Here is a 55,516-nt window from a genome sequence, read left to right as displayed (position 1 = left end):
CGGAGATCTTGGTGGTGTAACCGGTCAGGACCCAAGCCCAGAACCAGTTTTCCTGCACCTGGGTGTTGATCATGGCGTCGCCGCCCTTGGCTTTGATCGCCTCGTCCTGAGCACGAACAAAACGGCTGTTCTGCCGGATCGGAATGACGCCAAACAGCAGGAGGCCAGTGGCGCTCGCTTCACTGTGGCCGAGAACGGTGTATTGACTGCTGTCATACTGCTGGGTCTTCATCGAAGTGCCGGTGCAACCCGCCAAAACCAGGCCAAACAGAGCAACGGCAACAACTTTCCTGAGGTATTTCACTGTGTAACTCCATGAGAAAAGCCCGGGATCCATCTCTCGAGCGGCGCACAGTCTAGCGGATAAGATGGCCAGTTAGCATCATCACGTGCAGTCAGGTGAATCTCTCACCACCTGTGATAAAAATACCGTCCGTGGTTTTCACGGCAGAAAGGTACGTGTCTGAGATTGAAATCCTTACCTTCGGCAGAGGCTGCCGGGCTCAGACTTCACGTAGCAGCGAGCGGAAAAGTGGGTCTAGAAAGCGCTCTTTATCACGCCCCCATCGGCTCGCAACGCAGCTCCCGTCGTTGCCGACGACAGCGGACTGGCAATATAAGCCACGAGGGACGCAATTTCCTGCGGTGAGCCAAATCGCTTGATGAGCGATGTGGGGCGAACCTTCTCGAAGAATTCCTTTTCGAACGCTTCGAACGATTGGCCTTCGGCTTTGGCAAGGGTCTCAGTGCCCATTCGGCGTTTTTCAAGGTAATTGTCGCGTCAACTGTCTAACTATCGGGCTGTCATTGAACTCGAACACCATCAACCCAGCCTCACAACGTTCTTTGGCTATTACCGATACCTTTCGCGATATCGATGCCCCAATCCAGCGCGGCTTCCATGTCCAGCAGGTGCGGCCTTGGATCGTGCCCCTCGAAAATAACCGTGCCGTCCGGCCGGTAAACACCGATCAACAACTCCAGCGAGCCGTCCCTCAGTATCTCGGCCTTGACCTGGATCTTGCATCCGTTCGACAGCGTCTCCTTGTGGACCTCATGGCGCTCAGTCATTGCTGCACTCCTCCCGTCGTTGATACCCGAGTAACGTAAACCCCTATAGGCTTCATGCTCGAAGGACCGGACATCGACTCCCCTGAGGCGAACGGACAGTGTCCTGTCTTTCAGGAAGCTCGTTCACTGCTCCATCACATCATCCGCCCAACTGATCGCCGCAACCACTGTCGGGAAACCGATCGTGCTGGTCAGAGAGATCAGTGTGTGATGGATCTGCTCTCTCGTAGCGCCCGCTTCCAGTGCCCGCCTTGTATGACTGTGCACCGCGCCCTCGGAGCGGATGGCGGCCGCGGCACCGAGCTGAATCAGTTGGACCACTTTCTCGTCCAGTGGGCCGGCATGACGCACAGCCGTCCCCAAGGTCTCCACTGCCGCCAAGTACTCCGGGTACTGCTGTTTGAGATTTCGATAGGTCTTGTGCTCTTTCTTCTTTGCCATCTTTGTCTCCTCGCGAAACTGTGCCGACCTGCACCGACAGGCACACCTGCGGCAATGTTCCAGCCCGACTCATAAGGCGTCGATTACCTGAACGTGCGTAAAGCAACAGTAGGCTAATCTTAGTGCAGCTTATTGCTCACGATGCTCGCGTCTGCAGGTTTTGGTGTTTTCTGGAGAGCGTCTGCAACAGCTATTTCAGAAAGGCCCAAACCCTTCACGCAGGACTATGTGATGACCGAGCCCCTCCTCAGCCTTGACCAGCTCAAGCGTGCCGCCGCCTCCGGCGAGATTGATACCGTTCTTGTCTGCATGGTCGACATGCAGGGACGACTGGTCGGCAAGCGATTTCAGGTCGAGTTTTTCATCGACAGCGGCCATGAAGAAACCCATTGCTGCAATTACCTGCTGGCCGACGACATCGACATGGAACCGGTGCCGGGTTACGCCGCGGCCAGTTGGAGCAAAGGCTATGGCGACTTTGTGCTCAAACCCGACATGGCCACGTTGCGACGGGTACCTTGGCTTGAGTGCACGGCGCTGGTGCTCTGCGATGTGCTCGATCATCACCATCGACGGGAGCTGCCGCACAGCCCCCGGGCCATCCTGAAAAAGCAGGTCGAGCGACTGCGCGAGCGTGGCTATACCGGCATGTTCGCCTCGGAACTCGAGTTCTATCTGTTCGACGAGAGCTACGAGGCCATCCACCAGCGCAACTACCACAAGCCGAAAACGGCCGGCCACTACATCGAGGATTACAACATCCTGCAGACCACCCGTGAGGAACCTGTGCTGCGGATGATTCGCAAGCATCTGCAGTCCTGCGGCATTCCCGTGGAAAACTCCAAGGGTGAATGGGGGCCGGGCCAGGAAGAGATCAACATTCGCTACGCCGATGCCCTGACCATGGCCGACCACCACGTCATCATCAAGCACGCCTGCAAGGAGATCGCGCAACAGCAAGGCAAGGCGATTACCTTCATGGCCAAGTGGCGCTATGACGCCGCCGGTTCCAGCAGCCATATCCATAATTCGCTCTGGGATAAAAACGCTAAAAAGCCGCTGTTCTTCGACGCCAAGGCTGAGTTCTGCATGTCGAAACTGATGCGCGCCTGGGTGGCCGGGCAGCTCAAATACGCCAACGACATCACCTGTTTTCTCGCGCCCTACATCAATTCGTACAAGCGCTTTCAGGCCGGCACTTTTGCCCCGACGCGAGCGGTATGGAGCCGGGACAATCGCACCGCAGGCTTTCGGTTGTGTGCCGAAGGCAGCCCATCGATCCGTATCGAATGTCGCATCGGCGGTGCCGACCTCAACCCTTATCTGGCCTTCGCTGCCTTGATCGCCGCGGGCCTGGCCGGTATCGACGAGAAGCTCAAGCTCACGCCGCCCTTCGAGGGCGATGCCTACCTCGACGAGCACTTGCCGCAAGTGTCGAAGACACTGCGCGATGCCTGCACCGCACTCAAGGCCTCGACCATGTTGCGCGAGGCGTTCGGCGATGAAGTGATCGACCACTACGTGCACACCGCCGAATGGGAGCAGAAAGAGTACGACCGGCGGATCACCGACTGGGAACTGCAGCGCGGCTTCGAGCGCTATTGAGACCACCATGACTTCGACGATTGAACTCATCTCACCGGTCGATGGCCGGGTCTATGCAGAACGCCGCTACTGCGATGCGACACAGATCGAGCAGGCGCTGGCGACGGCCGCAGCCGCCCAGGCGCAATGGAAACGCCGGCCACTGAACGAACGCGCCGCTTTGTGCAGTGCCGCGGTGGACGCGATGCTGGCGATGAAGGCTGAAATCGTCCCGGAACTGGCCTGGCAGATGGGCCGCCCGGTGCGCTTTGGCGCGGGCGAACTGCGCGGGTTCGAAGAACGTGCCCGCCATATGATCGCCATTGCGCCTGAAGCCCTGGCAGCGCTCGAACCCACGCCCGTCGCCGGTTTTCGACGTCATATCAAACGTGAACCGCTGGGAACGGTGCTGGTTGTCGCCCCCTGGAATTACCCCTACCTGACAGCGGTCAACACGATTATCCCGGCGCTGATGGCCGGCAACAGCGTCATCCTCAAACACGCGTCGCAAACACTGCTGGTCGGTGAACGGTTCACCGAGGCCATGCGCCGCGCCCATCTGCCCGAAGGGGTGTTCCAGAACCTGCTGCTCGATCATGGCCAGACTGCGGCGATCATTGCCTCTGGACGGGTGCAGCAGGTGAACTTCACCGGCTCGGTCGACGCCGGCAAGGCCATGGAAAGCGCCGCCGCGGGGGGCTTCCTTGGCATGGGGCTGGAGCTCGGCGGCAAAGACCCGGCCTACGTCCGGGCGGACGCCCACCTCGAACACGCGGTGGAGAACCTGGTGGATGGCAGCTTCTTCAACTCCGGGCAGAGCTGCTGCGCGGTCGAGCGTATTTATGTCGATGAAAAGATTTACCCAGCCTTTGTCGAGCGCTTCGTCGCATTGACCGGCCAATACGTGCTGGGTAATCCACTGGACGAAGCCACCACGCTCGGTCCGTTGGTGACGCCGAACGCCGCTGAATTCGTTCGTGGTCAGATCGCCGATGCGCTGTCCAAGGGCGCCAGGGCACTGATCGATCCGCAGGCCTTTCCCGCTGACGCGCCGGGCAGCGCCTACCTCGCGCCGCAGGTGTTGGTCGACGTCACCCATCAGATGTCGGTGATGCGCGAAGAAAGCTTTGGTCCGGTGGTCGGCATCCTGCCGGTGACCAGCGACGACGAAGCCATCGCCCTGATGAACGACAGTGAGTTCGGGCTCAGCGCGTCCATCTGGACGCAAGATCTCGCCGCCGCCGAACACCTGGGCAACGAGATCGACACCGGCACCGTATTCATGAACCGCTGCGATTACCTGGACCCGGCCCTGGCCTGGACCGGGGTGAAGCACAGCGGGCGCGGGGTGACGCTGTCGCGCCTGGGTTACGAGCACCTGACCCGAGCCAAATCCTTCCATTTGCGCCACGAGATCTGAGCCATGAGCCTGACTGGAAACTGGAACTACCCCACGAGCATTCGCTTCGGTGTCGGTCGCATCACCGAGTTGGCCGACGTCTGTCGCAGCCAGGGTATCCAGCGACCGTTGCTGGTCACCGACAGTGGCCTGGCGCGCGCCCCGATCACCACGGCAGCGCTGGACGCCTTGCGTGCCGCCGGCCTCGGCGTTGCGCTGTTTTGCGACCTCAAGCCCAATCCGGTCTCCGCCAACCTGGCGGGCGGACTCGACACCTGGCGCGCCGGCCAACACGATGGTGTGGTCGCCTTCGGCGGTGGCAGCGGGCTGGATATGGGCAAGCTCATCGCGTTCATGAGTGGCCAGAGCCGACCGGTCTGGGATTTCGAGGACATCGGCGACTACTGGACACGCGCCGACGAAAGCCGCATCGCCCCGGTCATCGCCGTGCCGACTACCGCGGGTACGGGCTCGGAAGTCGGCCGTGCGGCGGTGATCATCGACGAGCGGACCCACACCAAACGCATCATCTTCCACCCGAAAATGATGCCGCGCGTAGTCATCAGCGACCCGGCCCTCACCGTCGGCATGCCGGCCAAGGTCACCGCCGGTACGGGCATGGACGCTTTGGCGCACTGTCTGGAGGCGTACTGCGCCCCCGGTTTCCACCCCCTGGCCGATGGCATCGCGGTAGAAGGTATGCGCCTGGTGGCGAATGCCTTGGTACGTGCCGTCCACACACCCTACGACCTCGAGGCACGAGCGCACATGCTCGCGGCGGCGGCGATGGGCGCCACCGCCTTCCAGAAAGGCCTGGGCGGGATGCACGCCCTCTCGCATCCGGTGGGCGCGCTGTATGACACCCATCACGGCATGACCAATGCCACCTTCATGCCTTATGTGCTGACATTCAATCGCCCGGCCATCGATGAACGCATCACGCGCCTGGCGGCCTATTTGCGTCTGCCCTCGCCGGGCTTCGACAGTTTTCTGGCCTTCGTCCTCAAGCTGCGCAAGGACATCGGCGTACCGCACACGCTGGTTGAACTGGGTGTGGATGATCGGCGGGCCAACCTGATCGCCGACATGGCGATTGTCGACCCTTCTGCTAGCGGCAATCCGCTGCCACTCACCCGGGCCGGCGCGGCAGAAATTTTCGAAGCGGCTTATCACGGGCGTATTTAGAGCTGTTGACGGGTCAGGGTCGAGTCTTGAACACGCAACATGGACAGGTTGTAGTTGATGAAAGCCGAATTCAAGTCCTGAAACAGGTGCAAACCCATTTCAGGACGGGACACTGGTGAGATATCCACCTGACACAAACACAACTGTAAGGCAGTGCACACCTTGTTCGGCAAAGACCGACCAGATGATCAGGAAGGCTCCCACGTTGGCCGTGGAACCAGATTTGTAGTCCTCTTCCCCGCTCTATAGCTACGCCAACGATCTGAAAAAGCTTGTAGCAGTTAGGGTTTTGACAGCTCCCGGCGGCGTTATTCATTGTATTGGGGCGTACCGCTGACGTTGTCAGCTCCATGCCCGTGTAGTTTGGATCCGGGAAGCTGCGATGCGCCATTGCGCCTTAGATCCTCTCCCCCAGGTCGCAACGTTTCTCCGCGCTCCGTCGGCGCAGAAGCTGACAAGCAAGCCCTGGGCGTATCCACCGACAGGAGTGGCCTTTGAGGTCCACTCCGAAGCATTCACTTCCCCGTCCTCCGTCCGTGATCAGGCAGGGCCATTTTCCGTTTTCCATCCATCAACCCTGACAAATCTTGCAAGAGGCCTTCCAGCATGAATCCCAGACTCAAACTAGGCATGAGCCAACGCAATGGCATAATATGCCAATATCCGCAGCAACGTTATTGGTTCCTGGAGCACAACATGGCGACGCGAAATGTCGTTCTCACTGATCACATGGACCAGGTCATCAATGACCTGGTTGTCTCCGGCCGGTACCAGAACGCCAGCGAAGTCATGCGCGAAGGGCTTCGTCTGCTGGAGCAGCGTGAAGCTGAAGAACTGGCCAAGCTCGATGCTTTGCGTCATGCCACTTCAGCAGGACTGATGGACCTGGAGCGAGGTCGTTTCATCGAGATTGGCGGTGACCAGCTGGGAGAGCTTCTGGCTGACATCGGCGAACGAGCAGCCCTTTCCCCCACCAAGAACCGTTGAGCATGGGGAAGTACCGTCTCTCTCATACGGCCCTCAGTGATATCGAGGATGTTCTAAGGTACTCCCACGTACAGTTTGGTTCACATGCCAGGGTCAGGTACCAAGAGCTTATACGCACAGCAATCGCAGACCTTGCCGAAACACCAAACAGGGTGGGTAGCAGCCCTCGAGATGAACTCTCAAAGGGACTGAGAAGTTTTCATCTGACCTATGTACGCAGCCAAGCTGCAACGGCTACTGGCACCGTACAGAGGCCGCGGCATGTCGTTTTCTACCGATTGGCAGATGACCAGGTCATTGAGATCGTTCGGATACTGCATGACGCAATGGAAGTCAGGCAGCACCTTACGCAGGAATTGAGGGGGTAGTTAGCGGCGTATAGCCATGAAGTACCTGCTCAAATCCCCCTATTCGCTCTGGCACGCAGGGATTCGAAGTAATCGCCATCCACAGGAGCGGTGGGAACCGATTCAGCCCCAGCCAGCAGCAGGCCGCGTAGGTGCTGCCGATCCTGATCCTTGCGAATCAGCTCCCGCACACATTCGCTACAGGTGCTGTAGCCTCGCGGGCTCACTTGATCATCGACAAAGGACTTGAGGGCATCTGGCAGGGAGATGTTCATGGTGCTCATGGCGCTTTGTCCGTCCCGAAAAAGAGATCAAGCCGCCAAGTGCTTGATCTCTTTCAACGCAACGACCTCAATCAATCGGATGACTGTCCAACGCGGACGATAGCTGACGGGATGGGGACGCCCCCTCAAGCAGCGCATCCACCACCGCCCGCGCCACTTCCACCGAATGCAGCATGTCCCAGAACAATGCCCGCTCCACGGGATTGGTATGCAGGCTGATTTCGTCGCCATTGAACTCTGCTGTCTCAAGCAGGTTCGAAACGTAGGTAATAAGGCGTCTCACAAATTTTCTCAAAAGTCAGTCCTGACTTCTGAGCTGGCGCACCGATCTCCGCAGGCAACAATGGGCCAGAACCGGACGCATTACTTGATGCTTATTGACCTGCAGGAAATTTTTTAGGACGAACGGTCGATATTGCAGGGCCGAAATACTGGCTGATTGCCACGATCAAGACACACTGGTAATTGCGCGTGACCCGTGCTCAACCGTCTTCAAGGAGGATGTATGCGTGCGATTATCGGAGCTCTAGTGATGGCCTGGGCAACAACCAGCTTGGCCGACATTAAGTGGGAGGTGGCCAACGGTTTTCCCCAGTTCAGAAATGAAACAGACTTTCAGCGACTGAAAGCCGCCTGGCCGGCAGGGGCCACGGCTGAGCAGTTTATGGCCGGACAGGATGCACAGAGGCTACGTGACCTGCTGCCGGTCAACTCCACCCTTTGGAACAACCTCACCGGCCAGTATGACAAAGCCCGGCTGTTCAATGACCAGCATGAAATCCTCTTGTGGTTGACGACTGACAGTGCCAGTCATTGCACGTGGTACGTCAACGAGGTACCTGTTGCACGAGATGTGCCCTGCAAACGCACGGTGCGCTCCCGCCCATTACCGGAAAACGTCGAATTTAGCATCCGCGTCGAACACGACGGCCCGGCGGAGAAGCCCCTCAAGTCCGAGCGCATCAACGGCCACACTATCCTGGCCCTGGGCGACTCCTTTGCCGCTGGAGAGGGCAATCCGGATCATGCGGCCAAACTGGGAAATCAAGCGGGTTACACATCGGTGGTCTCCCGCGACTGGTTTCTCAAGGATAACTATGGCAACTACCGCTACAGCGCTTCTGCCCAATGGTGGGATGAGACCTGCCACCGCTCGTTCCTGTCCTGGCAATCACTTTACGCGTTGGAAATGGCCATGAGTGATCCCCATCGGGTAGTGCGCTTCGCCTCATTTGCCTGCTCCGGAGCAGAATTGTACGACGGCTTCTTCCGCGCCCAACTCAACCCGCCCGGCTTCGGCAACGTCATACGAGTGCGCAACACCCCGGCGCGTGACGGCGGCAACACTCTCTCGCCTTTCCCTGCGCCGCGCCTCAACCGCTCACAATTGAATGCTGCACTCGACCTGCTGTGCCCCAGTGCGCCGGAAGGTGAGGGGCGCAAACAGATGCGGCCAGAAGAGACTGGACTGCGCAAGAGTCCCTACTACGGCGAATTCACCTACCAGCGTTGCACCGACAACCTTCAGCCGGTTGACGAAGTGCTGCTGGCCTTTGGTGGCAACGACTTTGGCTTCTCCTCCGTGGTCAAGTGGGCCCTGGTGCCTTCCACAGCCACGCGCGGAGTATTCAACAGTGTGCGCGAGTTCGCCTTGGAGATGCTCCGGGAATCCAGCCGAATTGAGGTGGTTGATCCCGCCGTCGCCGGTCGCATGGCTACCAAGCAAGCATTGCCAATGTACCAGGATCTCGACTGGTCGTTGCAGAACGTCCTTCATGTTCCACCCACCAGGGTCACTATGCTGGTCTACCCGGATCCTCTACCTGACACGATTACGGAAAACTGCACCAACCGACTCTCGGTCGGCAATGTGGCGCTGACTCAGATGTTTATGGTCGAGACGGAGCAGATCCCCTTCCTCCGCCATCACGCAAAGAACTTCATCTTCCAGATTGATGAAAAGGATGCCCTGCTAGTCAAAGAACAGTTCATCGGACCATTGCAGAAAGCCCAGCGCGAAGCCATCACCAAGATGGGCTGGTTGACTCTAGAGAGTCAGGCGGGCTTTGCCTCCAAAGACGGGCTACGTTCTATGTGCTCGGTGGCTCCAGCCTGCGGCCAGCAGGGGGGATGCCCTATTCCGGATCGATTTGCATGGACATACGACGATTTTTTCCTCAACGCCAAGGGTTTGCAGCAGGTTAAAGAGGCAATAGGCGCCGGCCGCCTCTTTGCTCTAGACCCGACCATAGTCGGCTGGAAAGATACCTCCGGCATGCCACTGGCGCGCGTGCAAGAATGGGAGCCCTATACTGACAGCCGACTGCGCGGCTTGCGCACCAGCAACGATGCGGTCATGACCCAGGCGGTGTTCAACTCCAGGGGCCTGATCACGCCCGATTGGATGTCTGGAGCCGTGCACCCGGTTGCCCAAGTTCACGCAGGTATCGCCGACCATCTGCGCCAGATTAAGCTGGAACAGGTGAGCGACCGCTAGCCTACCAGAGCCCGCTGCCTGCCCTGCGGCGGGCAGCTCAAAGCCCCTCAGCTGGTTGGCGGAATGTCGACTGAAGTCCAAGGGGCTGCTGGGCCCTATCGGTTTCGCTCATTGAGCGGGATGTGGGCGATTGGACCTACGTTGCGAAGACCTCCTCGACCAACCGCGGTAAAACCTCTGCCGCTCTGCCCGCCAGGCTGAATTCGCGATCCCCTTCTACAGGCTCAGGCTGCACATTGATATGCAGCACCTGCGCGCCATGTCATAAGGTTTACATCAACATCTTCGACGGAGGTCCGGTCATCGAAGCCCAGATCTCGAGAATCCGTGCCGTGCGCGACAGCCAGTCGCTGGGCCTGATGGTCGGCACACCTGACGACCATGCGCCGCTCTGGCTGATCCTTAACCAGCGCCTGGAAAACTGCCGCATCACCGCCGCCCCCAGCGTGGAATCAGAACGAGATGTCGGCTGAATAGTTAGGCCAATGCGTCACCAGTTCACAATCATCGGCAGCCCAGGACGAAAATCGTGTGTCTGGCCGCTTGCGCCATGATCGATTTCCAATACGACCAGATGCTCATCACCATGAACAATTTCAAATCCTTTCAGCTGGTTCGCGCAGTTGGCAGGGGTAGAAAAAGCTTGGCTGCTGGGAGTGGTAACTCGCACAAATGTAATGTCGCGAAAGCCGTTGGGATGTTCTAACGGCTGCGCTCGCTCAATCGGAGCCTCATCGGGTCTCTTGGCAAACGAAAGAAAAAACCACATCGGTTCGGATATAGGCGCATGCCCCACGTCGACTTTCAGGGCAATGGGTAAGTAAACAGGTCGATACTCCCAGACCGGAAACGTTGGCTTCTCGCCTACGGTGGATGGTCTGAAGCAAATGCCAAAGGGCGCGGCGACTCCATCTGCGCACTTGAGGCGGTCAAAGAGCCGGGTTGGCGCTGTTAACTGACTTTGAGCTTCTGACTCATCGGTGAGATGTAAAAGCTCAATGAAAGAATTTCTAAAGAAGAACCTTCTATTGGCAGTGCCTTGGCCTGGGTGTACGTTTGGCGTCCCTTCAGCGAGCCCGAGGGCTTTCAGAGCGTCAGCGCCTCGACCGTCATCATTCACACAAATAAAAATGTGATCTATTTCCATCGTTAATTCCATTTAACCATTTGATTTTATTTCAAAATTATTCGGCAGCAGGCCAGCAATTTCACTCGCCCGACGCGTCGGCAGCCGCGTGAGGACGTCTTTAAATAAGCATATGGATCGTGCCCATTCAGCCGCGCAGACTGGATCAAGCTCATGATCGTCGCAGCCCGCTTGCCTCTGCGTAGCGAACTTGCAAAGAGCCAGTTCTTGCGACCAAGAGCCCACGGCCGAATCTGGTTCCCCGCCCGGTTGTTGTCAATGGGGGCGGCCCCGTCCTCAAGGTAGCGCGACAGCACTGCCCAGCGCTTCAGGCTGTAATCCAACGCTCTGCTGATAGCCGAACCTTCGGGCACGAGATCGCGCTAGGCGACACTTCAGTTGGTTAAAGCCTGCTTCTTTGCATGCTCCTGATGAGGCTCGGGTCGCTGTGACTGAACTCACGAGACGACAGATATAGCAGTCAAGCAGTGAGCCGCCCTTGGCGGCACAGACACATCGAACGTCTGCTCCCAATAGCAGCCCGTCGAGGTGCCTACACAAGTGGGGATGATTCATCTATCCACACAAGGCAGAGTTCGAAAGAGTTCTAGCTCATCGCGACTTTTAATCGGCGGCACCTCCCCTACAGGCCACGCAACCCCAGTATCTAATCCATAAGGAGATGCAAGCACGCTCTGCAAGTCGACTAGAGCCGCGATGTCTTCCATTTCATAGATACCTAAACATGACATATCCGTTCGGTCCCCAGGGCCGTCATGGTTAGCATCGCCAAGACCATCGACCATACCTAGTGCCTTTGCATAGGCCAAGTCTCTATCTGATGCAACGAACAGCGATGCATTCAGAAAATATCTGATTGCAGTCCGCTGGGTTTCGAACGGAGGATGCTTCGCAAACCAGCGGTCTTCTAACCTAATGACGAAGTGAACACAGTAGACACGCATCATTATCACTCAAAAAGATGATTTTAAGGTATTTCACCTTCGACCACTAGCGGACACTAACGCTGTAGCTAACGGACGGAGGAAATTCTGGCGTTACGCAGGCCCGGTTAGTTGAATTGGCGCTCGTGTGCAGCGACGAGTTCAGGAAACAACTCACCATACACAGCATGCGGAACACCAAGAATATTGACCTCAATGTAAGGAGACATGAGTTCCTCGGTGTAATCCAGAATGCCCACGCCAACGCACGGAATGGCCCTGCCCGTTTGGGTCTGGACAGAGAGCTTTAAAGCGGATTGATCGCTATGATTGGTTCGGCATTCGCTCTGTATCTCCACGTATCCATCAGTAGGTTCGAATACGCCGAAAGCAACGCCCATGGAAAAGTCCCCAGACTCCAGAGCCGAGTAGCCCACCAAAACCGTGCCGCTGTAGATACTGAATCGCCTCATGAAATCGCCTTTTTTTGCGTGATGTCGTCCGTCTGTAACGCTTCCATTTTTTTGCCGATTACTACAGGCAGCACCGGCAGCAATCGGCCACGACTAGACACTCGAGGGCGAGTCTGTTAGCGGCCATCCGTTGATCGATAAGTTGACGCTACGGTTGCCAACATTATTGAGTTCATTTTTCCGATACCGTCACAATCCATGGCTCAAGTCGTTTACCGAAAGCAATCGCTGCCTCAAATGAAGGCGACCCGTCATTTGAGGCGGAATAACCGTTTTCCTGAATGGTTCGCTGCATCGGCTCAAATACAGATCTGAACGCAAAAGGCACATTGATGTTTTCAACACCCATCTTATTGACATAACCCGTAAGCATTGCCTGCTTATCATGAGTGTAAACCATCAGTCGAACCTGGCCACGGACAATACTGTATTGAGTGGTATCCGGGTACTTCGCACGTAGAGTTTCGCGATTCACGCCAGCATCAACAATGAATAATCGGCTGCTCGTATTCTGCTCTCTTGCCAGCGTTGTTGGCTGTTTTTTATTTAATTCAGCCGCTTCCATTTTCCTGGCAAGCTCAATCGCCTGTTGGTACGCTCGACCGTTAAACTCCAAGACCAGAAATGCCTGTCTGGAACGTTGTTTTCGATAGTAAGAGCGACCTTGTTCTGTATCGATCGGAGCTGAGACATCAAATCCCAATTCGGCAAGCTTCGCCTTGTCAAACCATACAGCACCACCCTCTTCGCCGGAAAACCCCATATTAAACGGACCGGTAGACCTCACCAGCAGTCTTAACGACATTCCGCTATTGTCAGTCCCCTCCCGTCCACCGTAGGGAACTAGCAACTCGCGCTGCGACAATTTAAGCACACTGTCGGGCGTTCCACTTTTATTGTATACGACGCCCAGCAGCACGATCACATTCGTGATCAAAATCAACCCTACTCCGGCAATCAACGAGTGTCGACGCGTCCAGTTCATCATTTCGCCTCCTCGGATTGCATTGTCCTCAACCGCTTGAGAACAACGAGCACCAGCACAGCAGTCAGAGCAAGCACGAAGAAGAATAAATATTTCGGCATAGACGCCCACCACCAATCGTAAAATTTGGTGTAGAGGAAAATCACGAAAAACGTTATGCCGGTGTTCACCACCTCCGACCAATAATTGCGTACACCAAGCCAAATTGCGCCAATACTAAAAAGGAAGCCTGCGACCTGGTAGCAATGCTTGATGAATACTGGATCGGTTTCAAAATAACTGCCATCGCCCCAATTGGCCAACACCAGCACAGGCAGGAACAATGTCAAAGAAGAAAAGACTCGATATATCACAGCAAACCCGGAAAAGTTCCGGTGCGGCACAAAAACTGCCGCAAGAAAGAGAAGAATCGCAGCAGGAAAAAAATTCTCTGGCCGCTCACCAAAGTCGAGCCAATACATGCCACCCCACGTCCCGGTGCGCGCAGCGATGAAACCAACAAGACAAAGGATACCGGCTGCAAGCAGCAAACGTAACTTACAGGTATACGCCAGAAGTAGTGCAAATGCAGCCCAGACAAGCAATGCGTTGTCAGATGAAGTGATATTGAAGATTTGCCCAAGCATCGTAATGTCGAGAACGAAACAGGCAAATGCCACCAGGGCCGCCAGTTTAGTAAAATAACCGGTAGAGTCGTTACTTTGTATCCACATCGTGCCAAGAAAAGTCCCCAGCGGTGCCAATACCAGAGTCGTGATCTGCACCGGGGTAGAGAGCATCCCCCAGAACTTATAGAAGAGGAAGAAAATGCTTGCAGCCAAGGCCAGCGCCCCCAGAAACGAGGCCGCGCGCATGCCGATCGAGAGTTGCCGAGATGCAGTAGTTCGATCGATGTCGAACGAGCGAGCATAGTTGTCCAACAAGTCGCGATGATGGTATGCCACCGCGTCCCGCTGCTCTTCTGAAAGCGTAAGTACACCACTCTGCTCAAGCCGTTCCAGCTCTTGCTTGAATACCCTGATATCGTCTGCGCGCTGCTGTGCATCTGTTTGCGTGAGTGCGGTCATAGAGACATCCATTTCTGAGGCGAAAGCTTGATCGGTAGCTCGAAAACTCGATGCCATCATCGCAACCTAGTCAATCGTATGTCGAATGTCCACATTGCGCGATCCAGACTGTCTCCGATATAGGGTTGATCCCGGTCAGTCGTGACAGGCAATAATCGGCCAGGAGCTTTCATTCAGCTGTGTCTACGAATTTGAGGGCTATTCAAATTGGCCCTCGCTTCGTCTTAGGCCGTTAAGCCGCCAGCCCGAGCGCGTGCTCGACCGGGACTGTGGCGCGGTTCAGTGCCTGGCCTAAGAATCGAAGGTCAGCCGCAGGGATTCACCGCTCTTTGGAGTCCATCAACCTCAAATACGGATTGTCATACGGTCTCTCGGTGAAAATCAGGTTGGGGTCCTTGAGCAGATACCCCTTGATGCCTCGGGTTTTGCGTGGGCCTTTGACCTCACAGCCCCAGATATTCAGGCCTTCTTCACTCTTGTGGTGCAGGCCCAGCTTCTCAAAGCAGCGTTGAACCCAACGCCAATCGCTGGTCCCCTGCTCCTTGGCCATCCGCGCGGTTTCGGGGTGTTCCTGGGCATAACGCTGAAAGATCTTAGGAGTAACCAGAAAGGCCGTCTCGGCGACGCTATGGACCGGTGCGTGGGCGTCGTTGATGGTGATCGTGTGCTTCAGAATGCCTTGGCGTAGCCAGGTCATGAAAGCTTCTCCCAGGTCCTTCCCCTTCACGTCCAGGACTGGCAAATGGATAGGCGGACAGGACTCGCGCGGAGCAGGGCGCGGGCTAACAGGTGACGGATAGGCCTCAACCGTGGAGGGCTCGTCGGACTCATGAGGATGCGTGCCCATTAAGCTGTCCTCATCCAACAATCGAAACCATTCAGGGGGGGCTTCACATGCTTGCTCCTGGGTCTGCATACCCATGCCGTGGAGTTCCTCCTCGTCAAAGGTAAAGCGGGCCTGAGCAGAGCCGTGCATCCAGTCCGGCTCAGTGTCCCAGGGTGAAGCCTGTTCGGGCGATGAGTGGTCTACGGCTGGTGTATCACTGGTTTGTCCGGTTGTTGCGGTCGTCGTTTCAACAGTGATCGTGCCGCTGAACACAGGAGGACGCTTGCCCTCCTCCCAGAGCAACGCCGGGGAAACTTTGAGGAACGTGAGGGTCTTTTTCCATTTACCACTCTGCACGGTGGCGGTCCAGATCGCTTTGCCTTCCACGTTGATCTGGATGATCGCGTTATCCTGGAGCACGTTGAACAACGTGGCATTCGAGGACGGAATCCCCTCAGCACCTTGGGACAGCAAGTGAGCGCGCAGCTTGTCCGCCACCGTTTTGCTGACCAGCCAGACGCTGTCGTCGGTGAGCCAGCCGTCCGACGCACGCGGCTGGTTTAGCTTGAGCTGCTCGTTGACGAGGTAGCGCAGCCCCTCAATCAATTGACGCTGTAAGGAGCTCTTCGGCGCGGCCAGTGCCCGAACGGGGTTGCCTCCCAACTCCTGCGCCACCGAGGCCTGGTCCGCCTGACTGACCAACTCGCCCAAGGTGCCGGCATGTTCGTATTGCCCAGCCAGCATGTAGATCAGTGCACTCCAGGGTTCAGGATAGGTGCAGAGCCAATCGAGGATCGACGGTGGTAGCACTTGCAGGGAGAGCAAGCCCGTAGCGGCGCTGTGGAGCTTGTAGTGGCGCCCCTTCAGGTACTTGAAGCGATACGCTCGGTTCACCGGGCCCCACCACGGATGCCACACCGATCCATCCTCCAGGTGTACTTCCACGTCGACAGCGACTTTCCCAAGGTCGTGTAAAAGAGCCGCATACGCGATGGTGGCGGTCCAGGCCTCGGTTTGTGTCGCTTGAGTTTCAGGGGTGGCTCCCATGGGCAGCAGGTGGGACTGCCGAATTTTCAGGGCGTAAGCCACGATCTCCAGACCGTGATCGAGCATACCGCCGGGGTAAGCATGGTGGTGGTTTTCGGAGGCCGGCAGTTGTTGAACCAGTTCGGCGTAGCGTTCGATGGGGCCTAAATAGAGGTCAGCAAACTGTTTGCGTGACAGCGAGGTGCGCTGCCAGATGTGCTCCAGAAGCTTGCGCCGGCGCGGGGTCGACAGCAGCTCTGTAGCGGTCTGAGGCGTGAGGTAGTCGGACGCGCCGGTCTTGCGGGTTGGCTCGTGATCAGCCGCCTTTTTCAGTTTGAATCGCCAGAACATTCAGCCTGCCATCCGTGTGGTGTGAGGGAGCCTTTTGGCCGTTCAGTGCACGGATGACCTTTTGTGGGTAAGCCCTTTGCCCTTCGTTTTGCTTCCCTTAGCCCCTTCCGTTTCGCCGTTCCTTTTATGACCTTTTGGGCGCGGGGTTCCAGAGGAAAACAGGATTACGTCCCTCTGTATTTTTCTGTCACAGATGGGACCAAGCTGCGTCATTCGGAGGAAGCACGGGAAGTGACACGACACGGGATGCTTCGCCAAGCCCAGGGCGCTCAAGCTGAAATATCCGACACCCTCCGTCTGAAAGAGAGGACTAGACCGCCAGGGGCTCTTTTTTCATGCTGAAGGGGTGTCCTGCTGACGTTGTCGGCAACAGGCCCAGGTAGCCCGGATCTAAAAGGCTACGACGCGATGATCGCGTTGATCACCACCCGACCGCTCTCGCATTCATCACCGCGGTCAGTCGTCAGAACCGTTGACGACCGAATGCCTACTGCACCACCACCCAATGGGGAATCACTTTCCCCTTGGGGATGAGTGCTTCCCCATTTTCTTAACGAAACTGGAGACACTCATGACTACTCAGAATCAGTCCGCTACTGAAGAAAAAAAGTACTTCAACCTGTACCTGCAAGGTATTGGCTACCTCAACAGTGTCAGAACGATCACTCGTCATAGGCAGTCGTACCTGAAGGTTTCGGTTGCCGTGCTCCAGGGCCCGGCTGACAGCGCCGATTACACCTACATCGATTGCACAGTGGTCGGTATCGAAGCGAAACAGCTCATCAGCCATTGCGCTCAAGAGATCAACAGCTCACGCGAAGCCGTCCTGGCGTGCTTCACGCTCAGCGACCTTTGGGTCAGCCCCTACATCCACCAGAAAGGTGATCGCCGAGGTCAGCCGGGGGCTGGACTGACCAGCAACTTGCTCTCCCTGTCGATGATCAAAATAAACGGTGAAACGGTGTATATCGCGCCGCCCAAGGAGAACACCTCAGACGAGAGTCCAGCGAACGCAACGCAGACACCCGATGCGTTGGATACAACGGACAGGCCAGAAACAATCGATGATTTGGAGGCTATCGATAGCGGTGATTTAACCGATGGCACAGAAGACACCATGGCCGCGCACGACGCGGCCTGATCCATCAGCCAACCAGGCGCCCTGACCGGCGCCTTCTTTCACCTTCGGGGGCATTCACGTCCCTCGGGGATGGCGTGCCTCCATGACTGTATACAGAGGTTGACGTCATGAGTTCGAACCGAGCCTTGAGCGACACGCAGGCAACAGAAATACAAAGCCCTGCCCAGGAAGATCTGTTGATCAAAAGGGCCATGCAAATTCTGGATCGAAGGCTATTCACTCGGGGTCCTAAACTCGAGAGTCCTTCAGAGGTTAGGGACTTCTTAAAGCTGAAACTCGCGGGGATGGACCACGAGGTCTTTTGCGTCATTTTCCTAGACATCAAACACCAAGCCCTTGCCTTTGAAATGATGTTTCATGGAGACATTGGCCACACCAGTGTTCACCCCCGGCAAGTGCTCAAGCGTGCGATCGCCCATAACGCCTCGGCGGTCATCCTGGCTCACAATCATCCTTCAGGATGTACCACACCCAGCGAGGCTGATTGCGTGCTGACCCAACGATTACGAAAGGCTCTGGCACTTATAGATGTGACGTTGTTAGACCACATCATTGTCGGTGCCGGTGATCCACTGTCTATGAACCAACATAGGTTGACGTAACCCTCATCAAGGTGCCCTCCCCGGGGCACCCACTTTTCTGGTTTCACCTTTGCCTATGCCGTGGCTGATCCAAGCTCCTGGCTGGAGACCGCCTGCGACCGGACGGTCCCTGGCCCACGTCTTCGCCTGAAGAGCAGTGCTCAGTCGAAGAGGCACCTGATGCAATTCACCTATCGGGGAATCACTTCCCTTACAGGGACAGTGCTTTCTCCGCGTCCTATTCAGCAGGAGGAACACCATGTCCAAACTCTGCTACAACATCGGCTTCGCACTTGGCACTGTCACCCGAGAGTTCCTACGATCGGTGAAAACAACGAGTACAACGCCTGTCACTCAACCCGAGGTTAGCCCTCAGGTTCAGCTACCACCTCCCTGCATCCCAGATAGCCTGGTTCGTGAAATGGATCGCCTGCCAGCAATGGTTCGCACCAAAGGTATCGATCTGAATCATTGGTATGCGGCAAACACTCGAGTGTTCCAAAAGGCGCCTCGTAAGCGCCGTACCAGGGCGAAGGGGGTTGAACCTGCAAAGCCAGCCCTCGTCGATTCGCTGACTACTGCTTCTTGCTAAGTGGGTCCCACTTACCCTTTGCAGGGAATCCTCCCACAGGGGAGGCTTCCCTGCGTTTCGGCCGCTTAGGTCACGGCAATGTCGTCCACTGAATCAGGAAAACGAATCAAGCATCTCGCTGTTCAGTCGTCGAGGTTTTCAGCCAGAAAAGCAATCAGCTCCATCGGGCTGCGGCTGTTGATCACGTTGTAGATCAGGTCGCGCTTGGAGCGTGGCAACTTCTTCACGCAGCTCTTGGCCGATGCCCTCACCGCTTCATCCGTAGGCCAGGAGCAGTACTAGGTGTTCCGGAGTCATCTGGTCAAGATTGGTCGGGGAAGTCATGCCGGTGATTGTGCCAGACCGGGGGTCAGCGATTGGGCAAATGGTTGGCGTAAGAGCACTGTGATTAGACCGCCCGCTCCGACCAAGGCAACCTTCTCTACAGAATCTAATCCATGGCAGATACTCGAGTTTTTAGCCGCATCTAGGTGAGTATCCGTTAGTTATGCTGGCATACCTGCACAATCTGTCAGCCGAAGAAGGATTCGACGTTTCGGGAGGGACGCTAACTACTTCTAGCCTGGGCTGGAGTGATTTACTTGGTGGCTGAGATCGAAGGATTGCAGGCCGGAAGTCGGCTGTTGGCGGACTTCGTACTGTCGAGCAGTTCGGCGTCGCGGGTGAAGCTGTTCAGGTCGGCTACCAGGACAAAAGCCTGCATGGCATCGAGGTCAGGGGGCATCAGAGGAGGCCCAGGGAGCATGGCAGTACGCCCATGATTCCGCCTGCCAACGCAGTGCAACTCTATGAATATCGATACCTTCTGCTGCATAGCCGTCACCGAGTGGGCATAATGATGGCCAACCGCCTTTGTCGCTCTACTGCACTGCGCCGTGCCGCCCCGAAAGGATTCGCATGAACCATTCCGATTTATGCCTCAAATCGATACATGAGCTGCTCACCGATGAGCATGGCAACCCGACACAATTCTGGATTCCCGCCTACCAGCGCGGCTACCGCTGGAAGCCCCTGCAGGTTACCCAGTTACTGGAAGACATCCGCGAATTCAGTCAGCGCCGAAACCCTCAGCCGGAAGAGTTCTACTGTCTGCAACCACTGGTGATCAAGGCCACCGAGCAAGGCCCATTCGAAGTGGTCGATGGCCAGCAGCGGCTAACAACGCTGCTGTTGATTCTTCGGCACTTCAATGAGCGGCTGGCGGAAAAGTACCGGCAGAAGTTGTTCACCCTCGACTACGAAACCCGCCCGCAGCTGTTGGCGTTTCTTGATGAGCCCAGTGAGGTCGGTGCCGACAGCAATGTCGATTACTTCTACCTGTTCAATGCCATCAACACCATTGAGAGCTGGTTCAGCAACCGTGCCCACGAAGTGGATGAGATCAAGTCAGCACTGCTGAACAAGACCCGGGTCATCTGGTTCGAACTGGCGGCTCAGGACAATGCCGTAGACGCTTTCACCCGCCTGAACGTGGGCAAGATTGCCCTGACTGATGACGAACTGATCCGTGCCCTGTTCCTCAAGCGAGGTGATGCCAGCGAATCAGAAACCGCCGCCCGGCAATTGAAGATCGCCCACGAATGGGACCAGCTTGAGAAGGCCCTACAGGCGGACGAGTTCTGGTACTTCCTCAGCAACCAGCAGAGCCGACCTCAGAACCGCATTGGCCTGCTGTTTGAACTGGTGGCCAAGGCCGACGGCCTGGGCAATGGGGCGGACCAAGACGAGCACGGCATCTTCCATGCCTACAGTAGGAAACTCAAGGTTTCCGGCGCTACCTCGAAGGAATGGCTGCGCATCAAGCAGACCTTCATGATGCTGGAGGAGTGGTTTGAAGACCGCACGCTTTTCCACATCGTTGGGTTCTTGATTCATCAGGGCATGGATGTCGCGCACATCTGCGAGCTGTCGCTGCAGACCACCAAGAGTGCATTCGAGCGCAAGCTGCGCAAAGCGGTGTTTGCCCGTACCATCGGCAACGAAGAGCTCGACTCCCTGAAACCCGAAGCGCTGCACCTGTGCATCAGCGAGCGTCTTGAAGAGTTGGAATACGGCCGCCATTCGCCGAGTATTCGCTCACTGCTGTTGCTGTTCAACCTGGCCACACTGCTGGACAGCCCGCGCTCCAACCTGCGCTTCCAGTTCGACAGTTTCAAGAACGGTGAGTGGGACATCGAACATGTACGCTCGATTGCCTCCAGTCGCCCCATGCGCCTGCATGACCAGGTGAGCTGGCTGAACCTGTGTGCGGGCTACCTGGAAGCCCAGAAGCTCAATGACCAGGTGGTGCAGATCGGGCAGCTGTTGAACAGCATTCACGCTTTTATCGAGCAATCAAAGAAAGCTCATTCGGACGAAGCCTTCGAAGCGCTGTACAAAAAACTGCTGGCCTTCTTCCAGGAAAACGATGAAGCGCCGACCGACCATGGCATCTGCAACCTGACCCTGCTGGATAAAGGTACCAACCGCAGCTACAAGAACGCCGTGTTCGCGGTCAAGCGCAAGGCACTGCTGGCTCTCGACCAGTCGGGGATCTTCGTGCCGCTGTGCACCCGCAATGTGTTCCTCAAATGCTACAGCCCGCAGGCCGACAACGTGATGTTCTGGAGCAAGGACGACCGCGACGCCTACCAGGTCGAAATCACCCGAGCCCTGGTGGGCTTCTTCAGTGCAACCAAGGAGATTACCCCATGAGCGACTCTGGCAGTCAGATCACCCTGAAACAGCTGCTGAGCCGCCATCAGCGAATTCAGATCCCGATGATCCAGCGCGACTACGCCCAGGGCCGCCCAGGCGCAGAGGACGTACGCGAGGAGTTCCTAGGTAGCCTGCAGCAGGCATTTGCATTGGCAGCGAATGACGACGCCATGCCCCTGAACCTGGACTTCATCTACGGTAGCGTCGACATCGATGGCCCGGCCCGCTTTCTGCCACTCGACGGCCAACAGCGACTGACCACCCTGTTCCTGCTGCACTGGTACCTGGCCTGGCGCGACGGCTGCCAGGCCGAGTTCCGCCAGGTATTTTGCGAAGGCGCAGGCTCACGGTTTTCCTACAGCGTACGTCCGAGCAGCGCCGAGTTCTTCGATGAGCTGGTGAACTTCTGGCCGGCGCGCGAGGCCGCCGACGAGTCTTCATTGACTGGGCTGATCACCAACCAGGCCTGGTATTTCCGTTACTGGCGCCTGGACCCGACCATTCAGTCCTGCCTGACCATGCTGGAAGCCATTCACCAGCGCTTCGCCGACGTCACGGGTGCCTATGCACGGTTGATGGACGAACAGCAACCGGTGATCACCTTCCAATTGCTTGACCTCGACCATTTCGGGCTGTCTGACGATCTGTACATCAAGATGAACGCCCGGGGCAAACCGCTGACGGCCTTCGAGACATTCAAGGCCCGCTACGAGCACGAGCTTAAGGGCCAGTTTGGCGACGAGACGCGGGACATCAGCGGCCAGGCCTTCACCGTCGCCGATTTCTTCGCCCGCAGCATGGACACCCGCTGGGCCGATTTCTTCTGGGCGTATCGCGACAAGGAAACCCACCTTTACGACGATGCGATCATGAACTTCTTCCATGCCGTGGCGTTCGTTTGCCGCGACCCGGAATCGTCCGGCTACCTGGAGGAAATCAGCACCTTCAGAGGCAAGCCGTTGAAGTCAGCCTATGTCCTGTACCACAAGGGTGGATGGCTGGAGCGCGACTTCTCCGTCACCCTTATGTTGCTGCTGGAAACCTGGAGCGCTCAGGACAACCGGTTCACGCCGCTGCTGCCAGACAACCCGTACTTCAACGAAGCTGCCATGTTCCAACGCTTGGTCAGTGACCCTGCGGCCCTGGCCTATACCGACCTGGTGCAGCTGTTCGCCTACGTCGCCTTCCTGCGTACGACGGGCGAGCAGTCCGAGCCACAAGCGCTGCTGGAATGGATGCGGGTGATCTACAACCTGTCGATCAATTCCAGCTACGAGCGCCCCTCCGATATGCAGCGCAGTCTGCTGGCGGTCCAGAGCCTGTTGCCCCATGCCGGCGATGTCCTCGGCTACTTCGCCAGCACCGAAAAACCGACAACCGGTTTCTTCCTGCAGCAGGTCAGCGAAGAGCAGCTCAAAGCCGAGTTGTTGCTGGCCCACAGTGGCTGGCGCGAGCTAATCGAACGGGCGGAAAAACATGGCTACTTCAAGGGCCAGATCGAGTTCCTACTGGAGTTCAGTGGTGCCGTGGCCAAGCGACGCAAGGCGGGGCTGGCACAGTGGGTGCCCGGCGAACATCTTGCGCTGCAACAGCGCTTTTCTGGATACCTGGACAAGGCGGAAAAAATGTTCAGTGCGCGTGGCCTGAACAGCCTGGCGGACTTCCGATGGGAGCGTGCCTTGCTGTCATTCGGCGACTACCTGTTGCCCAGCGGCTCCAACTACTCGTTCCTGGTCAACTCGGCGTCGGAGCAAGCCAGTTGGAAGCGGCTGTTACGCGGCGGTGCTGGGGAAAATGTGCAGGAAGCACGTGCGCTTTTGCAAAAGCTGTTGGAGCAGATCGATCTTGACGCTCCGCTTGAAGACCAACTGGATGAGCTGATTGCCAATGCCGAGGGCCTGGAGCCCTGGCGCCAGATCATGGTGGATACACCGGCGGTGTTCGGCTATTGCGGTGAGCATGCGCTGCGTTGGGAGGGCGACCACATTTACCTGCTCAAAAAAAGCCGCATGAGCGGGATGCATGCCGAGTTGTTCAGCTATCACCTGTTCTCCCAGCTTGAAGCGGAGCAACTGCAGAAAAAGCTCTTGCCGCTGCGGCAAGTTGAATACCAACCAGTCAGCGGCTCGGAGTTCGAGCCGAGCCTGTATCTGGCTCTCACATTTCGGGGCAGCAGCCTGTACTTCTTGATCTATTCATTCTTAGGGAATTTCAGGATTTACGTATCTCGAAAAGCGTTGAAATCCGTACCTGATCTGGAAAAACTGTTAGTTGCGACCTTCAAGTTTGACGTTCAGAAGGAAGCCATCTATCTAGAAGTCACACGAGAAGGCATTCACACCACGCTGCTTTCCATGGCCCGAGCAATCAAAGTCCTGGAGGTGCAAGGCGGCTGATACGTTGTGGGGTTCTGTCGGTGACTTGGTGGAGCGGATTCATCCGCGATGGCCAGATGTCCATTCACCCCGAGAGGCGGGACATCGGTTGAGGGCGGCAGGCTTGTTCATTGACAGCTCATCCTGAGCAATCGGGTACTGACCGAAGTCACACTAACCCCAATGATAAGGAGTTGGCAGTGGAACGAATCTCTCTTATCCCTCAGGTGCTGCGCCGGTCAGCGGCCATGGGTAACGCCTGCCTGCCAGCCAACTACGTCTGTTACACCTACGGCTCCAGCAAAGGGCTTGGTTTTGACCGCGTCTTGCTAATCGCACCGGAAAAACACGTGCAATTCCTGAGTGGCAATCGGCAAACGTTTGACAACGATAAGACCGACGAATCGCGTAACAAGCTGTATGTGGCCATTACCCGTGCCCGATACAGCCTGGCCATCGTGATTGACGACAAGGCCGCGCCGGCATGCCCTACCCGATATGGGAACAGTCCGCTCCCCACCTTCTCCAACGGCAGGCCTGACAGGCCGCCCTTCCTTAATACCGGGCAAGACAGCTATGCCGACGACCCACGCAGCTCGGGCGGGGTCTGACCCCGGTCAACACTCTCTAAGGAGCCAACGTGAAGCTCGCCACTTTGCTGAAAGCGCTAACGGCGCATGTGCCGGTTCCCGGTGCGAAAAAAACCTCGGCCGATCCGTTCAAGCAGTACTTCGACAAACAAGCAGAGATCTTTTGCATCGGGAATATCCCGTTAAGAATCAAACAAGAAGCCCGCGCTATTATCGAAGGCAGGATCGGCAGCACCCCCCGTTTTGACCGCAGTTACATCGACTCACTGCAGTTGACGCCCGAAGCTCGGGCCATTTTTGATGTCGCGCTGCAACGGTTGTGTCGCTACACCGCTAAGCTGATCGGCGACGAGCCCAGAAAGAAAAAGCAACCGCTGTATCCCTGGCAATGCGCGGTGGTTTTCGTGCCTGATACGAACTTCAACGCCTGGGTGCGCCTGGCTCACGATGAACGGGACAACACCGCGTTGATTTTCATCAACATCGGTGTACTCGTGGAAAATCTCCACAGGCTACATATCGCCTATGCAACACCCGGCTTCATGGATATGGTCATGCGTGATCGGTTGGCACCTCACGTTCCACCCCAGGCCGACACTGGCTACCTCTGTACCCTGTCTCGCAATGGCAGATTTGTCGCGATTGCCACAGAAATCGCGGTTAAGGCTGCGATGCTAGTGATTTTTCACGAGTATGCTCATTTTCTTCGCGGCCACTTGACGTACTTACGCGGCGAGTTGGCTCATTCCGGTGAGATTTTCGAGGCGCCTGATCCGGCGCTGCCCGCCACCGAGGTATTGGACGACGACTTACGACGGGTAATCGAGATGGACGCAGATCAGAAGGCTGGCAGTTTCGCATCTACTTTCTGGCGCATGCTCGATCATCCTGCGGTTTCGCCTAAGGACTGTCAGAACGAAGCCTTTTCGATGGAGATCATCTCCGCCGTACTGTCGAACAACCTGATCCTCGGGCAGTACGAGTTCACCGACCGCTACTACAGCCCGTTGTGGAGAACGCAACACATCTTGGAATACTTCTGGGCAGACTTCTTCTCCGTCGACAAGACCTTGCCTGAGGCAGAGCGCCAATGCCAGCGCACCGCTATCAGCAATGAGATGTATCAGCTCCAATTCAAGCTGACCTCGGAGCATGAGCGGGTCTACGCGATCATGGGGTGGGGTGAGGGGCTGTCCTTCGAACGGGTGGAGAGAGAGATCGAAATTTTGCTGGGTGAGGATAAGCACCGGCTTGAGAACTTGCAACTCCGGCTTATCCCGTACATGCCATTCAATTTCTTTTATCAGCGGCACGCCGCTCAAACTCAGTACTGAGCAGCACGGTTGTCCCGCGGCAAATCAACGGTGAGGCCTGCGCGGCGGGGTGAGGAACTGCAGCCTCGTCATGTGCGCTTGGCAGTTGTCTCCGCCGTCGCTTTCGTCGACTTTGTTTCGGAGACTTACCATTACAGAGAAGTCTGGGCAGATCCGACTAACGCACCTGTCTGCGTGCGTGCACTGTAACCGCATACTTGGCATACGCTGTTGAGTGCCCAGAGAGTTTGCATCACTGTGCCGAGCAAAAACGCAACATGGGCGCCCGTTCATTAATTCCAAGCGCCAATGTCCCAAAGCCTATCGAAGCCCTGAAGCGGCCGCCCTCCCCCAAGGTCCAAAGCATCACTGGACGCTAGCGTGCCACCGACCGCAGCGACTTCGTTGCAATAAATATAGGAAGCTCCCAAGTAGGCTCCCTGGAGACAAGCCCGGCAATTGCCACCGGCTCATGTATTGAAAGCATTCACCAAGCACTCATGCCCGTGCACAGTGGAAAGACTCAAACGGCTACCGCTTAGCCGGTGAAACCTGGTCTTTCTGTCCTGCCTGGGTGATATCGAAAATTTTCTGGTCGCATGACAAGAAATTCTGCAGATCAAACTCAACCAAATAGGTCTTACTGGACTGAGGGAGGAAGGCTCGAGACACCGGGCCACATTCTCCTAGCCGATAAGTCGTACCGAAGTCGTCACGCCAATTGGCGACACCTTCAACCTCAGTCCGTTGACCCGCTGGCACTAACATTTCGCGGCTCGGCCTTGCAAGATAGGGCCCTCGCATGAGCCCTTTAACCACCCCCCTGGCAAAGGCGGGCAACTGCTGCTCTTGAGCATCGTTATACACAGCACCGACTCTGTTCAAATCCCCTGGCTTTCCGATCTTAAAATTCACCACAGCTCCGGTGTTGACCACTTTGAAAATGACCTTTGCATTGTGTTCGTCTGCGGTGAGTACAACGGTTTTTTCAACCAGTTCTGCTGGAGTCGCCCCCTTATGCGAAGAACAGCCGGCGAGAAAAGCGATGAGCACGCTCAAAGAGACAGCCTGAACTAACAAATTGCGTACAAACAAACCTTTAGCCTCCATAAACCCCATCATTCTCAGCCATGAGATAGCTCAACGCCATCATATCAAAAGCGCCTATAGCCAGGCGTTTTTTCGATTCGCTCCGCCTGTCAGTCATTCGGATGCGCAGCCTCGAGATCCTGTTCGGGCCACATTGGGGCATGAAGACTTCAGTATACTGAGAGGCCCCTTTATCCAAGTCCGTGGGTTGCAATGCCGAGCCGCAGAAGCAGATCACTCGTACCGTCTTTTAACTGGGCCTCACCGGACCCGACGGAACGACGCACATGACGACAGCCCCCCCCTCACCGCCCGAGAGGTTTACCAGGTGCTCAAAGATGTGGCTCTGGGTGTACGCACCCTGCGTCGACTGAGCGCGCAGTCCTGGAACAAGATCCATACCGGACCTATGCCCGTTGAGGTAGATGGCTGGAGGCTTACGCTTTTCAATGACAGCGATACCCTCGACTACTGCGAGGACGCGACGTGCCCTGCTGGAAGAACAGGAACGCTTGAAGATTGGCAGCGTTACGGAACCAATCCGGTTGATCTACTGAACACTTGGGAGCATCAGCAGTTGGAGCTCACGCTCGCCAATCTTTGATATGTCCCCATCACTCTTCGTCGCCATCCGAAATGCTACTCGTTGAAGCGCCGGTTCATTCAGGCTGGAAAACGAGGTGCCAACCTCTGAAACCGTCAACTGCGATGACGCCTAATACGGCTCCTGTTCCCTCCAGCAGAGACCACCTAAAAAATACCCTCGACCCAAATCCTGTTTGTTTGCGGCGCCGCCGGCTCTGATTTGCAACTGTGTTCTCACCACTGCGTGAGGACACATGGATGTTTTTTTCCCCTACTCGGCCGCTGGCCACCGCTATAACACTCGCCTTGCCGTTGACCGTGATTGCGCTGTCGGGCTGCGCATCGTTGACGACTTCATCTGCTCAAACGGAGGTCATAGGCCCTTCCGTTTCGAAGGCTTCACACCGGTCCCAGGTTCAGTGGCTGCAGCCTGAACGTTCGCCTGCACAGCGAGAGGGCCGTTACACCCTCGCCAGCACGTTGCCCCGGGCCGAGCAGTTGGATCTGCTGAGCCAGGTGATCGATATCCATCTACCGGAGGCCTTGAACCCGACGGTTCAAGAAGCCATGCGCTACGTTCTGCGCCACTCAGGCTATCGGTTGTGTCCGGCGGACGCTGCAGGGACTGGCGATGTGCAGGTGCTGTACGCCCATCCTTTGCCCGCTGCCCACTACCGGCTGGGGCCTATCACTGTGCGTAATGCACTGCTGGCGTTGGCTGGGCCGGCCTGGCGGGTGGAGGTTGACGAAAAAGCTCGAAGCATCTGCTTTGTGGCGCGAGACAAGGGTTCGGAACGGCTGCCGGCAACCGTGGTGGTTGGCGCGGCGGCGAGTACAGCAGGAGCGGTTTCCTCACCTGCGGCGCGGCCGCTGGGAGGTGAGTGATGAAGCGTCCCACACTGTATTCAGCCATTCAGGGTGCCACGCTGATTCTGTTGGTGGGCACCGCGGTCTACCTGGGAGGCAAACTCTCGACGCTCTCCACCGTTGTGGCCTCGACGCCCTCTCGCGAAGGTCTGGACAGCATCCAGTTGCATCTGAAAAAGGTGGATGCCGAACTCAAGGGTTTGCAGTCGCAGAGCTGCGTAACAGAGGCCGATTTTCAGATTGCGCAACAGGCACTTCTTCAACGCGTTGAGGCGCTGGCGGCGGACCGCTCCGTAGAGACCGTCGTCTCGGGACTCGCTGCGCTGACCACCCAGGTGGAAAGCACAGAGGGGGCGTTGCTGACGCTCAAGGCCGCCGTAGAAGCCCCTCCTGCTCCGGCCACTGCGCCGCGCCCCTCCTCTGCTGTTGCACCGGGTTCTTCATCGACCGTGCCCAAGGCCGTACGTCCTCGCAAAACCAGCGCACGCCCCCCCTTCACCGTCGTGGGTCTGGAGTCACGCGGCGGTGAGTTGTTTTTGGCCGTGGCGCTCACAGGGGTACGGCGACTGGAGGACATTGAGCTACTTCGACCGGGTCGGGTGTTCTTGGGCTGGCGCTTGGAAGCGTTGGAGCCAAGCAAAGCCCGATGGATTCGGCCTGACGGTGGTTCGTTCACCGTCTCGATCCCGTGAGGGCTGCGCCATGAACGTATCCCCTCTTTGTCTGTTGTTGAGCGGCGCCTGTCTGTTACTGCCTTCGGTGGTGCAGGCCGAAGCGCTTATTCCCCTGGCCGTTGAAAGCACGCCGCATACCCAGCTCCAGGAGCACCCGACTCAAGCGCTTGAGCAGGTGCTGGCCACCGAATGGGGCCTCAAACCAGAAGAGTGGCAGCGCTACCGCCGCTTGATGCAAGGGCCACTGGGTGTGTACTCGCCCAACCTCGATCCGCTGACGGCGTTGGGCATAGAGGCGCGAGATTCACAGGAACAGCAGCGTTATGCCGAACAGCAGGTGCAGGCGGAGTTCGCCCGCGTGCAGAAGCTGCTGGCCTACCAGAATGCCTACAACGATGCCTTTCAGCGTTTGTACCCCGGGCAACTGCCGGTCAACCTGATGGGCACCGAGAGCACGGCCCAGGCATCCCCTGTTACTTCATCGGTGCGGTTGGCGGTGTTTGTCACCACGAACTGCAAGAACTGCCCCGAGCGCGTCAGGCAACTTCAGCAAACGGCGCAGGGTTTCGATCTGTACCTGGTCGACAGCCTAGGAAAAGATGACCGCCTTCGCGCCTGGGCCAAACGGGCTGGGATTGAGCCGCAGAAGGTTCTCAACCGCGACATCACCCTCAATCACGACGCCGGGCACTGGGCCCGTCTGGGCGACAACGGGGCCTTTCCTGCCGTCATGCGGCAGGTCAATGGCCAATGGCAGCGGCAATGAGCCGGCGCCGCTTATGGCCATGTGCAGGCCTGGTGGGGGGTGGTCTGTTGGCCCTGCAGGTCAGTGCTACTGCGTTGCCACCGCCCGCTTACCAATGGGCCACCCGAGGCACGCCGGTCCCCTCACCCGTGTTGTACGCGCTGGCCCTTCAAGAGAGCGGTGCCCAGGTCCGTGGTCGGCTGATTCCCTGGCCCTGGACCCTGAACGTGGCCGGCCAGTCTTACCGCTTTGCGGATCGGCGCTCGGCGTGCAGTGCCCTGCTTCAAGCCCTCCAGACAGTCAGTGCCAAACAGGTGGATGCCGGTTTGGGCCAGATCAACCTGGGCTGGAACGGTGAGCACTTTGCACATCCCTGCGAGGCCCTGGACCCGTACCGCAATCTGGCCGTCGCCACCGCGTTGCTCCTGAAACACAAATCCCCGGACAGCGACTGGACCGCTGCCGCGGGCCGATACCACCGTCCGGTCGGCGGCGCTCCCGCCAAACGCTACCGCCAGGCCTTTGCCAAGCACCTGACCCGTGTCACCACCCCCAACCTTCAAGGAATGAAGACCCCATGAGCCCAATACATTCCCCCCTATCTCCGTTTGCCACCCGCGCACCGCTGGCTGCTTTGGCACTGGGCGTACTGACTGGCCTGTCTTGCGCTGCCGTCCACGCCGAACTGATCGTTGTTGACGATCAGGGCGGCACCTCGACCCTCGCCTATTACCGCTCCCTCAACCTGTTGCCGGATGAGCAACCGGCCAAGGCCATGACCTTGCCGCCGGTACGCATCACCGCCTACAGCGAGGCGGACATGTTGCCAGTGAGGTCACCATCATTGAGCCCAGGTTCCTTCGAGAGCCGCGTGCACAATGCTGCCGGCTTGCAGCCCGTGTTCCTGGTCGGCGATGACGAGCTGTCACGGCAGTGGCTACAGCGCCGAGGTGATGCCTTGCGCGAGATGAAGGCCGTTGGCTGGGTAGTCAATGTGCAGCGGATGGCGGCCCTCGCTGAGCTGCGTGCCTTGGGCGCCGGACTGGAGATGCTACCGGCGTCGGCAGATGACCTGGCCCAGCGGCTGGGAATTGAGCACTACCCCGCACTGGTGACGGCTACCGGTATCGAGCAGTAGTCATGACCCAGTCCCACACCATCGAGGCCCTGCTGCGGCCTGCCGTGGAGCTCTACACCGTGGCGGTGTGTGGCATTGGGGCTTACTTGAGTCTGTTCGCGCCTTGGTCGCTGGCGTTAACACCGCTCTTCGGGGCGGTGTCGGCGTTGTTCTTTCTGGGGTTTGGCGGGATACGTCTTCGCCAGGCGCTGGTGGTGTTGCGCTACCGGCGCAACATCCGTCGCTTACCGCGCTATGTGATGACCAGCAAGCAGGTGCCCGTGAGCAACCATAGGCTCTTTGTCGGCATCGGCTTCAAGTGGGAACAGCGGCACACCCAGCGCCTGATGCAGACCTACCGCCCCGAGTTTCGTCGCTACGTAGAGCCCACGGCAGCGTTTCAGGCCGCTCGCCGACTGGAAGCGCGCCTGGAGTCAGTGCCCTTTCCGTTGAGCCTGATACCCCGCGTTACCGCCTGGGACAGCCTGCTCAATCCAGTACGCCCTCTGCCACCGGTGGGCGGTTCCCCTCGTCTGCATGGCGTTGAACCCAATGAAGTTGAGGTCTCCCTGCCCCTCGGAGAGCGCGTCGGCCACAGCCTGATTCTGGGCACGACCCGGGTGGGTAAAACCCGGTTGGCGGAGCTGTTCATCACTCAGGATATCCGCCGCAAGAAGATCGTCGACGGCCTGCCCATATTCGAGCCGGTGATCGTGATTGATCCCAAAGGCGACGCTGACCTGCTCAAGCGCATGTACATCGAAGCCAAACGCGCCGGGCGTGAGGGTGAGTTTTATGTCTTTCACCTGGGCTGGCCGGATATTTCGGCGCGCTACAACGCCGTGGGCCGGTTTGGGCGCATCTCCGAAGTGGCCAGCCGCATCGCCGGCCAGCTTTCGGGTGAAGGCAACAGCGCGGCGTTTCGGGAGTTTGCCTGGCGCTTCGTCAACATCATTGCGCGGGCCTTGGTGGAGCTGGGCATTCGTCCGGACTACCTGAAGATCCAGCAGCACGTCATCAACATCGACGCGCTGTTCATCGAGTACAGCGGTTACTACTTCGCCAAGCACGACCCCAGGGCCTGGGACGTGATTGTCACCCTGGAAGGTGCCCTCAACGAAAAGAACACCCCTTACAACATGCGCGGTCGGCAGAAACGCGTAACCGCCATTGACCAGTACCTCTCGCAAACCCGAGTGGCGGACCCGGTGATGGATGGACTGCGCTCAGCGATCCGCTATGACAAGACCTACTTCGACAAGATCGTCGCCTCGCTCCTCCCACTGCTGGAGAAGCTCACCACCGGGCGCATGGCCGAGTTGATCTCGCCCAATTACACAGACCTCAACGATCCCCGGCCGATATTCGACTGGATGCAGATCATCCGTAAGCGGGGCATCGCGTACGTTGGGCTTGATGCCTTGTCCGACCCAGAGGTAGCCGGGGCCGTGGGCAACTCAATGTTTTCGGACCTGGTATCCGTGGCGGGCCATATCTACAAGTTCGGCATCGATGACGGTCTGCCCGGCGCTGTCCAGGATCAGAAAATCCCCATCAACCTTCACGCCGACGAGGTCAACGAGCTGATGGGCGATGAGTTTATTCCGCTAATCAACAAGGGCGGCGGTGCTGGCATCCAGGTCAGCGCCTACACCCAGACCCTCAGCGACATTGAGGCCAAGATCGGCAACCGGGCAAAGGCCGGTCAGGTGGTGGGCAACTTCAACAACCTCTTCATGCTGAGGGTCCGCGAGACCTCCACTGCCGAGCTGCTCACCCGCCAATTGCCCAAGGTGGACGTCTACTCGACCACGCTGGTTAGTGGTGCAACCGACAGTTCGGACCCGACCGGCAACACCGATTTCACCAGCAATACCCAGGACCGGGTCAGCTCCACCAGTGTCCCGCTGATAGAACCAGCCCACATCGTCAGCCTGCCGAAGGGGCAAGCCTTTGCTCTGATCGAAGGCGCCAACCTCTGGAAAATCCGAATGCCCCTACCTGCCACCGATCCCGATGAATGCATGCCCAAGGACCTGCAAACCTTGGCCCAGCACATGCGCAAGCGCTACATCAACGGAGGTGGCGAGTGGTGGATGGGCAGCGGGACGCGGGTGCTTGATGAATCGCTGCCCGCGGATCTGTTGGACGATGGCCCTGCCCCCAAGGACGCCCATCTGGCCGCAGCCGATGCGACGGATACAGAGGAGGCTCAGCCATGAGAGGGTCCACCCGTTTAGAACTGCGCTTCGCTCAGCTTCGGGCGCCGAGTTCTTCGGTTAAGGCCATATCCAAGGTCCTGGGGAGATTGCTTAGAGAGACTCAGTCGGGGGTCCATGATGCGTATGAACTGTTTGACCAGTTGAATCAGCACGGCCTGTCTCCACGGTGGACCACCCCGATCCATATTCGGGTGGAGGACTCCGTCGCAGGTCCACTGCTGGTCTGCTTCGAACCCGTGATCGTCTCGGTGCACTGAGCAGGAGGGGACCGTGGCCGCGAGCACTGACACCGCAAAAAACCAACAGCCTTATCGTGAAAAAGGACTGATCAGCAAGGTTCTTGGGCTGCCCTTCACCCTCCTCGGCATCTTGTTGGTGTCGCTGTTTTTCAGCGTGGTGACCGAGTGGATCGGTTTGTATTTTTTCTGGCCGGAGGAAGGCTGGCACCACTCGCGGGACATGCTGAACAGCGAGCTTGAGTGGTTGTCGGCGGCCTTTGTTCAAAGCCTGCTGGTCGAGCAGCCTGGGCAAACTGCCCGTTGGATTATCGGCCTGGCGTACGAATGGGGCTTTGAGAAAACCGGTCTGATCCACTGGATCACCCAGTCCGCCGAACAGGCCCGACTAAACAGCAATCGGAGTACCGGGTTGCAGTACTACCTGGGGCTGACCTATGTGCACCTGGAAGACTACGGGTTGGCGGCGGTCTATGCGGTGTTGACCTTTCTGGCGCGAATCCTGATCTTGGTGCTGACGCTGCCCCTGTTCCTGATGGCGGTCTTCACGGGGCTGATCGATGGCTTGGTGCGTCGGGATTTACGCCGCTTTGGCGCGGGAAGAGAATCCGGATTCATCTACCACCGGGCGAAGCGGATGATCGTGCCACTGTGGGTCGCGCCCTGGATCATTTACCCCGCATTACCGATGACCGTAAGCCCCCTGCTGGTGTTGCTGCCCTGCACAGCAGCCTTGGGCGTGGTGGTGAGTATCTCGGCCGGGAGCTTCAAGAAATACTTGTGAGTGCTGGGGCTTTGCTGCAGCCCATCCCCGGTTAATCACGAGGACATATTCAGAAATACAGCCCCCTGAAACCAAAGGGTTCTTATGCGTTAAGTTGGGACGTCCACTGCCGTATAGGCAGCTCAGAAAAGTCGGCCGCGCAACCTGCAGGAAGGCGAGAGGCTAACTGCCGTACAGGCAGCTTTTTACTTCAATTATGGAGAGAAGCTGCCATGTTCCAATATCCCTCATTCGGTACACCGACCCTCGCACAGTGGTGCGATCTGCAGGAAGAGCTGATTCGCTCTCGCCCGCTCAAGCCTCGAACAATCAGCGACCGCCTCAATAACCTACGGCACCTGCGCCTCGGGCTGGGAAATCGCCTTCTGCATCAAATCCTGCCTCGCGATCTTGAGCTGTTAATCAACAACATCGCCGCCAGCGGCCGCCCTTTCGCTGCCCGGCGGGTGTACATCGAGGCCAATGAGCTCTTCAACGCGGCTGTCTACTGTCGATTGCTCATCACCAACCCATTATCTCCGGTTAAAGCACCTGCACCTCGACCCTCACGTGCCCGCCTGAGCTTGCTGCACTTTCTGAAAATTCGTGAGGTCGCAGAGTCCTGGAAGAGGCCGTGGTTTGCCAACTGCCTGAATCTGGCCTTGGTCACTGCGCAACGCCGCGCCGATGTGGCCGTGATGGCGCCTCCCCATGTCTTTGCCAGCCACCTGCACGTCACCCAGCAGAAAACGGGGGCTTGCGTCGCCATACCGCTTGAGCTGAAGCTCGACGCTATTGGCATGAGCGTCGGAGAGTCCATTGATCGGTGCCTTGAGGTGCAGCCCAACGGCAACACGTTTATTGCCCGGCGTGACGGAAAGCCCTACGTGACGGCCATGCTGACTCACTCTTTTGCGGCCTGTCGTGACGAAGCATTCTCACGCAAAACCTGGCGATCCCCGCCAACGTTCCATGAGATCCGCTCACTCTCCGAACGCCTTTATCGAACGCAAGGGATCGATACGCAAACACTCCTGGGTCATAAACACGCCAGCATGACCGACTTGTACAACGACGAACGTGATGTAGAAGGTAGAGCGTATCGATACGTGAGCCTCTCGTGAGCTGCACACCGTAGGACTTCTCACAGACCACCCTCGCTATTCTGGCAAGGTCATTAGCGGCTGCTAGATACCCCTCTCTTTTGACTGTCCGCCGGAACAGGTCGAAGAACACCATTGCAGCGTGGGTGGCTGCCTTGCCTCATTCGGAAACCCCAGGGTCGCCAGAGGCGCAACTTACCGAGGCAGCCAGATGTGTCGCTTGGACCATTTCCGTGACCCCATTGCGAGTGGAGCCTCACTACAGCCGAATTGGACGTCGTGGGCGTCGTGGTGAGTTCCCTCATTACTATGCTTACTTGACTCCTTGGACCTTACCAAGAATGATTGGAGGATGACATACAGGGAGTAGCCTCCAATCTCATGGCAAGAATGATTCCATCTCACGGACCTCGCGAAACAGAAAGCTTTGGGGAATCCAGCATTTACTGGATCTTGAAAAAAAATCTCTCCGATGACTTCACGGTTATTCACAGCCTTCCTTGGATCTCGTCAGAAGTAAAAAAGATAGACCCTAAAGCTGCCCCCACGGGAGAGATCGATTTCTTAGTGATACATCCTATGTTGGGGTTACTAACCTTAGAGATAAAAAGTGGCCGATATCGAATAGACCATTCGACCTTCGTCCATATTAAATCCAACGAGTTCATTGACCCGGTACAACAAGCGCGCAGAAACGCTCACGGGCTTTCAAAATGCTTAGGGGTCAAGCCGTCATTGCGGCTACGAATTGGCTATGCCTTCGTTTTCCCAGACAGCCATTTTGGTGAAGCGATGATTAACACAGCAATGGTTGACTGCTCTATCGACCCGCCTCAACGAATTTTCATTGATCGTGGGCAGATGCCTACGCTGGCAGATCGAATCAAGGAGATCATGTGCTACTGGAAAATCGCACTAAACACACCCGACTTATCGCCTCAAAAAACTAAAGAGCTGATGGAAACCTTGTGCCACAACTACGACGGCACTCCAAACTGGGCGCAAAGGGTGATCCATGACAACAAGCTCTGGCTTCGTCTAACGGAAGAGCAAAACCAAGTTGTTCAAACCGTCTGCAATCGAGAGCGCATGCTGGTCACAGGCTGGCCTGGAACAGGAAAAACACTCATCGGTATTGAGGTTGCTCGAAAGCTATTGTTAGAAGGAAAAAGAATTCTCTTTGTGACCTTCAACACTCAACTAGCGACACACATCAAAAGTCAACTTCCAAAAACCAAGAGATGCAACGTCTCTACTTGGCACGGCTTGTGCTCAGCTGCTCAAACAAAACTCAACACATCAAACAATGCTTCTCAAAACTGGCTTAAGACTGACTGCAACACAGACCTGCAAAATGCAATCAGCCAAGGCCTGATGGAAAGCTATGACATTCTGATACTCGATGAAGCGCAAGCACTCGACATCGAGTGGTGCAAAACACTCATCAACTGGTTCGAAAGCAAGCCCATTGCGTGTTTCTGCGATGAAACACAGGTTTTCTCTTTTGAGCCTCGGACAACCAAGCTAAATGAACTACAGGCTCTGCTGGGCGTAATATCTCCTTTTCTCCTCACGATCGCGTTAAGAATGCCAAAGGCTGTGACAGAGCACTTAATCAATGTCATGCCGCCCAACCACCAACTTACGTCGCCCAGAGAATTTGAAAAGGACACCATTACCGAAATAATAACCGAAACCCCCTTAAACAAACTATTCGAAATACATGCCCACCTACTCGAGCAGGGCTTTGACAAACATGAAATCCGAGTATTATTGAGTTCACTACAGTCATATGATCTAAGACGGCTACTGGACTCCAAAGGTATAAGGCACGAAAATATTGCCAAATTTCGCGGCCTAGAAGCTCCGGCCGTGATCATCTACGGCGCTGACCACATGACGGACTCAGAATTATTTTGCGCCTACTCAAGAGCCACATCTCTCTGCATTTCTTTATTCAGTCTTGAGCCTTTGATCTGGAAAGAAAATAGTGCATTTCAGAAGTCGGTTCGTTCTCAGAAAGAGAACAAGCCGATCATTGAACTCGCACAATTCAATTCACTCACCACCAATATAATCCCGGCAAGCACACCTACCTATAGCTTAAACCTTCTCTCCATCGACCTCAGCTGGGCTCCAGGGTGGGGAGCATGGATGATTGAGTTCGACCCAGAGAATGAGCTTGCTGAAACGTGGATCGACTACCTTACACTGGAACACGAGTGGCCCGTCCTATTTTGGTACAAAGACTCAAGAAAACGCCTCTACCTATCAGAGCCTGACAATGAGCAGGGGCCACTCTCATTCACTTTAGCACTTGACTTAAAGTACTGTTATTCTTGCTGTACGACCACACCTTTCAAAGGTAACATTGATGCAGCTTGCATCATTTGCACACCTCCAAAAAAGCCTCATCAAAACTCACCAGACGAAATAATACTTGAAACAATATCAATTTACGACGGCATTCTATCCAGCACCCTTTCCGACAGTAAAAAACCGTCCAGATCATTAGAGGACCTACCCTTTCCTCTGGCCGCTGCCGGAGCTCGCCTCTACGCCTCACAGCATAAAAAGAGAAACAAAATCCTTGATATGCCTTTACCCTCAGGAAAAATAATTTACCGTGCTGCGCTCGCCTTTGTTCAATCGAGAATAGCCACCTATGAAGCCAACCGTTCCCTGATCACCAGTGAGGTCGCGCTGCAACTGTACAATCGGTTCAAGTCCCTCCAAACGCTGGATCTGAAAAATTGGACCAGTATAGTGGCCAATGCTTTGGGTACGTGTAAACAGAAAAACTTCATCAAGAAAATAACGAAAGGAGAATACCGTATCGTTGAGGACGCCGACATTCCAGAAAAAACCGTCGAGCCTCCGTTCTAAGCCACGCCCAACATACACTTTATTCCCCTGAAGCGGCCTCAGCAAAAAACCAAACGGACCGAATCCTGTTTTCTTGATGTCGCCCGCCTCGTCCTTCGGCACGCTCGTTGAACCTTCTTCGAGCGGATTGCCCCCATGCCCTACCCTCTACCTCTTCGATGTATTGCGTTAGTCGCAAGCCTCACCGTGCCCATGGTGATGGCCGAGCCAACGGCCCACGAACGCACCCAACTGAGTCTGGTACTGCGTCAACTGGAGGCCGTCACACGGCAGGTGAAGGCCAGTGCCGCCCTCCCCACCGATGACCAGGCGCGCTTCACCTTTGACTACGCCCGCCTCTCCGCAGACCTGGAGCAGGTTCGCGGCGGCATTGAGGGCTACCTCACGCCCTCACGTGCCCAACCCCGTACACCACCGGAGCTGACCGGCCACTACACCCGGTCCACCGGGAGGTCCCCATGAGCATGAGTGCGCCGCAGCTCAGCGCCTTTCAAGCCATGGGCGGCTTCACCCCGCAACAAAGCACCACCTTGCTGATCGGCCTGGTCCTGGCCTGCGCGCTGATCTTCGCCGCCTGGGCCCTCGTCACCGGTTACCGGGGTTGGGCCAGCGGCCAGCTTTCCCAGGGGAAGTTCGCCGGCCTGACCGCCAAGGTGTTGTTGATCTACCTGCTGCTGACCTTTCTGTTGCTGCACTGATCCACTTTTTTCGCTTCAACCCCTGCCATTGGAGGCACCTGATGAAAAATCGTTTTGGATGGAACCGCGTCACTCACCTGTTCTCGCGCAGCACCTTGGCCTGCTCGGCCGTGTGGTCCTGCTGGGTCCTCGCGGCGCTTCCAGAAATGGAAGCCCCGAGTCGTGGCGAATCGGACAGCATGATCCAGACCCTGCAGGACCATGCCTTCGACATCGTCTCCCTGCTCGCCCTGGCCATCGCGGCCGCCGCTTTCTGTGGTGTGGCTTATCACGCCTACACCACCTACTCAGAGGTGCAAAACGGCAAGAAGACCTGGGGTCAGTTCGGGCTGACCTGCGGCGTGGGTGCCCTGCTGCTGGTGATCATCATCTGGCTGCTGACCAAAGGCACAGATGTGCTGTAAGGAGGACAGGCCATGACACAAGACTCGGATCACACCCTCCCCGACGGTACCCTTCGGTTTCTGCCGTCACGCCTCAATCGTCAGCCGGTCATTGTGCTGGGGCTTACGGCCGATGAGATGTGGATCACCGTCGTCTTGGGCGCGGTGATCGGCGCGGGCCTAGGGTTGGGCATTGCGATACTGTTTCAGAGCGTCGCCCTGGCGCCCACCACACTGGTGAAGTGCACAGCCCTGGGCCTGATAGTGGGCGGCAAACTGCTGCGCCGTCACAAGCGCGGTAAACCCGAGACCTGGCTGTACCGTTACCTGCAATACTCCATCGCGACACGCTGGCAGCTGCTCACGGCTTGGGTCGGCGGCGCCGACCTGGTAAGGCGCTCAGGGCGCTGGAGTACCCGCCGGAGCCTACGCCCATGAGCCGCTTCAAGAACGAGGTGGCCCGACTGGAGTCCCACCTCCTCTCGCTGCGTATCGGGTGCGGGTTGCTGTTCGGGGTGGCTTTGGTCATGGGACTGGGTTGGTGGGACGCCCCCCGAAACCTGACCATCCACAATCCTCCGGACCTGCGCTCCGGCAGCACCCGCAAATGGTGGGAGGTGGCACCGGAGTCGGTGTACACCTTTGGCTTCTACATCTTCCAGCAGCTCAACCGTTGGCCTATTGATGGCGAGAAGAACTACCCGCGGGCCATTCAGAAGCTCTCGGCCTACCTGACGCCACAGTGCAAATCCCAACTCGAAAGCGACGCCCAGAAACGCCAGATCGCCGGCGAGCTGCGCGGCCGGACCCGAGGCGTATTCGAGATGCCCGACCGGGGCTACGGCGACGCCCCGGAACTTCGGGTCAAGGTGCTGGGGCGGGACCGCTGGGTAGTAAACCTGGACCTAGCGACCGAGGAGTTCTACGGCTCGGAACGGGTCAAACAGGCTTTCGTGCACTACCCCCTTCAGGTGGTGCGCCTGGACGTCGATCCGGAGAAAAACCCCTTTGGCCTGGCCCTGAACTGCTACGACAGCGCACCGCAACGCATCACCCCACCGCCCGCCCCTGTCCCCTCTCACAGCCCCGCCACTGCTATGCAAGGAAGCTAGTCATGCGTCGATTAAACCTCCTCCTTCCCCTCTGGCTGAGCTGCACGGCGGCCCAAGCCATCGAGCTCATGCCCTGGGAACGGTTGCCCCTGGCCGTGCCGTTGTACATCGACCAGGAGCGCATCGTCTTCATCGATCAGAACGTTAGAGTCGGCGTTCCTCGCTCTTTGGGTGACACGCTGCGTATCCAAAGCACAGGCGGCACGCTGTACCTGCGAGCGAATGCGCCGATCAAGCCGACTCGCCTGCACCTGCAAGACGTGCGCACGGGCGAAATCATCCTGATCGACATCACGGCCACCGACGGCCAGGGGCAGCCCGCGCTCGAACCCGTCAAAATCGTGAAAACCTCTGGCTCGTCCAAGAGCTACGGCGATACCACCGAGACGTCCCCGTCGGACACCAAGGCTGAGGCGGCTCTCACCGCTGCGAACAGCCCTCCCACGTCGCAGCAAACGCCGATTCCGGTGGTCCTGACTCGCTACGCAGCGCAAAACCTCTACGCCCCCTTGCGTACGGTCGAGCCCCTGCCCGGTGTATTGCCGGTCAAATCGCGCCGTGACCTGGACCTGACGGACCTGATGCCCACGCAACCGGTCACGGCCCAATGGCTGGGAGCCTGGCAGTTAGAGGACCACACCGTCAGCGCCGTCAAACTGCAGAACCGCGCCCTCACGCCCATCGCACTGGACCCGCGCGAACTGCGGGGTGACTTCGTCAGTGCCGCCTTCCAGCACCCACGCCTGGGGCCCACCGGCCGGGCCAGCGACACCACGGTGGTCTACCTGGTGACCCATGGCCGGAGCTTGGCGCAAGCACTGCCACCGGCTCTCAGCCCGGTGGATGCCAGTACCGCCCTCACCGTCTCTGCCGTACCCGCCGTACCCGGAGGCGACCATGACCAGTAATGGCCTGCTCAAGTGGTTGCTCCTGCCCCTGATCCTGCTGGTGGTCTTCGGGGTGCTCAAGATGTGCTCCTCCAAGGAGGTCCCGGCCCCCAAAGCCGGGAGCACCAAGCAGACTCTGACTCCGGAGGACATGAAACTGCTCGGCATCGACGGCGATACGCCCCAAGACACCGTGGCCACGTTGGTGGCCCAGACCAAGGCCATGCGCACTGAGCTCAAGGCCTTGCTCACGGAGAACAAAGACCAACAGAAGGAAAACGCTCGCCTGCGTCAGCGCGATAGCGACATCGACCAGCGTATCCAGAAAGCCCTGAGCACAGAACTGGAGAAGGTGCCGCACAAAGGCCCTTCGAGCCTGAGTCCCCAGGACACCCAGAACCTGCTGGAAGACCTCAAGCAACAGCTCTCGACCTCGTTTCTCAACAAGGGTGGCCCCGACCTGCCTATTGGTCTGGGCCTGGAGCCCGGTGATGAAGCGTCGTTCTCAGGCACTCACGACGACCTCATCTGGACCGAGCCCCAGGACGCCACCGCCGTCGATGCCAAAGGCAAGCCACTGCCGGCCGGCTCTGGCAAACCGGCGAAGGGCTTCAGCTTTCCGACGGCCTTTGAGGACACGATCCACCAAGGCCAGAAGGCGCTCAAAGCCAACACCGGTGCAGTAGGCCGCAACATCAAAACCACTGACGACAAAGCCGCAGCCAAGCCCGTCTACACTCTGCCAGAGAACAGCACCCTCACCGGATCCATCGCCATGACCGCGCTGATTGGCCGGGTGCCGGTGGACGGTGTGGTGAACGATCCCTACCCCTTCAAGGTGCTGATCGGTCCGGACAACCTCACCGCCAATGGCATCGATCTACCGGATGTGGCAGGTGCGGTGATCAGTGGTACCGCTGCGGGGGACTGGACGCTCTCCTGCGTGCGTGGACAGATTGTCAGCCTGACCTTTGTGTTCAACGACGGGCGTATTCGCACGCTTCCCGCCCCGCAAAAACTGGCCAGTCGCCAAGGCACAAACAAGACCGGCCAAACGCAGCTGAACAAGATCCAGGGCGGCATCGGCTGGCTCAGCGATCCGTATGGCGTGCCGTGCATTGCCGGTGAGCGGCGCTCCAACGCCCAGCAATACCTGGGCACCAAAAGCCTGCTCACCGCCGCCGGTGCCGGGGTGGCCAAGCTGCTCGAAGCCGATAAGGCCGACGCCAGCACCGTGCTCACACCTAGCGGAGCCGCGATCGGGGCCGGTCCCTCGGCACTGAACAGCATTCTGTCCGGTGGCGTGAAAGACATTGGTGACTGGGTGAACAAGCTCTATGGCCAGGCCTTTGCCGCAATCTACGTGCAACCCGGCGCGCCCGTGGCTGTGCACCTGGACCGGCAACTGGAGATTGACTACGAAACCCTCGGCCGCCAGGTACGGCATGTAACAGGAGGCCCCCATGCTTCGACCCTCGATTAACCCTCTAGCCTGCCTGTGGCTGGTCACGCTGCTCACCGTCGGCTGCACCACTGACAAGGGCGACCTGCTCCCTCACGGTTCCCAGACCATGACCGATCTCTGGGATCAGCATGCCGGGCCTGCCCCTCAAGGCGCCCTGAGCCGTCCCCTTCAAGAGGCCCGCCTGGCGTTGCGTCGACCGCTGGATGACACCGCCACCGACCAACTGGCCTACACCCGCACCGCCCGCAACGAGATCCACAGCCAATTCAAGCGCCTGCCCAATCCAGACCTCGTGATGTACGTCTTTCCGCATCTCGCGGGATCGGACCCAGTTCCGGTGCCGGGCTACAGCACCGTCTTCCCCTTCTACCAGCGGGTGCAGTACGCCCTGCCCGGCGAGCGCACGGAGGCCTACTGATGGAAACGGACAAGACCGATCCCTGGGCGCAGTACGTTGAACAGTTGAAGGCCTACGGCCTGCCGGAGCCTGGCGCCGCGAGTCGCCCCCGAAAGCGCCCCGCCACGAGGGCCGATGAGCAGGCGCTGTACGCGGTGACGCCGAGCTTTGTCGACCTGCTGCCCTGGGTCGAATATTTGCCCGACACCCAGTGCCTGCTGCTGGAGGACGGTGAGTCGGTGGCGGCGTTTTTCGAGCTGACGCCGATTGGCACCGAAGGCCGCGAAGCGAGTTGGCTGTGCACAGTGCGCGATGCCCTGGAAAACGCCCTGCAGGACAGCTTCGACGAACGGGAGCAGCAGCCTTGGGTAGTGCAGCTCTACGCGCAAGATGAGACTGAGTGGGACGGCTATCTGCAAAGCCTAAGGGACTATGTGCAGCCCCGCGCTCAAGGGACAGCCTTTACCGAGTGCTACCTAAGCATGTTTAGCCAGCACCTGGAGTCGCTGTCTAAACCCGGGGGACTGTTTGAAGACACCGTGGTCACCCAGCTGCCCTGGCGCGGCCAACGGCGCAAAGTGCGGCTGGTGGTCTACCGGCGCAGCAAGGGCGCTGATGGACGTCGAGGCCAAACCCACGAACAGGCTCTCAACAGCGTTTGCGACCGTCTGCTCGGGGGCCTGGGCAATGCTGGTGTCAAAACCCAGCGTATGACCGGTGCGCAGATTCATCGTTGGTTGCTGCGTTGGTTCAACCCGCACCCGCGCCTGCTGGGCGAAACTCGGGCGGACCGTGAGCGTTTCTATCAGTTGGCGTCCTACCCCGAAGGCCCGTCGGGTGATGCCCTGGAGCTGGCCAGTGGCACTGACTTCGCCCAGCGCCTATTCTTCGAGCAACCTCGCTCGGACCTGGACCAGGGGCTCTGGTACTTCGACGAGCAGCCCCATCGCGTGGTGGTCCTCGATCGCCTGCGCACGCCGCCAGTCATTGGCCACCTGACCGGAGAAACGCCCAAAGGGGGCGATGCCATCAACGCCCTCTTCGATCAGATGCCCGAAGACACCGTACTCTGCATCACCCTGGTGATCTGCCCGCAGGACCAACTGGAATCCCACCTCAACCACCTCGCGCAAAAGTCAGTCGGAGACACGCTGGCCTCCGAGCAGACCCGCGCGGACGTGCATCAAGCGCGCAAGCACCTGGGCAGCGCGCACAAGCTGTATCGAGGGGCGATGGCGTTTTACCTGAGGGGTCAGGACGTCGAGGAGCTCGACCGTCGCACCTTGCAGCTTCACAACGTGATGCTCAACACCGGGCTTCAGCCGGTGCGCGATGAGCACGAAGTGGCGCCGCTCAACAGTTACCTGCGTTGGTTGCCGTGCGTGTTCAATCCGGGGATGCGCCAGAGCGAGTGGTACACCCAACTGATGTTCGCGCAGCACGTGGCCAACCTGGCGCCGGTCTGGGGCCGCAGTGAAGGCACGGGGCACCCTGGATTCACCTTCTTCAACCGCGGTGGCGGCCCACTCACCTTCGACCCCCTCAATCGTCTGGACCGGCAGATGAACGCGCACCTATTTCTGTTCGGGCCGACGGGTGCCGGCAAGTCAGCGACCCTCAACAACCTCCTCAATCAGGTCACGGCGCTGTACCGGCCACGGTTATTCATTGCCGAGGCTGGTAACAGCTTTGGCCTGTTTGCGGACTTCGCTAAGCGCCTGGGGCTGACGGTCAATCGGGTCAAGCTGGCGCCCGGCTCTGGTGTGAGCCTGGCGCCCTTCGCCGATGCCTACCGACTGGTGGCGACACCCGACCGCGTCATGATGCTGGATACCGAGGATCTGGATGAGGCCGAGTCCAAGGAGGACGATGAGCGTGATGTCCTGGGTGAACTGGAGATCACCGCTCGCCTGATGATCACCGGCGGTGAAGACAAGGAAGAGCAGCGCCTGACCCGCGCGGATCGCAGCCTGATACGTCAGTGCATCCTCAATGCCGCTCACACCTGCGTGGACCAACACAGAACCGTGCTGACCCAGGACGTGCGTGACGCCCTGCGGGACATGGGTAATGACACCCACCTGCCAGAGCTGCGGCGCCTACGTCTACTGGAAATGGCCGATGCCATGGACATGTTCTGCCAGGGCGCCGAGGGTGAGTTGTTCAACCGCGACGGTACGCCCTGGCCGGAAGTCGATATCACGCTGGTGGACCTGGCCACCTACGCCCGCGAGGGCTACAACGCCCAGCTCTCCATCGCCTACATCTCGCTGATCAACACCGTGAACAACATAGGCGAGCGAGACCAAATGCTGGGCCGGCCCATCATCAACCTTACCGACGAAGGCCACATCATCACCAAGAACCCATTGCTGGCGCCCTACGTGGTCAAGAGCACGAAGATGTGGCGCAAGCTCGGGATCTGGTTCTGGCTCGCTACTCAGAACATCGATGACCTGCCCAAGGCCGCCGAGCCCATGTTGAACATGATCGAGTGGTGGATCTGTCTGAGCATGCCGCCGGATGAGGTCAACAAGATTGCGCGGTTTCGGGCGCTCACCGAGGCGCAGAAAGCCTTGATGCTGTCGGCGAGGAAGGAGTCCGGGAAATTTACAGAAGGGGTGATCTTGTCGAAGTCGATGGAGGTGCTGTTTCGGGCGGTGCCGCCGAGTCTCTACCTGGCCACGGCGATGACAGAGCCGGAGGAAAAAGCCGAGCGGTTCGCGCTGATGAAGGCGCACGGCATCAGCGAGTTGGACGCCGCGATAGCCGTGGCGCAGCGGATTGATAAAAAGCGCGGGATTTCAAGCTCAGTCATGGCTAGTGATCAGGTCCAGGAATAAAACAGACCGACTGCAAGACGCTATTCTTAGCGTTTACTTAAGGACGTCTCACTATTTTTCTGGCAGAAACCGTGTATTTCATGGCGCTATACAACCCTCAACGCCTCGCACATGGAGATTCGCAAATGGACTTGAGAACGATCGCCTTCGCACTGATGCTGAGCGCATCACCGTTCACCGTCCTGGCTGGAGAAGGGCATGACGCCGGATACGCGTGGGCGGCAGAGAACGACATCGACGACGTCGCTTATTGTAATACCCCCTCTCCCTCATTCAACGAAGGCTGCGAGGAATATGTCGAGGAAATTGCCACCTCACGGAGCGACGCGGACGACGATGATGAGTAAGCAGCTTCCGACCGAAAACGGAGTACCTTAGAACCCGCAGAATAGGTTCAGGCGTGTTCGCAGCCTCTCCGCAACCGTCAGCGACTAGGGCGGAGGAGTCAGCCCCTCCCTGTTCTTATGGGAATTTTGAGCACAACTGTTCTCAATGCTGTTTCATTTCAAAAACCGCTCATCCGCTTCGAGTAACTCAATCAATTCTCTCCATGCGTCAAACACCATATCAAAATACTGCTTTCCAAGCCCTCCACATCGCCCCTCACGAAGGCATTGATCATAAGCTTTTCGCGCGCCCTTATAGTAAGCATTGAAACCTTCAACGCCCTGTTCTGAAATGGAGATCATATCCATCCCACCTTCATCCAAAGGGGCATATATTTCCTTCAGATAAGCACCATCACCGCCCTCAAAGAATGGTCGAGAAAACTCGACAACCGCATTGAACGCAACACTGCTCAAAGGAATACCGACACCCTCCTTAACGAATATAGTACCTGCCAAAGCGACCACACACCCTGTCAAACAGTAATTTATATTTCAACTTCCAGAAACAATCCCGCCTCCGGTTCCAGTTGGACAAATGCTTTCCATGCCAACAAAGCCCTCTCAAATGAGTCAAGAGTAATTATCTCAAAATACTCTTCATCGTAAAGCGAGTGGATTTTCACCTGAGATTTCGATAACTCAGCCCCCCAAGACTCTCGATCCCACTGTGCTAAACCCGTCTTGAGCTCCTTAACCGATCTGACCTGGTCCACACCTTCATCCAGCCATGCCAAGGTATCTGGAAGACTCAGTCCTCCATCATCAGTTAAAAGACAAGCAAGCGGGCTAACACCCTCTCTATTGATAACATTTGAACGACAACTGGGCGAAAGGTCTCCGACTGATCCACCCCAAAACAAAGTCAGTTTCACTTCATATCACCCAAAGAATTGGACACCTAACGTTAAGCAGCTAACCTACCACTACCTCATACGCATCTGCATGTCAGAGCCACCACCAGCCTTCATCGACCGCTGATAACTTGTGCCCTCCATGGAGTAATGATTTTTCACTCGATTCCGAAGCTCAAGACTGCGATCCCCACCACCAGCCGTCACAAAGATCAACCGACTAGGCAACAAATTGCGGTCGCCCTTGCTTAAGACGGCCAGTGCATCTTCATGCTCCCCTAACAAACGCCCTATTCCGCTGGTAGCACTGCACAAGCCAAAAGCAACAAAAGAAGCCCAGTCCCACCCACTCTCACGCGTTGACACAGAAATCGACTTGGCCAGCAAATCAGTAGTAGGTGTAACCAATGCACTAGCCCGAGTGACTGTGGGCCAAGGGAAACTCGCGTGTCGCTGAGCTCGGTGGTAAAACACATAGAAGTCTTGCTGTGGATCATTGAGCTTCTGCAGTTGGGTCAACTTATTTGGGCCACTCGGTTCACTTCCGATGTCGGCCCTCCCATTGTTGCTAACTTTGCCCTGCAACAAGGCAACCTTACGCACAACTAGCCCACCAACCTCGATGTCCACAATAATGCCGAAGTCCGCCCCTAAGTGAGCTTCTGCCGTGGTTCCACCCAGCGCCAAGGTGCCAAAAAATGACTTCACGCCTGGATACCCCATGGCGTTGATTTTTGCCCCCGCCCATCGCTCAAACTCCGAACGAAAACTCTTCAAAAAACTCCCCGACGAGTGTTCCTCGTGAGCGCTTGCCTGTGATAGGTCCTTGGAGAACTCTTGGGCATGTTGAAAGCCTGCCCAATAAAACGCCCATTGCACTGAATGTATGAAAAGTTCAGGTGTAGTCATCTGATGCGCTAGGTGATACCAACGATCAGCCGGCTCCCGGTCTTGCATCACTGATGACCGAACACGCGGCATGCAGTTCCTGAGCGCCAGATCAACAGCGCTGGTTACTACGGGAGTAAACGACGCCAGCGCCGTGAATCCGACGCTGCCCTCCGCGCGCGCAATACTGAGTAGCTCTCCAGTCTCCTGGCCCCATTGTGTGATCACGTCAGGAGAAGGCTTTTTTTGAAAGATAAGATTTTTCGCGATCTGCTCAGCGGTATTCACATCCCGCCGTTTGAGTTGTTGCAATAGACTATCCAGCACAGTCAGCGTATCACCATGTACCCAACCATCACGTAGCAACGTATCGCCCAGAGCATCCAGTTGCGTCCGCAGTCTTCGCCCAGTTTCGATCCATGTGCTGGCGTCGGCAATATCCCTTTCCAGTTTGTCAACTTTAAGCGCTCGATCATCGGCCTTGCTGTTGTGTTCCTCCACTCGCCGCATTCGGTTTTCTAGTGCAACAGGAGAGCTGACGTGAAGTTGCTGTTTTTCTAGCGCTTTCTCAGCCGTCTTAACCACTTTCGCCGCATTGCGCCATGCCAAAGGCTGCCCCCACTTCCCATCATCCTTGATCCGTTGCAGGGCTTGTTCTGCGTTTTGCACCTCAACTTCAAATGGACGCAGAGTGCTTGCTCGCTCTTTTTCTTCGCTAGTTTTCTGCATTCTGGGCATGAGCTGCAGTTGTTCTTTGGACCGCTGTAAGCTCGATAAAACCTCATCAGAAGCCGTACGCAAAGCCGCTTGCACACTATAGAAAAGGGTCATGGCATTAGACAAAGGGGACGCGCGCATGTTTGAAATTACATCCTGATGAAAGGCCCAAATAGTGGCCGTTTAATACTAACGCAAAGATGCCTACCTATCACCATCGGTTATCAAGTAAAACTCCCAAATCCTCATCGGCGGCCAGAGCTAATCCAAGCAAGGCAACTCATTCATACGTTGCCCCGTCGGATCCTCTGCCACGTTCCAGCTCCACCAACCCTCAACTCCGTAGACACGGTCGTACCACTGGGTTTTCCGGGCTTTCTGCGCCAGGTACTCGGGCGTGCTCATCCCGAAGACCTCCAGAGGAAAATCCTGCTTCATGTCCAAAAGCCAGAAGTCCGGGAAAAACTCGCACTCCTCGGCGTCGTAGCGAAGGGGTTTCTCGAAGCGGCGGCCGGCGGCGAATAGCTTGGCCTCCAGGGTGGATTCATAATCGGAGTCCAGCGGTATCCAACGCTCACTGACATGCATCAGAGCCAGGTCGAGCACCTGGGCACGAGCACCGGGGTTACCCGTTTCCACGTTAAGCTGAGCTATTGCCATGACCCGCTCTCCGCGCTTCCAGGCCGCGAACTCCTGCTTGAATCGCCTCTCGGTGTCCTGCCAGACCTCGGTGGGCATACTGAGGTAGGGCATGCCAAAGGGACCTGCCAGCGGCAGCTTGGTGATTCCCCCGTCGTGCTTGCCCTTGTCAAAGCGCGCCAAGGGCGAGACCGCAATCACTCGACGGTTACGTTGGATCGCGTCCAGCACCACACCTTCGTTGGAGACTTCAGCTTTGGAACGAGGGGTGGCACTGACCAATAACACGTCGCTCAGCGTCATGCGCCCGACCTTGATCCGGCTCCCGGTTTGACGCAGAGCGCTATGGACCAACCCACTGGTTCTCTTACCCTCCATCGCCGGGTACCAGACGTTCAGCCGCGCCTCTTGCCACAGCAAGTGCAATAGCCCGAGCAGAGTCATCGCCGGTTTGCGGAGGCTCGCCGCAGGTTTGTGAATGCCCACGCCCTTATCGGCACGCTCACCCTTCGCCGCTTGCTCAAGCAGGCCCCTCGCCAGACGTACACGCAAGGTGCCGTCATCGCCCTCCTCGACCACGCCGCTCTCATAGCCCTGCATGCCTGACCGCTCGGGTGCTGGCGCGTAGAAGCGGCATTCGTTGGCGTGCTCGGGGCCCGTGCCGGCGAACCGGGCCAGGTGGAAGTCATCGGTTGTTTCCCGGCGTTTGATGGCCAGCTTGCGCTCACCCTTGCCCGGGCAACGGCACATGGCGTGGGTGCGGCCGTAGGCCTTCTCCAGCACAGACTTCCAGCCCTTGGCGAACTGATCGTCCGTTTGAAATAGCCTCGAGAAGGGTTGGCCGTCGATCACGACCGTAAAGCGCTCATTGAGCATGGAAACACTCTCCTTGTGCAGGCCCTTCGTGATGGACCGTTGTCCTAAGTGTCAGCGTTCTCGAGCAGGGGCCTGAGCAAATCCGCGAGGGTAGTTTCACGCCCCCTGCCCCCTACCCTGCATTGACATCACCCAGACGCGCCGGGCCTTTCATCATGTTCGAGCGCACGTTGACCACCAAGGCCAAAGTTGTCACTGAATGAAAGGGGGCTAACTGGATACCTCTCGGTCAGTGGTCCCCTAGGGAGCCCTGTATCCCGGCGCCCAGGATCACTGGAGCTCAAAACACTAGGCAGGAGACCACTCAATCCGAGGAAACGTCCGACTATCCCATCCAGTGGGTTTGGATCGATTATCTGGGCTGGTTCGCTGTCGTTGGCAGCACCTTCCCAGGTAGCCAGGACCTTCAAGGCTACGGTGGGCTTTCAAGCTCATGGGTCATCAGTAGTTCGCTCAGCATTCGGAAGCGCGAACAATCGACGAAACCCTCGTCGACCGAATGCCTCAACCCCACCGTGACGGAAATCCACCGTCTGGTGGGTCTCCTGATCGGCTTTCCGTACAGGAGACAACATGACACTTGCGATAACGATCTACGACGCGTTGACAACCGCCAACGTTCACCCCGACAAAGCCAAAGCGGTGGTACACGCTTGGGAGGCCGAAGTGGAAAAACTGGCATCAAAAACTGACCTCAAGCAGGTCGAGACTCATTTGACACAGGCCATCACAAACTTAGGCATTGAGCTGAGGGCTGAACTCAAGGACCAACGGGCGTCCACCCGAATCCTGCAATGGGGTAACGGTGTGACGTTCCTCTGCGTGGCGACGCCCTTTATCCGAAGCATGATTGGCGTATAGACCAGGTCTTCTTGGTTTGAGCCACGGTATCAACCTTCAGCCATCCGGCCTTCACCGGTGGCCCATTCGTAACAAGGCGTCGGCACCGGCCACGCCCTGATTCATCACCTATTCAGCCCATGCGGGGAACACTCCCCCGTACGGGTGCAGTGTCTCTCCGTGTTGGGCTTTTTTGGAGAGATCCCATGCAACTGAATGCCCTCACCCCGCTGCAACAGCAACTGATCAAACTGCCGGTCGTGCTCAGCGCACGCACCTGGCAGGAAGCCGTATACACCGAACATCCCTTTGAGTGGATGGAGTTTGAACAACGCCTGACCGAAGTCATCAGGGCCGGCTATCGAGCCATTCTTCAACGGCCCGAGGTGTCGGTCCTTTGCAGTTACACCTACGACTTCGGCCTCTATCGCTTGCCACCTCAGCATCTGCAGGATGAGTTTCACTGGCTGGGCCTGCGCCTGATCGTCGAGCGAGATCATGACGTACCGACCCTGCTGCGGATCATGCTCAGGAGCGAAAACACTCAATCGGCTCGGCACACTCAAAGCCTGCTCTTTGAGCCCGGCCAAATGGTGATGACTCGAGGTGTCAGTCAGCTTGAGCAACAAGGGCTGCTGGACATACTTCCATACCTGAAACGGCACCTCGCCGGTGATTGGGGCGAGTTGGACGAGGACGACAAGCTGAGCAACGCCCAGGCGCTGCAGAACGGCACCCGGTTGCTCTCGGCCTACAACATAGACGCCGGAGACCAGACAAGACTCTGGATCATCACCGAGGCGGACAGGCGCGTCACCACCGTGCTGCTGCCCTATGAGTACTGACTCATTTCTCCTGCCCCAGCCTGACTGAGGCTCACCGACCGTCTGCTCACCTTCCTGGGTGAGCAGACGGTTTCCCCTTGCCACACGTTGTGAACTGCGGATGTTCAGCACGCTCACGATAACGCTCGTCGAACGGTTTGATTGACCCAGGCCCCCTCACAGGCGCCTCAACACTGTTCTGACTGACCGCAACTGAACGGCACCGTCGGGTGACACTGATGGCTAAAGAAAGGACTCAATATGAAAATCTTGTTTGCACTGAACCTGTTTTTGCTGGTCGCAGGGATATTACTCGGTGACGTAGTACTGATTCTTCTCTGCGTGATGGCGCTGAGCACCGCTCTGATCCAATGGCAGGAAGAAAAAGGTGAGCGTGAAACCTTTAAAGCCTGATCAGGCTTTTTGAAACCTATGAGCTGACCCTGCGGGGTCACGCTCATTTCCCACCCTGGGGGCACAACGTCCCCAGCGTGGACTGGGTGCCCCTCCTCATTGGAGAGTCACCATGCTGTGTAACCCGCACCGCTTGCCGTTGCTCATCAAAATCGGCCTTTTAGCCGCACAAGCAAACGTTCACACAAGGTTGTACCAAAAGTTCCCCATCATCGTGGATCCCCCCAATACAGACCCATATGACTTTCTGGATGAGGAACTTTGGTATTCAGTGTATGAGCTCGTCATTGAGCTAGCGGAAATGGACCACCAGAACGACTTTTACCCCGATGCCAGTCCTCTGCTCACTGAGTTCGGCTTGCTACGCGATTACTGGGACATACGAGACCGACTTGATCCTGAAGAGTACCAATGACTTCGTTAAAAGCGTTATTTTCTCAAACCTGCCATTTTTGGTAAGACGAAAAGCGAGTTCTCTCCCCTTCTTAGTTCCACCACCAGCGCCATCAAGGAGCTAGTGGTGGCACTGGGCGTGTTGCGTCAGCGGATGTGCCATGCAGCCTGAGACGTCGCCGCAGACCAACTTCAGCCACCCGACCTTCATCGGTGGCCCACTCGTAACAAGACGTCGGTACCGGCCACGTCCTGTTTCACCACCTATGCAGCCCATGCGGGGAACACTCCCCCTACCGACCACAACCTTTCTTAACCTCCTCTCTGACGAAAGATGGCGGTGGAAGCCCCGTATTCTTCTCGAAGATTTCCATGAGGCAGCCACGCGATGGCACCGTTTGGATTATCTGGTAGGTCTGCCCGGCAGCAGGGACGAAGCTACTGACATTGATGCAGTTGCGAAGGGATACAACGCCGTCTTTCTTCGATCCTCCCGAACTCATCATCTGCACAAAAATGCGTCGATCCGGGATCAACAAGAATTGCTCGGTCGCCTCACCTTTTCGAACCCCAAGGACACCAGTCTCAGAGGTGTCGGTACACGCCACATCGTAGTACGCCCAATATTGTTGGACGCCGCCGTCGAGCATCGTATTAACGCCTTGAATGGCTTCAAGCGTCGCATGGGGAGCTTCTGCATGAGGTTGCTGGTAGAACCCAACACAACCGGAGGTCAAACACAGGGAAAGGGCCACCATGGCTTTTTTCAAATGCACTGCTCCATCAAAAAATAAACACATCACGGACTGGCAACAGGAACTGGACTGCTCAGGCTGGCTTAAACACAATCGACACTTATCGACAGCGCCCACAAAAATCTGAGAGACGCGCACCTCCTGGTGTCTCAATCTCCAGCTCTAAGCAGGGAGGATCGCAATGACCACGAATGATCGCAAGACGGACCTTCACCGTTTAATGCTTGACGCAACTGAAACCGGGCTGAGCCTCAACGACATAACGCCCATTTGTGCACGGCTAAAGATTGACCCTTGTCAGCTTGTTAACGAGCTCACACTCACGGTGGCGAAAGGCTTTGATGCGATGACCCTCGACTTCAATTTCTGTATCCAGGTTATGAATGGCCTGGAAGGCGTTGTCGCCCAACTGGCCGTCGATGGCGAAACACCGGAGCCCGCCCTTTCCATCTACCTGGCTTTCGATGCCGGTGAGTTCAAACGGATTAGCGATCCGATAGAGGTTTGCCCCGCTGAGAAATACACAAAGCCGATGATCGAGCGAATCCTGCTTGAGCACCTAGATGACCGGAGCTGACCCGCGCCATCGTTGTGACTCTTTTCGCCCGGATTTGATCGGTGACTACCCTATGAGCTGACTCGTGGCTCTTTGGGTATCCACTCAGCTGACCGAAAGCGCCTCGGACAAAATGACGTCTTCTGCCAACACATTGAAGGCTAAATTTTCCGACAAAAAAAGAATACAAAAATGCCTCAATAGCGGTGGCTGATGGCTCGATACCGATCGCCATGCCTCAGTCGTGCGCTCCAAGAATTCTGACTCCTCAAACTCCGTCAAATCGCCCATGCTCCATGCATCCGATTTACCGGAGAACTCAAACATTGCCTCCCCCGGAAAAGGTGTCTTCATAAAGCTTCGGGCGCCCTTGAAACGGAGCTCTCGCTTTAAGGAAGGTATTTCTTCCAGCCCATCAGTGCCGATATCAGCACCGTCATACTCGATCTCCAGCACGACGTCTGACCCAGCAGATCGAAACGAAACCCGCGACTCCCCATAGCCAGGTAACCACTCATAAGGGTCGAGAATTCGCTTGGGTTTTCCTATTTTCATGCGTTCCACCTGTCGTTGCTCCACACCAGAATCTCACCGACTGCTCTCTGGCTATGTGGCCCCTTTCATTCCATACATGAATGTCCCAGCAATCGCTACACCGTCGGCATCGCTAAACTCGGTGTCGTACCAGACGGAAAAGACCCGGGCACCTGACCCGAGTGCCGTCAGGAGGCTTCGTTCTTGCTTTTGGTGCTCGTTCTCCAGCATGGGATGTCGACTGAAGATGAAGCTCTCACCCTCATGGAAAATCGTGAGGCAGAAAGCGTTCTCGTTCATCACGTATCCCTTCAATGCTCTCCCTTCGGCGACTTTGATCGTTGCGCGTATGAAAATGCGCATGCGCAGCGGGAACGGGTTGGGGAAATGATTGCAATGGTGATCGTCGCTTTGTATGGTTCGGTCATATCTTGCCCTCCGGGACTTTCCTACATCGCTTGCAGAGTTGAAACGCTTTTGTTGGTAGGGGTGGCCCACACCAACCCAAGCAGCCGATGGCGACGTAAGCAGTAGGTGACCTGAGCCTTCGTTTTGCTTGGAACGCTAGCCACCTCAAAGCTGAACTGCTCCCCTGGTCGAGCCATTCGTTGCCCCTTGCAGGGGCCGTCGATGACCGGCAATTTCACTTCAACGTCACGTTCAAGCATCGTCGTCGTTTCCCTTAACTGGTGTGGGGCTCGATGCAGGCTGCTTTGCTCTCGAAAACCTGCTCGCTACCTGACAGGTCCAACGGGATACGAAGCCGATCCGCAAGGCGGACAAATGCGTTGGCCTGGCCGTTGATGAGCACGTGCCCGGCGCACTGCAACCTGGTCAATCAGCGCCTGCAGCTGTAGAGGCAGGCTGCCGATGACCTCGCCGTCGA

54 protein-coding genes and 7 pseudogenes (1 of these 61 cut by a window edge) are annotated in these 55,516 nt (G+C 57.3%); 38 read left to right on the top strand and 23 right to left on the bottom strand.

The genetic code is table 11. The annotated features are described in order from the left end of the window. From UCMB321_RS10540 to UCMB321_RS10525, 4 genes and pseudogenes are all read right to left on the bottom strand, one after another. Window positions 1–304 carry the 5' portion of a lipoprotein gene (locus UCMB321_RS10540; protein ID WP_040066210.1) on the bottom strand. 32 nt of this gene lie to the left of the window's left edge, so 304 of the gene's 336 nt are visible here — the first part of the coding sequence; its start codon is at window positions 302–304; its stop codon lies beyond the left edge, outside the window. A gap of 234 nt (window positions 305–538) precedes the next feature. Next, window positions 539–745: pseudogene (locus tag UCMB321_RS10535) on the bottom strand (SDR family oxidoreductase); the annotation flags it as partial. Between the two features lie 89 nt (window positions 746–834). Next, complete coding sequence (locus UCMB321_RS10530) at window positions 835–1,071, bottom strand: hypothetical protein (protein ID WP_040066207.1); 237 nt, start codon at window positions 1,069–1,071, stop codon at window positions 835–837. 123 nt (window positions 1,072–1,194) lie between these two features. Beyond that, a complete protein-coding gene (locus tag UCMB321_RS10525; RefSeq protein WP_040066205.1) occupies window positions 1,195–1,512 on the bottom strand; it encodes a carboxymuconolactone decarboxylase family protein in 318 nt (105 codons plus the stop codon). Between the two features lie 231 nt (window positions 1,513–1,743). Between UCMB321_RS10525 and UCMB321_RS10520 the strand changes: the two genes are divergently transcribed. From UCMB321_RS10520 to UCMB321_RS10500, 5 genes are all read left to right on the top strand, one after another. After that, window positions 1,744–3,117: a glutamine synthetase family protein gene (locus UCMB321_RS10520; protein ID WP_040066202.1), complete on the top strand. Its 1,374-nt coding sequence runs from the start codon at window positions 1,744–1,746 to the stop codon at window positions 3,115–3,117. A gap of 7 nt (window positions 3,118–3,124) precedes the next feature. Next, window positions 3,125–4,516: an aldehyde dehydrogenase family protein gene (locus tag UCMB321_RS10515; RefSeq protein ID WP_040066200.1), complete on the top strand. Its 1,392-nt coding sequence runs from the start codon at window positions 3,125–3,127 to the stop codon at window positions 4,514–4,516. 3 nt (window positions 4,517–4,519) lie between these two features. Beyond that, window positions 4,520–5,680 (top strand): iron-containing alcohol dehydrogenase, encoded by a 1,161-nt coding sequence (locus UCMB321_RS10510; protein ID WP_040066198.1) that lies wholly within the window; start codon window positions 4,520–4,522, stop codon window positions 5,678–5,680. A 696-nt stretch (window positions 5,681–6,376) separates the two neighbouring features. After that, window positions 6,377–6,667, top strand: a complete 291-nt coding sequence (locus UCMB321_RS10505) for a type II toxin-antitoxin system ParD family antitoxin (RefSeq protein WP_040066196.1) — start codon at window positions 6,377–6,379, stop codon at window positions 6,665–6,667. A 2-nt stretch (window positions 6,668–6,669) separates the two neighbouring features. Then, window positions 6,670–7,035, top strand: a complete 366-nt coding sequence (locus tag UCMB321_RS10500; protein ID WP_040066194.1) for a type II toxin-antitoxin system RelE/ParE family toxin — start codon at window positions 6,670–6,672, stop codon at window positions 7,033–7,035. 29 nt (window positions 7,036–7,064) lie between these two features. On the opposite strand, the gene UCMB321_RS10495 is transcribed toward UCMB321_RS10500, so the two are convergent. Both UCMB321_RS10495 and UCMB321_RS10490 read right to left on the bottom strand, forming a co-directional pair. Continuing rightward, window positions 7,065–7,298 carry a ribbon-helix-helix domain-containing protein gene (locus tag UCMB321_RS10495; protein WP_040066192.1) on the bottom strand — a complete coding sequence of 78 codons (234 nt, stop codon included), beginning with the start codon at window positions 7,296–7,298 and terminating at the stop codon, window positions 7,065–7,067. Between the two features lie 67 nt (window positions 7,299–7,365). Continuing rightward, window positions 7,366–7,569 (bottom strand): annotated as a pseudogene (locus UCMB321_RS10490) (hypothetical protein); the annotation flags it as partial. 234 nt (window positions 7,570–7,803) lie between these two features. On the opposite strand from UCMB321_RS10490, the gene UCMB321_RS10485 reads away from it, so the two are divergent. Together UCMB321_RS10485 and UCMB321_RS30675 are read left to right on the top strand one after the other, a co-directional pair. Further along, window positions 7,804–9,795, top strand: coding sequence for a hypothetical protein (locus UCMB321_RS10485; RefSeq protein ID WP_040066191.1), 1,992 nt, complete (start codon window positions 7,804–7,806; stop codon window positions 9,793–9,795). 263 nt (window positions 9,796–10,058) lie between these two features. Further along, window positions 10,059–10,268 (top strand): annotated as a pseudogene (locus UCMB321_RS30675) (arginine N-succinyltransferase); the annotation flags it as partial. A 17-nt stretch (window positions 10,269–10,285) separates the two neighbouring features. On the opposite strand, the gene UCMB321_RS29990 reads toward UCMB321_RS30675, so the two are convergent. From UCMB321_RS29990 to mobH, 6 genes and pseudogenes are all read right to left on the bottom strand, one after another. Further along, window positions 10,286–10,942, bottom strand: coding sequence for a VOC family protein (locus UCMB321_RS29990; RefSeq protein ID WP_084614897.1), 657 nt, complete (start codon window positions 10,940–10,942; stop codon window positions 10,286–10,288). Window positions 10,943–10,954: 12 nt separating this feature from the next. Then, window positions 10,955–11,304, bottom strand: a pseudogene (locus UCMB321_RS29985) (IS66 family transposase); the annotation flags it as partial. Between the two features lie 689 nt (window positions 11,305–11,993). Beyond that, entirely contained in the window at window positions 11,994–12,338 is a 345-nt protein-coding gene (locus tag UCMB321_RS10475; protein WP_245220771.1) for a hypothetical protein, read from the bottom strand. A 172-nt stretch (window positions 12,339–12,510) separates the two neighbouring features. Next, on the bottom strand, window positions 12,511–13,326 hold the full coding sequence (locus tag UCMB321_RS10470; protein ID WP_040066186.1) for a DUF4824 family protein: 816 nt from the start codon (window positions 13,324–13,326) through the stop codon (window positions 12,511–12,513). Further along, window positions 13,323–14,390 (bottom strand): DUF2157 domain-containing protein, encoded by a 1,068-nt coding sequence (locus UCMB321_RS10465; RefSeq protein WP_040066184.1) that lies wholly within the window; start codon window positions 14,388–14,390, stop codon window positions 13,323–13,325. Before UCMB321_RS10465 ends, UCMB321_RS10470 begins: the two co-directional genes overlap by 4 nt. Before the next feature lie 319 nt (window positions 14,391–14,709). After that, window positions 14,710–16,593, bottom strand: a complete 1,884-nt coding sequence (gene mobH / locus UCMB321_RS10460) for a MobH family relaxase (protein ID WP_040066183.1) — start codon at window positions 16,591–16,593, stop codon at window positions 14,710–14,712. 571 nt (window positions 16,594–17,164) lie between these two features. Here mobH and UCMB321_RS10455 point away from each other — a divergent pair. Further along, entirely contained in the window at window positions 17,165–17,734 is a 570-nt protein-coding gene (locus UCMB321_RS10455; protein ID WP_052451133.1) for a DUF3577 domain-containing protein, read from the top strand. A gap of 107 nt (window positions 17,735–17,841) precedes the next feature. Further along, complete coding sequence (radC, locus tag UCMB321_RS10450; protein WP_040066181.1) at window positions 17,842–18,336, top strand: RadC family protein; 495 nt, start codon at window positions 17,842–17,844, stop codon at window positions 18,334–18,336. 693 nt (window positions 18,337–19,029) lie between these two features. Here the strand turns inward: radC and UCMB321_RS31975 are convergent. Further along, window positions 19,030–19,170, bottom strand: a pseudogene (locus tag UCMB321_RS31975) (DUF7740 domain-containing protein); the annotation flags it as partial. 314 nt (window positions 19,171–19,484) lie between these two features. Next, window positions 19,485–19,631 carry a helix-turn-helix domain-containing protein gene (locus UCMB321_RS30670; RefSeq protein ID WP_209437155.1) on the bottom strand — a complete coding sequence of 49 codons (147 nt, stop codon included), beginning with the start codon at window positions 19,629–19,631 and terminating at the stop codon, window positions 19,485–19,487. A 173-nt stretch (window positions 19,632–19,804) separates the two neighbouring features. Here UCMB321_RS30670 and UCMB321_RS10440 point away from each other — a divergent pair, with 173 nt between their 5' ends. From UCMB321_RS10440 to UCMB321_RS10425, 4 genes are all read left to right on the top strand, one after another. Continuing rightward, the gene (locus tag UCMB321_RS10440) at window positions 19,805–21,601 is read left to right on the top strand and encodes a DUF262 domain-containing protein (RefSeq protein WP_040066179.1); all 1,797 of its coding nucleotides are present in this window, start codon (window positions 19,805–19,807) and stop codon (window positions 21,599–21,601) included. Next, window positions 21,598–24,000 carry a DUF262 domain-containing protein gene (locus UCMB321_RS10435; RefSeq protein ID WP_052451132.1) on the top strand — a complete coding sequence of 801 codons (2,403 nt, stop codon included), beginning with the start codon at window positions 21,598–21,600 and terminating at the stop codon, window positions 23,998–24,000. Before UCMB321_RS10440 ends, UCMB321_RS10435 begins: the two co-directional genes overlap by 4 nt. Window positions 24,001–24,110: 110 nt before the next feature. Further along, window positions 24,111–24,590: a 3'-5' exonuclease gene (locus UCMB321_RS10430; protein ID WP_342430281.1), complete on the top strand. Its 480-nt coding sequence runs from the start codon at window positions 24,111–24,113 to the stop codon at window positions 24,588–24,590. 29 nt (window positions 24,591–24,619) lie between these two features. After that, window positions 24,620–25,903 (top strand): hypothetical protein, encoded by a 1,284-nt coding sequence (locus UCMB321_RS10425; protein WP_040066174.1) that lies wholly within the window; start codon window positions 24,620–24,622, stop codon window positions 25,901–25,903. A gap of 510 nt (window positions 25,904–26,413) precedes the next feature. On the opposite strand, the gene UCMB321_RS10420 is transcribed toward UCMB321_RS10425, so the two are convergent. After that, window positions 26,414–26,992: a hypothetical protein gene (locus UCMB321_RS10420; protein WP_209437154.1), complete on the bottom strand. Its 579-nt coding sequence runs from the start codon at window positions 26,990–26,992 to the stop codon at window positions 26,414–26,416. Between the two features lie 280 nt (window positions 26,993–27,272). On the opposite strand from UCMB321_RS10420, the pseudogene UCMB321_RS10410 reads away from it, so the two are divergent. The 9 genes and pseudogenes from UCMB321_RS10410 to UCMB321_RS10365 form a co-directional block, all read left to right on the top strand. Next, window positions 27,273–27,575: pseudogene (locus UCMB321_RS10410) on the top strand (DUF7693 family protein); the annotation flags it as partial. Between the two features lie 239 nt (window positions 27,576–27,814). Further along, window positions 27,815–28,441 carry a PFGI-1 class ICE element type IV pilus protein PilL2 gene (gene pilL2, locus UCMB321_RS10405; protein WP_084614889.1) on the top strand — a complete coding sequence of 209 codons (627 nt, stop codon included), beginning with the start codon at window positions 27,815–27,817 and terminating at the stop codon, window positions 28,439–28,441. After that, complete coding sequence (locus tag UCMB321_RS10400; RefSeq protein WP_040066167.1) at window positions 28,441–29,115, top strand: hypothetical protein; 675 nt, start codon at window positions 28,441–28,443, stop codon at window positions 29,113–29,115. Before pilL2 ends, UCMB321_RS10400 begins: the two co-directional genes overlap by 1 nt. 10 nt (window positions 29,116–29,125) lie before the next feature. Continuing rightward, the gene (locus tag UCMB321_RS10395; RefSeq protein WP_040066165.1) at window positions 29,126–29,863 is read left to right on the top strand and encodes a TIGR03759 family integrating conjugative element protein; all 738 of its coding nucleotides are present in this window, start codon (window positions 29,126–29,128) and stop codon (window positions 29,861–29,863) included. Next, window positions 29,860–30,423 (top strand): lysozyme family protein, encoded by a 564-nt coding sequence (locus UCMB321_RS10390; protein WP_040066164.1) that lies wholly within the window; start codon window positions 29,860–29,862, stop codon window positions 30,421–30,423. Before UCMB321_RS10395 ends, UCMB321_RS10390 begins: the two co-directional genes overlap by 4 nt. Then, window positions 30,420–30,980: an integrating conjugative element protein gene (locus tag UCMB321_RS10385; protein ID WP_084614885.1), complete on the top strand. Its 561-nt coding sequence runs from the start codon at window positions 30,420–30,422 to the stop codon at window positions 30,978–30,980. The genes UCMB321_RS10390 and UCMB321_RS10385 overlap by 4 nt, the downstream gene beginning before the upstream one ends. 2 nt (window positions 30,981–30,982) lie before the next feature. After that, window positions 30,983–33,181 (top strand): type IV conjugative transfer system coupling protein TraD, encoded by a 2,199-nt coding sequence (gene traD / locus UCMB321_RS10380; protein ID WP_040066162.1) that lies wholly within the window; start codon window positions 30,983–30,985, stop codon window positions 33,179–33,181. A 270-nt stretch (window positions 33,182–33,451) separates the two neighbouring features. Further along, window positions 33,452–34,201, top strand: coding sequence for a TIGR03747 family integrating conjugative element membrane protein (locus UCMB321_RS10370; protein ID WP_040066157.1), 750 nt, complete (start codon window positions 33,452–33,454; stop codon window positions 34,199–34,201). Window positions 34,202–34,413: 212 nt separating this feature from the next. Beyond that, complete coding sequence (locus UCMB321_RS10365; protein ID WP_052451131.1) at window positions 34,414–35,304, top strand: tyrosine-type recombinase/integrase; 891 nt, start codon at window positions 34,414–34,416, stop codon at window positions 35,302–35,304. 22 nt (window positions 35,305–35,326) lie between these two features. On the opposite strand, the pseudogene UCMB321_RS31725 reads toward UCMB321_RS10365, so the two are convergent. Further along, window positions 35,327–35,431 (bottom strand): annotated as a pseudogene (locus tag UCMB321_RS31725) (hypothetical protein); the annotation flags it as partial. 233 nt (window positions 35,432–35,664) lie between these two features. Between UCMB321_RS31725 and UCMB321_RS10360 the strand changes: the two are divergent. The 11 genes from UCMB321_RS10360 (at window position 35,665) to UCMB321_RS10310 (ending at window position 46,301) form a co-directional block, all read left to right on the top strand. Next, window positions 35,665–38,169, top strand: a complete 2,505-nt coding sequence (locus tag UCMB321_RS10360; protein ID WP_040066332.1) for an AAA family ATPase — start codon at window positions 35,665–35,667, stop codon at window positions 38,167–38,169. 135 nt (window positions 38,170–38,304) lie between these two features. Further along, window positions 38,305–38,631, top strand: coding sequence for an integrative conjugative element protein, RAQPRD family (locus tag UCMB321_RS31720; RefSeq protein ID WP_084614883.1), 327 nt, complete (start codon window positions 38,305–38,307; stop codon window positions 38,629–38,631). Further along, complete coding sequence (locus tag UCMB321_RS10350; protein ID WP_052451129.1) at window positions 38,628–38,867, top strand: TIGR03758 family integrating conjugative element protein; 240 nt, start codon at window positions 38,628–38,630, stop codon at window positions 38,865–38,867. Before UCMB321_RS31720 ends, UCMB321_RS10350 begins: the two co-directional genes overlap by 4 nt. Before the next feature lie 41 nt (window positions 38,868–38,908). Next, complete coding sequence (locus tag UCMB321_RS10345) at window positions 38,909–39,271, top strand: TIGR03745 family integrating conjugative element membrane protein (protein WP_040066155.1); 363 nt, start codon at window positions 38,909–38,911, stop codon at window positions 39,269–39,271. A gap of 12 nt (window positions 39,272–39,283) precedes the next feature. Continuing rightward, window positions 39,284–39,688: a TIGR03750 family conjugal transfer protein gene (locus UCMB321_RS10340; RefSeq protein ID WP_040066152.1), complete on the top strand. Its 405-nt coding sequence runs from the start codon at window positions 39,284–39,286 to the stop codon at window positions 39,686–39,688. Further along, window positions 39,685–40,362, top strand: a complete 678-nt coding sequence (locus UCMB321_RS10335; protein WP_040066150.1) for a PFL_4703 family integrating conjugative element protein — start codon at window positions 39,685–39,687, stop codon at window positions 40,360–40,362. Before UCMB321_RS10340 ends, UCMB321_RS10335 begins: the two co-directional genes overlap by 4 nt. A gap of 2 nt (window positions 40,363–40,364) precedes the next feature. Beyond that, window positions 40,365–41,270 (top strand): TIGR03749 family integrating conjugative element protein, encoded by a 906-nt coding sequence (locus UCMB321_RS10330; RefSeq protein ID WP_052451128.1) that lies wholly within the window; start codon window positions 40,365–40,367, stop codon window positions 41,268–41,270. Continuing rightward, window positions 41,260–42,732 carry a TIGR03752 family integrating conjugative element protein gene (locus tag UCMB321_RS10325; protein WP_040066147.1) on the top strand — a complete coding sequence of 491 codons (1,473 nt, stop codon included), beginning with the start codon at window positions 41,260–41,262 and terminating at the stop codon, window positions 42,730–42,732. The genes UCMB321_RS10330 and UCMB321_RS10325 overlap by 11 nt, the downstream gene beginning before the upstream one ends. After that, window positions 42,713–43,132: a TIGR03751 family conjugal transfer lipoprotein gene (locus UCMB321_RS10320; RefSeq protein WP_040066146.1), complete on the top strand. Its 420-nt coding sequence runs from the start codon at window positions 42,713–42,715 to the stop codon at window positions 43,130–43,132. The genes UCMB321_RS10325 and UCMB321_RS10320 overlap by 20 nt, the downstream gene beginning before the upstream one ends. Further along, complete coding sequence (locus tag UCMB321_RS10315; protein WP_052451127.1) at window positions 43,132–45,954, top strand: conjugative transfer ATPase; 2,823 nt, start codon at window positions 43,132–43,134, stop codon at window positions 45,952–45,954. Before UCMB321_RS10320 ends, UCMB321_RS10315 begins: the two co-directional genes overlap by 1 nt. A 125-nt stretch (window positions 45,955–46,079) precedes the next feature. Then, window positions 46,080–46,301, top strand: a complete 222-nt coding sequence (locus UCMB321_RS10310) for a hypothetical protein (protein WP_040066141.1) — start codon at window positions 46,080–46,082, stop codon at window positions 46,299–46,301. Between the two features lie 153 nt (window positions 46,302–46,454). Here the strand turns inward: UCMB321_RS10310 and UCMB321_RS10305 are convergent, their stop codons facing one another. From UCMB321_RS10305 to UCMB321_RS10290, 4 genes are all read right to left on the bottom strand, one after another. Then, window positions 46,455–46,808 (bottom strand): hypothetical protein, encoded by a 354-nt coding sequence (locus tag UCMB321_RS10305; protein WP_157015899.1) that lies wholly within the window; start codon window positions 46,806–46,808, stop codon window positions 46,455–46,457. A 20-nt stretch (window positions 46,809–46,828) separates the two neighbouring features. After that, entirely contained in the window at window positions 46,829–47,215 is a 387-nt protein-coding gene (locus UCMB321_RS10300) for a hypothetical protein (RefSeq protein ID WP_245220769.1), read from the bottom strand. Between the two features lie 51 nt (window positions 47,216–47,266). Beyond that, window positions 47,267–48,913: a hypothetical protein gene (locus UCMB321_RS10295; protein WP_157015897.1), complete on the bottom strand. Its 1,647-nt coding sequence runs from the start codon at window positions 48,911–48,913 to the stop codon at window positions 47,267–47,269. Between the two features lie 147 nt (window positions 48,914–49,060). Then, on the bottom strand, window positions 49,061–50,314 hold the full coding sequence (locus UCMB321_RS10290) for a DUF1173 family protein (protein ID WP_040066130.1): 1,254 nt from the start codon (window positions 50,312–50,314) through the stop codon (window positions 49,061–49,063). Window positions 50,315–50,887: 573 nt separating this feature from the next. On the opposite strand from UCMB321_RS10290, the gene UCMB321_RS10285 reads away from it, so the two are divergent. The 4 genes from UCMB321_RS10285 (at window position 50,888) to UCMB321_RS10275 (ending at window position 52,807) form a co-directional block, all read left to right on the top strand. Beyond that, on the top strand, window positions 50,888–51,175 hold the full coding sequence (locus UCMB321_RS10285) for a hypothetical protein (protein WP_040066128.1): 288 nt from the start codon (window positions 50,888–50,890) through the stop codon (window positions 51,173–51,175). 185 nt (window positions 51,176–51,360) lie between these two features. Further along, entirely contained in the window at window positions 51,361–51,999 is a 639-nt protein-coding gene (locus tag UCMB321_RS31380) for a hypothetical protein (protein WP_245220768.1), read from the top strand. Between the two features lie 240 nt (window positions 52,000–52,239). Beyond that, window positions 52,240–52,392 carry a hypothetical protein gene (locus UCMB321_RS30660; protein WP_157015895.1) on the top strand — a complete coding sequence of 51 codons (153 nt, stop codon included), beginning with the start codon at window positions 52,240–52,242 and terminating at the stop codon, window positions 52,390–52,392. A 112-nt stretch (window positions 52,393–52,504) separates the two neighbouring features. After that, entirely contained in the window at window positions 52,505–52,807 is a 303-nt protein-coding gene (locus UCMB321_RS10275; protein ID WP_040066124.1) for a hypothetical protein, read from the top strand. Between the two features lie 271 nt (window positions 52,808–53,078). Here UCMB321_RS10275 and UCMB321_RS10270 read toward each other — a convergent pair whose 3' ends face one another. After that, on the bottom strand, window positions 53,079–53,555 hold the full coding sequence (locus UCMB321_RS10270) for a hypothetical protein (protein ID WP_052451126.1): 477 nt from the start codon (window positions 53,553–53,555) through the stop codon (window positions 53,079–53,081). Between the two features lie 166 nt (window positions 53,556–53,721). On the opposite strand from UCMB321_RS10270, the gene UCMB321_RS10265 reads away from it, so the two are divergent. Next, on the top strand, window positions 53,722–54,117 hold the full coding sequence (locus UCMB321_RS10265; protein WP_040066118.1) for a hypothetical protein: 396 nt from the start codon (window positions 53,722–53,724) through the stop codon (window positions 54,115–54,117). 84 nt (window positions 54,118–54,201) lie between these two features. On the opposite strand, the gene UCMB321_RS10260 is transcribed toward UCMB321_RS10265, so the two are convergent. After that, on the bottom strand, window positions 54,202–54,651 hold the full coding sequence (locus tag UCMB321_RS10260) for a hypothetical protein (protein WP_040066116.1): 450 nt from the start codon (window positions 54,649–54,651) through the stop codon (window positions 54,202–54,204). A gap of 51 nt (window positions 54,652–54,702) precedes the next feature. Next, window positions 54,703–54,930: a hypothetical protein gene (locus tag UCMB321_RS10255; RefSeq protein ID WP_157015891.1), complete on the bottom strand. Its 228-nt coding sequence runs from the start codon at window positions 54,928–54,930 to the stop codon at window positions 54,703–54,705. Between the last annotated feature and the right edge of the window lie 586 nt (window positions 54,931–55,516).

This window comes from Pseudomonas batumici, assembly GCF_000820515.1.
Lineage (GTDB): Bacteria > Pseudomonadota > Gammaproteobacteria > Pseudomonadales > Pseudomonadaceae > Aquipseudomonas > Aquipseudomonas batumici.
Note: the sequence above shows the minus strand (reverse complement) of the source record. Positions and strands in the feature narration are given on the sequence as shown.

What these genes read in the sequence shown, in the direction of transcription:
- UCMB321_RS10265 (WP_040066118.1), top strand. Translation starts at nt 53,722, where the DNA reads ATGACCACGAATGATCGCAAGACGGACCTTCACCGTTTAATGCTTGAC.
- UCMB321_RS10365 (WP_052451131.1), top strand. Translation starts at nt 34,414, where the DNA reads ATGTTCCAATATCCCTCATTCGGTACACCGACCCTCGCACAGTGGTGC.
- UCMB321_RS10505 (WP_040066196.1), top strand. Translation starts at nt 6,377, where the DNA reads ATGGCGACGCGAAATGTCGTTCTCACTGATCACATGGACCAGGTCATC.
- UCMB321_RS10520 (WP_040066202.1), top strand. Translation starts at nt 1,744, where the DNA reads ATGACCGAGCCCCTCCTCAGCCTTGACCAGCTCAAGCGTGCCGCCGCC.
- UCMB321_RS10515 (WP_040066200.1), top strand. Translation starts at nt 3,125, where the DNA reads ATGACTTCGACGATTGAACTCATCTCACCGGTCGATGGCCGGGTCTAT.
- UCMB321_RS10360 (WP_040066332.1), top strand. Translation starts at nt 35,665, where the DNA reads ATGGCAAGAATGATTCCATCTCACGGACCTCGCGAAACAGAAAGCTTT.
- UCMB321_RS10340 (WP_040066152.1), top strand. Translation starts at nt 39,284, where the DNA reads ATGACACAAGACTCGGATCACACCCTCCCCGACGGTACCCTTCGGTTT.
- UCMB321_RS31720 (WP_084614883.1), top strand. Translation starts at nt 38,305, where the DNA reads ATGCCCTACCCTCTACCTCTTCGATGTATTGCGTTAGTCGCAAGCCTC.
- UCMB321_RS10315 (WP_052451127.1), top strand. Translation starts at nt 43,132, where the DNA reads ATGGAAACGGACAAGACCGATCCCTGGGCGCAGTACGTTGAACAGTTG.
- UCMB321_RS10275 (WP_040066124.1), top strand. Translation starts at nt 52,505, where the DNA reads ATGCTGTGTAACCCGCACCGCTTGCCGTTGCTCATCAAAATCGGCCTT.
- UCMB321_RS10295 (WP_157015897.1), bottom strand. Translation starts at nt 48,913, where the DNA reads ATGACCCTTTTCTATAGTGTGCAAGCGGCTTTGCGTACGGCTTCTGAT.
- UCMB321_RS10470 (WP_040066186.1), bottom strand. Translation starts at nt 13,326, where the DNA reads ATGATGAACTGGACGCGTCGACACTCGTTGATTGCCGGAGTAGGGTTG.
- UCMB321_RS10440 (WP_040066179.1), top strand. Translation starts at nt 19,805, where the DNA reads ATGAACCATTCCGATTTATGCCTCAAATCGATACATGAGCTGCTCACC.
- UCMB321_RS10330 (WP_052451128.1), top strand. Translation starts at nt 40,365, where the DNA reads ATGCGTCGATTAAACCTCCTCCTTCCCCTCTGGCTGAGCTGCACGGCG.
- mobH (WP_040066183.1), bottom strand. Translation starts at nt 16,593, where the DNA reads ATGTTCTGGCGATTCAAACTGAAAAAGGCGGCTGATCACGAGCCAACC.
- UCMB321_RS30670 (WP_209437155.1), bottom strand. Translation starts at nt 19,631, where the DNA reads ATGCCCCCTGACCTCGATGCCATGCAGGCTTTTGTCCTGGTAGCCGAC.
- UCMB321_RS30660 (WP_157015895.1), top strand. Translation starts at nt 52,240, where the DNA reads ATGAAAATCTTGTTTGCACTGAACCTGTTTTTGCTGGTCGCAGGGATA.
- UCMB321_RS10385 (WP_084614885.1), top strand. Translation starts at nt 30,420, where the DNA reads ATGAGCCCAATACATTCCCCCCTATCTCCGTTTGCCACCCGCGCACCG.
- UCMB321_RS10420 (WP_209437154.1), bottom strand. Translation starts at nt 26,992, where the DNA reads ATGGAGGCTAAAGGTTTGTTTGTACGCAATTTGTTAGTTCAGGCTGTC.
- UCMB321_RS10500 (WP_040066194.1), top strand. Translation starts at nt 6,670, where the DNA reads ATGGGGAAGTACCGTCTCTCTCATACGGCCCTCAGTGATATCGAGGAT.
- UCMB321_RS10465 (WP_040066184.1), bottom strand. Translation starts at nt 14,390, where the DNA reads ATGACCGCACTCACGCAAACAGATGCACAGCAGCGCGCAGACGATATC.
- UCMB321_RS10325 (WP_040066147.1), top strand. Translation starts at nt 41,260, where the DNA reads ATGACCAGTAATGGCCTGCTCAAGTGGTTGCTCCTGCCCCTGATCCTG.
- UCMB321_RS31380 (WP_245220768.1), top strand. Translation starts at nt 51,361, where the DNA reads ATGCAACTGAATGCCCTCACCCCGCTGCAACAGCAACTGATCAAACTG.
- radC (WP_040066181.1), top strand. Translation starts at nt 17,842, where the DNA reads ATGAGTTCGAACCGAGCCTTGAGCGACACGCAGGCAACAGAAATACAA.
- UCMB321_RS10495 (WP_040066192.1), bottom strand. Translation starts at nt 7,298, where the DNA reads ATGAGCACCATGAACATCTCCCTGCCAGATGCCCTCAAGTCCTTTGTC.
- UCMB321_RS10510 (WP_040066198.1), top strand. Translation starts at nt 4,520, where the DNA reads ATGAGCCTGACTGGAAACTGGAACTACCCCACGAGCATTCGCTTCGGT.
- pilL2 (WP_084614889.1), top strand. Translation starts at nt 27,815, where the DNA reads ATGTTTTTTTCCCCTACTCGGCCGCTGGCCACCGCTATAACACTCGCC.
- UCMB321_RS10485 (WP_040066191.1), top strand. Translation starts at nt 7,804, where the DNA reads ATGCGTGCGATTATCGGAGCTCTAGTGATGGCCTGGGCAACAACCAGC.
- UCMB321_RS10285 (WP_040066128.1), top strand. Translation starts at nt 50,888, where the DNA reads ATGACACTTGCGATAACGATCTACGACGCGTTGACAACCGCCAACGTT.
- UCMB321_RS10335 (WP_040066150.1), top strand. Translation starts at nt 39,685, where the DNA reads ATGAGCCGCTTCAAGAACGAGGTGGCCCGACTGGAGTCCCACCTCCTC.
- UCMB321_RS10435 (WP_052451132.1), top strand. Translation starts at nt 21,598, where the DNA reads ATGAGCGACTCTGGCAGTCAGATCACCCTGAAACAGCTGCTGAGCCGC.
- UCMB321_RS10260 (WP_040066116.1), bottom strand. Translation starts at nt 54,651, where the DNA reads ATGAAAATAGGAAAACCCAAGCGAATTCTCGACCCTTATGAGTGGTTA.
- UCMB321_RS10345 (WP_040066155.1), top strand. Translation starts at nt 38,909, where the DNA reads ATGAAAAATCGTTTTGGATGGAACCGCGTCACTCACCTGTTCTCGCGC.
- traD (WP_040066162.1), top strand. Translation starts at nt 30,983, where the DNA reads ATGACCCAGTCCCACACCATCGAGGCCCTGCTGCGGCCTGCCGTGGAG.
- UCMB321_RS10350 (WP_052451129.1), top strand. Translation starts at nt 38,628, where the DNA reads ATGAGCATGAGTGCGCCGCAGCTCAGCGCCTTTCAAGCCATGGGCGGC.
- UCMB321_RS10320 (WP_040066146.1), top strand. Translation starts at nt 42,713, where the DNA reads ATGCTTCGACCCTCGATTAACCCTCTAGCCTGCCTGTGGCTGGTCACG.
- UCMB321_RS10530 (WP_040066207.1), bottom strand. Translation starts at nt 1,071, where the DNA reads ATGACTGAGCGCCATGAGGTCCACAAGGAGACGCTGTCGAACGGATGC.
- UCMB321_RS10290 (WP_040066130.1), bottom strand. Translation starts at nt 50,314, where the DNA reads ATGCTCAATGAGCGCTTTACGGTCGTGATCGACGGCCAACCCTTCTCG.
- UCMB321_RS10255 (WP_157015891.1), bottom strand. Translation starts at nt 54,930, where the DNA reads ATGAACGAGAACGCTTTCTGCCTCACGATTTTCCATGAGGGTGAGAGC.
- UCMB321_RS10475 (WP_245220771.1), bottom strand. Translation starts at nt 12,338, where the DNA reads ATGAGGCGATTCAGTATCTACAGCGGCACGGTTTTGGTGGGCTACTCG.
- UCMB321_RS10400 (WP_040066167.1), top strand. Translation starts at nt 28,441, where the DNA reads ATGAAGCGTCCCACACTGTATTCAGCCATTCAGGGTGCCACGCTGATT.
- UCMB321_RS10455 (WP_052451133.1), top strand. Translation starts at nt 17,165, where the DNA reads ATGACTACTCAGAATCAGTCCGCTACTGAAGAAAAAAAGTACTTCAAC.
- UCMB321_RS10395 (WP_040066165.1), top strand. Translation starts at nt 29,126, where the DNA reads ATGAACGTATCCCCTCTTTGTCTGTTGTTGAGCGGCGCCTGTCTGTTA.
- UCMB321_RS10390 (WP_040066164.1), top strand. Translation starts at nt 29,860, where the DNA reads ATGAGCCGGCGCCGCTTATGGCCATGTGCAGGCCTGGTGGGGGGTGGT.
- UCMB321_RS10525 (WP_040066205.1), bottom strand. Translation starts at nt 1,512, where the DNA reads ATGGCAAAGAAGAAAGAGCACAAGACCTATCGAAATCTCAAACAGCAG.
- UCMB321_RS29990 (WP_084614897.1), bottom strand. Translation starts at nt 10,942, where the DNA reads ATGGAAATAGATCACATTTTTATTTGTGTGAATGATGACGGTCGAGGC.
- UCMB321_RS10310 (WP_040066141.1), top strand. Translation starts at nt 46,080, where the DNA reads ATGGACTTGAGAACGATCGCCTTCGCACTGATGCTGAGCGCATCACCG.